The sequence below is a fragment of the Kocuria sp. CPCC 205297 genome, from assembly GCF_040981035.1.
In the GTDB taxonomy this organism is placed as follows: domain Bacteria; phylum Actinomycetota; class Actinomycetes; order Actinomycetales; family Micrococcaceae; genus Kocuria; species Kocuria marina.
The window spans coordinates 1-56291 of the sequence record NZ_JAVKPY010000012.1 but is presented as its reverse complement, the minus strand read 5'-3'; the positions used below and the strand labels follow the sequence as shown (position 1 = coordinate 56291).

Below are 56291 nucleotides of genomic sequence, written 5' to 3'. Positions count from 1 at the left end.
CCACCAACAACTGGTGGCCCGGTGAGGTCCTGGACGACCCGCGGTACACGCAGGTCCGGGACGTGGACACCCTGGCCGCCCGCGGTCGGCAGGCGTGGCAGGAGTACATGCCCATCGCCGACTCCCGCGCACTGCGCCGCGGCACCGGTTTCGAGCTCGCGCGCATCCACCGCAAGATCGCCCGGGGCCCTCATCTGGACGTCTTCGCCCTGGACATGCGCACGTTCAAGAGCGAGAACACCAATGGGCTGGAGTCGCACGAGACGGAGATCCTGGGCGAGGAACAGACCCGGTGGTTGATCCACGAGCTGTGCCGGTCCCGGGCCACGTGGAAGGTCATCGGCAATGACCTCCCCCTGGGTCTGGTGGTCCCGGACGGGAAGGGACAGGAATCCATCTCCAACGCGAACCACGGTGCACCACTGGGCCGTGAGCTGCAGCTGGCCCGCGTGCTCAAGGCGATCAAGGACCACCGGATCAAGAACGTGGTGTTCCTCACCGGGGACGTGCACTACTGTGCGGCCCACCACTACTCTCCGGAGCGGGCGGCGTTCAAGGACTTCACGCCGTTCTGGGAGTTCGTGGCCGGGCCCATCAACGCCGGTTCCTTCGGCCCCAACGAACTGGACCGCACGTTCGGCCCCCGCGTGGACTTCCAACAGGCCGGTCCGCCCATGGGCTCCCCGCGCTCGGGCGAGCACCAGTACTTCGGACACGTGAACGTCGCGGGGGACGGCAGCGCGTTCACGGTGCGCCTCATTAACGCCAACGGCACCACGGTCTACACCCGCACGCTCACCCCGCAGCGGTGACCGCGCGGCGCCAGCGGACACCCCGCTGGCGTGGTGTTCCGTGGTCCACGGATGCGCCAGGATAGGAGCATGAACGACGCCCTGCCCGGTTACACCGTCCTGGACGGCCCGCCCACGATCCCGGACTACCTGACGCTTCGCCGTGAGGCGGGGATGAGCCGCAAGACCGAGGAACAGGCCGCGGCCGGGATCGGCGGCGCGTGGGCGGCGATCCACGCGATCCACGACGAGTCCGGTGACACCGTGGGCATGGGCCGGGTGATCGGGGACGGCGGGTGGTACTTCCACGTGATCGACATGGCGGTGTTGCCGCCGCATCAGGGCAGGGGCATCGGCTCCGCGGTCCTGCGGGCGCTGCTGGATCGCATCCACCGCGACGCACCGCCGGGCGCGTACGTGTCCCTCATGGCGGATGAGCCCGGGCGTCCGCTGTACGAGCGGCACGGGTTCGCGGACCCCGCGCCGCGGACCATCGGGATGAGCCTGTCCATGGATCGCGGCGCGCATGACTGAGCGTCCCCCCGCTCCGGTAAATCCGGGGTCCGCCCCACAGGACGACGACGCCGCCGTCCCGGGTCACGCCGTGTCAAGTCGCTCCACCCCGCCCCCGTCCGACGCACCCACCGCACCCCGGTGGGACGCACCGTGCGGGCGGATCATCGGATGGCGGGACGGGCCGGTGGACCGGGCCACCGGGATCCGGTACGCGAGCGCGGGGCGTTTCGAGCGACCGCGGCCCGTCGCGGCGTCGTCGGCGGAGCTCCACGCGACCGAGCCGGCGCCCGCGTGCCCGCAACCGCCCATGCCGTTCCTGGACGACGTCGTGGGCAGCAACATCGGAGAGCTGCCCCAGGACGAGGACTGCTTGCGCGTCTCCGTGACCGTGCCTGCGAACACGCCGCCGGACGCCGGGCTGCCCGTGATGGTGTGGATCCACGGCGGGTCGTACGCATCCGGCGCGGGGGACGCGCCGTTCTACGACCCGCGCGTGCTTGTGAGCGAACAGCGCGTGATCGTGGTGAACGTGACGTACCGGCTGGGGCTGCTCGGTTTCCTGGGCGACGGCGCGGACATCCCCGCCAACCTGGGGTTGCTGGACATGATCACTGCCCTGCGCTGGACGCGCGAGAACATCGCCGCGTTCGGCGGCGACCCCGCCAACGTCACGGCGTTCGGTCAGTCCGCGGGTGGGGACGCGGTCGCGCACCTCATGATCGCCGACGGCGCTCGGGGCCTGTTCCGCCGTGCCGTCATCCAGAGCGCGCCGTTCGGCCTATTGGCCGGGCGCGCCACGATGAGCGAGCTCATGGCGACGACCGCGAGCGCACTCGCCCGGGACGCGTCGCTGGACGACATCCGCACGATGCAACAGCGCGTGGCCAAGGCCGCCACGCGGTTCGGACTCAAGGGCCAGATGCCGTTCGGACTGCAGTACGGCCACGACCCGCTGCCGCCGGAATCCGAACTGGACCGGCACTGGTGCGAGGCCGCCCCACACGTGGAGGTCCTCGTGGGCAACACGACCCGCGAAGCCGCGCTGTTCACCGCGCGCATCCCCCCGCTACTCCGGCGGATGAACCACCCCCGCAAGTCCCGCGGCGTGGAGCGGATCCTGATCAGCCCGTTCACCCAGCGGCTCTACGGCCGGGGTGCCCGCCGGTTCGCGCAACGCCATGTCCGCTCGGGTGGCACGGGCGCACGCTACGAGTTCTCGTGGGGTGTGGGGCGCAGCCCGATCGCCGCGGCGCACATCTCCGAGCTGCCCCTGCTCTTCCCTGGCCCGGCATGGGAGCGCACCCCCATGGTCGAGGGACACACGTGGGCGGACGTTCTCGCCGACGGCGCTCGCTTGCGTCGCGCGTGGGCGGACTTCGCGCGGGGCGAGCCCGTCACGAGTGATTCCCGCGCCGGGCTGCGGGTGTTCCCGCCGGATACGGGTCGTGCCGTCTGAACAGGGTGGCTCGGGAACACGGGTCACTCGACGGCGTCGGGCGTGAACAGGTCCTCGATCCGACATTCGAACACGGCGGCGAGCCGGAACGCCAACGGGAGGCTGGGGTCGAACCGGCCGCGCTCGATCGAGATCACGGTCTGGCGGGAGACGCCCAGCAAGTGTGCGAGGTGGGCCTGCGACCACGACCGGTCTCCCCTCCGCTCCGCGATCCGGTTGTCCACTAGGCCCCTCGCCTGTTGAGTACCGCGTAGCGGATGGCGGCATCAGCCATGACGAACACGAGCAACAGCACCAGGAGGGTCGAGCCCGCGATCTCGAATTGCGTGAGGGCCAGGACGACGCAGCCCAGCCCGGCCACCACCAGGAAGTCGTGGAAGGCGCCCGAGGCCGCCTTCTCGTACCACTGGCCCTCCACGTTGTCCTCCGCGTGGGGATCGGACTTCGCCGTGTATCGGGAGACGAACACGAACCACGACAGGGCGAACATGGGCCCGGCGGTGCACATCGCGAAGATGACGAACGCCATGAGCCGGTTCTCGTCGGAGAACCATGCGGCCACGCCACCCAGCGCCGCCGCGGCGAGCGCACCGGTGATGAGCATGGTGACATAGGCGGACGGGGGCGCCTCCATCCGGCGCTCTGCTCGAGTGGTCATGACTGCGATCCCTTCACCCGGTCGGAGCGGGGATACCGTTCCGAATGTCGATGGCTACAGTCAAGTGTGCTTGACACCCGATGTCAAGGATGTTTGACATCCCGAGGTTCAACGCTTCGAGGGGTGTCCTCCGGGTCGACGGCGATGCCCGCGGCGCGGGCGATGTCACCGTAGATCCGCGCGAGGTCGTCCAGGGAACTGTGGGCGTTGAGACCGCTGGGGTTGGGTGCCACGAACAGTTCGGTGCCCGGCCACGGTGAATCCTGCCGACCCGTGACGGCCTTGGGGCGGTCGAAGGCCGCGCGGTACGCGGTGATGCCGAGCACCGCAACCACGGCGGGATGCTCCGCGCGGACCAGTCGGTCCAGCCGCTGTGCCCCCTCGTGGAACTCCTCCGCAGTGAGCTCATCCGCCCGCGCAGTGGCCCGGGGACACACGTTGCTGATCCCGATCCCCCGGTCGGTCAGTTGCGCCAGCTCCTCCGGGACGTAGCCGTCGGCGGCGTTGATCAGGGTCGGGGTGATCCCCGCGCGGTGCAGCGCCGGGTAGAACCGGTTACCCGGCCGGGCGAAGTGCGCACCGGTCGCGGCGGTCCACAGCCCCGGGTTGATACCCACGAACAACAGCCGCAACGGCTGGGGCAGCAGATCCGGGACAGTGCGATCCCGGTAGGAATCGAGTTCGGCGCGTGAGAATCCCATGGTGGATCATGCTAGGCCGCAGCACCGACGGCCCGGATGGATGCCGGAACACAGCTGGCGCACTCGGAGCAGAACGTCCCTCCGTCGAGTCGGGTGGCGGGGCTTGACCACGCCTCCAGCGAAGCCGACAGCGCGGGGGGAACATGCTCCTTCGACGACGCGGAGCGGGCAGCGTTGCGGGAACCCACCCCTCCGACGACGCAGCCCGGAACGGCGGGAGCGGGCCGGGTCGGAACCAGCGCGCGTCATGTCCCCGGCGGCGTCGGCCCCGTGGATGGCAGACGCCCCGTGTGCACGGCCCCCGCACCGGCGAGGATCACAAGGCCCATTCCGATGATCTCCGCAGGGCCCAGCACCTGCCCCAGGATCACCCAGCCCACCAGAGCGGCGACCGCCGGTGCCAGGCTCACCAGGATCGAGAACGTCTCGGCGGCCAACCGACGCAGTGCCGCGAGTTCGAGGGCGTAGGGCAGCGCCGAGGACAGCAGCGCCACCGCGAGCCCCACGAGCAACACGCGCGGCTCGAGCAGCGCCGCTCCACCGCTCGCGATCCCGAAGGGCGCCGCGAGCACCGCGCCCATCACCATGGCCCATGCGAGCCCCTGGGTCCCCGGGAAACTGCGCCCCGCCTGCCGGGACATCAGGATGTACACGGCCCACATCGCGGCCGCAGCCATGGCGAAGAACACACCCGCCAGGTCGGGGACCCCTGAGCCCGGGCCCACACCGCTCAGCAGCACGACGCCCGCGAGCGCCAGGGCGGCCCACAGCACCCCGCCCCACTTCCGGGACAGCACCACGGACAGCGCGAGCGGTCCGAGTAGTTCGATGGTCACCGCGATCCCGAGCGGCAATCGCGCGATCGCCTGGTAGATCAACAGGTTCATCCCACCGAGGGCCACCCCGAACGCCAGCACGACCCCGATCGTGTGCCGCGTGAGCCCCGCCGGGGAGGGTCGCACGACGGCGCACAGCACCACCGCGGCAAGGACCAGACGCAGGAACACGGCACCCGTGGCGCCCACATGGTCGAACAGCCTCACGGCGATCGCCGCGCCCGTCTGCGTGACGAACGCCGCGGCGACCACGAGCAGCACGCCCTGCGTGGACGAACCACAGCTCTCCCGGGCCGTCGGTGAGGTCGAGGGATTCACGGCGTCCACGCTACGCGGTGCCCCGCGGTACCGGGTCAGCTCGCGACGACGCCGCTGCGCTCGCGTCCCGCGCGGGTGCCGAGTGCCCGGGTACCCCGGTTGCGACCCCGGACCAGGGCCATGATCCAGATCAGCAGGGTCACGGCCGCGAGGACGAACGCCGCGGTTCCCACCACCTGGGACGCGGGTCCACTGGAGGTGCGGGCCACCCCGATCCACACGAGCGCCCACACCACGGCCGCGGCCACGGTGAAACGCGGACCCAGGAGCCGGGCGAAGACGGCGGTGAGGAGCACGCAGCCATGCGGCGTTGAGCACTATGGACACCCCGGCGAGCCAGCCGATCCGGCGCTCCCGCGCGTTCGTCGCGACGCTCGGCAGCCATTGCCGCACGGTGTAGGGGAACAGGCCCACCTAGATGTACTGACCGGACACGTTGATCGACGGTCAGGAGCTTGACCTTGACGCAGCGTCAATGTTTAGCGTCGCGGGCATGACAGTGACGATGATTGACAGTGCCGCTGGGATGCGGGCGATGGTGAGCAGTTCTCCGGAGCAGTGGAAGGACGCAGCTCGCAGACTGTGGGAGCCGATGGCGGGGATGTACTTCTTCATTCCCGGTGGACCTGATCTGGCCGCGGTTCACAGCCAGAACTTCGGTTTCGGACCCTCCGTAGCGGCAGACAAGATCCTCGGCGCGGTCGACGCTTTGGAACGCGCCGATGTTTGGGGCCGTGTCGAGCGAGCGCTCGAAACGGGGCTGCGGGAGCTGAACGCTGCCGATCCGACTGTGGCGATGCCTGACCTGACGGTGTTGCTCGTGCTCGGGGATCCCACCAACAAGCACTTCATGGATGAGATCCGCGGCCTGTCGGCCTTCGGTGGGATCAGCGGGTACATCGCCATCACGATCTGGCCCACCGACGAGGTTCTGGCGCGGTTGGAGGGCATCGCCCTGCACGAGCTCCACCACAATGTGCGGTACTCGCCCGGAGGCGTGGTGTGGAACCCGCAGACGGTCACGGTTGGCGAGCACGTAGTGGCTGAGGGTCTCGCGGACCTGTTCGCCGCCGACCTCGTGGGCGAGCAGGGATTCACGCACTTCGTCAGCGACCAGACCCGTACCAGCGACGAGGTGCTGCGCCGCGTCACCGAAGGCCTGGACGTGACTGGCATGCAGGATTTCGCGGCTTGGGTGTTGGGCGATCCGAGCGCTTGCCTGTTCGGCGCAACACCGGTCGGGCTGCCCACCGGGGCCGGTTACGCTGCCGGGGCACGCTTCGTGTCCGCCTATCGGGAGGCCACCGGACAGTCACCCGCCAGGGCCGTGGCCACGCCCGCCTCCGAGATCCTGGCCGTGGCACTGCCACAGTTGGGTCTGACAATGCCAGCCCGCTGACGAGAGAGGCCGAGATGGTGGAGTGGACCGTCCAAGAACTCGCTGACCGCGCCGGCATCAGCGCCAGGACATTGCGTCACTATCACCAGATCGGCCTGCTCGTCCCGGACCGGATCGGCGCGAACGGCTATCGCTACTACGGACCTGTCGCCGTGGCACGCCTGCAACGCATCCTGCTCCTGCGTGAAGCCGGCCTGGCCCTGGGTGCGATCGGCGAAGCGCTGGCAAGCGACGCGAACCCAGACGAGGAGATCACCGCCCTCGAGGCGCACCTGGTACACCTCGAGCACGAGCGGGAAGCGCTGGAACGTCGTATCGCGTCCGTCGAGCACACCGTGACGATGCGACGCGAGGGACGCCAACCGCGGATGGACATGATGCTCGAAGGCTTCAACGACCGCTATGAGGCCGAGGTGACCCAACGATGGGGACGCGTGGTCTTCGAGCAGTCCAACCGGTGGTGGCATAGCAAGAACCTCACCCAGCAACGTCAGTTCCAGGCCGACGCCGAACAGCTCCTGGCGCGGTGGGGCGAACTCCACCAGTCGGGTGTCTCCCCATTGAGCGACCAGGCCCAACAGCACGCAGCCGCCCATGCCGCCTGGTTCGCCCAGATCCCCGGGACGCCCGGGCATGCCGGCGACCTGGACAAGACCCGCGCCATGCTCACTGGCATGGCCAACCTCTACGCCACCAACCCAGACTTCCATCCCGCTTTCGGTGGTGCAGAAGCCGCCGGCTTCGCCGCCCAAGCGCTGCGCCACTACGCCCAGAGCCACTGAAAAGCACCCTTCGGGATGGTCGCTGCGACCGAAGGGAATGCCGCCATGACTCATGCCAATGCAGCACTCACTCCACGTCACCGCCTCAAGGTTGCGCGGCTCGTCGTTGACGAGGGCTGGCCTGTCAGCGAGGTCGCCGCACGATTCCAGGTCTCGTGGCCGACGGTGAAGCGCTGGGCCGACCGCTATCGCGCCGGGCAGTCCATGCAGGACCGCTCCTCACGGCCACATCAGTCGCCGAACAAGACCAGCCAGGCGATGGCGAAGCGCTGCATCCAGCTGCGCCTCCGACTGCGGGAAGGGCCTGTGCAGTTGGCCTGTCGGCTGGGGATCGCGCCCTCGACGGTTCACCGGATCCTGGTCGATGCCGGCCTGAACCGGCTCTCGCACGTCGATCGCGCCACCGGGGAGCCAGTGCGCCGTTACTAGCATGACCATCCCGGGGCGATGCTGCATGTCGATGTGAAGAAGCTGGGCAACATTCCCGACGGCGGGGGCTGGCGCTACGTCGGCCGACAACAGGGCGAGAAGAACCGCGCCGCCACCCCGGACAAGCAGAAGAACAAGTACCGGGACCCGTTGATGGGCAAGGCCTACGTCCATACCGTCATTGACTACCATTCCCGTGTCGCCTACGCCGAGATCCACGACGACGAAACCGCGATCACCGCCACCGCGGTCCTGGTGAGGGCTGTCGAGTGGTTCAACGCCCGCGGCGTCACCGTCGAACGGGTCCTGTCCGACAACGGTGGCGCCTACAAGTCGCACCTATGGCGCGACACCTGCACCGAACTCGGGATCACGCACAAGCGCACCCGGCCCTATCAGCCGCAGACCAACGGCAAGATCGAACGCTTCCACCGCACCCTGGCCGACGGCTGGGCCTACGCCCGCTGCTACACCTCAGAGGCCGAACGCCGGGGCGAGCTCGACGGCTGGCTGCACTACTACAACCATCACCGGCCACACACCGCCTGCGGCAACCAGCCGCCGTTCTCGCGATTGACCAACGTCCCCGGTCAGTACACCTAGATCACGGACCAGATGGAGAACGCGGTGCCCGCGGGAGCGATCAGGGTCGCTCCGAGTCCAGGGCTCCCCCGGCGGTGTCAGCCACGAAGGTCCCGGTCACCCCGACGCCCACGAGTGTCCCGCCGATGCAGAACACCCCGCTCAAGGTCACGAAGACATGGTGGCCGAGGTCGGAGTGCACCCGGGGTTCTCCTGTGGTCGTGGACTCAGAACCCTGTCGGCCGGGGCGGCGACGCCCGCGCGTGTTAACCGCGGGGCCCGCCCGGAGGCGCTCCGCGCGGGAATGATGCGCGCCGATCGGCGGCATCGCAGCGGATCAGCGGTCGGTGAGCAGGAACGTGCGCAGCGCGGAGATGACCTCGTCCGGGCGGTCCGCGTGCACCCAGTGGCTCGCACCGCGCACCGTGGTCCGCACCGTGCGCGGGAACAGCGCGCGCATCGCGGGGACGTAGCTGTCCTGGACGTAGTCGGAACGCTCCCCCGCGATCCACAGCACGGGCCCCATGAAGGTGCGCCCTGCGACGTCGTCCGCGGGCCAGTCCCCGATGGCGCCGAGCTCGGCATGGAGCAGGCCCAGGTTGGGCTGCCACCCGAAACCGCCGTCCCGGTGGCGCAGGTTCTGGAGGAGGAAACCGCGCACGTGGTCCTCGGGGATCTCGGGGCGCAGCGCGGCGTCCGCCTGGGAGCGGTGGCTGAAGTCGCTCAGGTCCAGGCGCTGCAGGGCGCCCAGCAGGTGCTCGAAGTCGCCCCGCCCGGCACCGGACTCCTGCGCACCCACCGGGGAGATGTCCACGACCACGAGCCGGCGCACGAGTTCCGGGTGACGCAGGGCCAGGATCATGGCGACCTTGCCGCCCATCGAGTGGCCCACGACGTCCACGGGACCGTCCGCGGCGAAGGACTCACACAGCTCGGCGGCCACGGTATCCGCCATGGCTGCGTAGCCGAAGCTCTCGGTCCAGGCGGACTCACCGTGGTTGGGCAGGTCCACGAGCAAGCTGCGGAACTCGGGTCGCAATCCCTTGGCGATGTTCGTGAAGTTCTTGCCGCGGCCGAACAGCCCGTGCAGGAACACGACGCGATGCTCGCCGTCTCCCACGAGCGTGGTCTTCACGAGGGGTTTCTGGTCCTGGGGCACGGGCCCAATCTACTGTGCGCGCCCACCGCGCCCCAAAGCGGACACCGCCCCGCACGCGGCGTGGATGCCGGGTACGGGGCGGTGGATCCGGGACGTCCCGGATGAGGACGGATCAGTTCTGCGAGCCCTTGAGCCGTTCGATGTGCTGGGACGCCTCCGCCTTGGTGAGATCCGCGGGCAGTTCCTCCCCGGCCTGCTTGGCGAGGGTGTCCAGGTAGGACTTCTGGGACGCGGTCATGGGCTCATCGCCGCTGACCCAGGTCGAGGGGTCCTTCTCGAGGGACGAGTCCTGAGCGTCACCGGTCGCACCGATGGTCTCGCCCTGGGGCGCGCCATTGGTCTCTCCCTGCGGAACGCCGTTGGCGGCCTGGTCGGGCAGGGCACCGTCCGGGGTGCCGTTCTCGAGCGGGGGCTGTCCGCCCTGGGGGTCCTGTGCGGGGGTTTCGGTCATGACTGCTCCTTCGCTGGGTCTCGCGCCGGATCACCGGATGTCGTGGTGTCGACGTTAGCCCCCGCTCCGCCTCCCCGCGAGGATGTTTCGCTCACGGCGCGCAAGGTCCCACCGCTCGTACCGATCCGCAGCGGGTGTTCACCGCACGATGCTGCGGTTGCTCCCGTCCTCGCGCCGCGTCCAGCCCTTGGCGTCCAGGTGTTCGAGCAGCGGTACGGCCACCCGGCGCGTGGTGCCCCACGCCTGCCGCGCCTGGCTCGTGGTGAAGGGCTGGGGCAGCCGCGCGAGCTCGCGCATCGCGAGCGCGGGCGCGGTGGGCAACAGGACGACATCGCCGGGTAACCGCAGCACCCGACCGAGCCGCTGCGCCGCCGCCAGTTCTCGGGGGCCGAGGCGCAACTCCTGCAGTTCGTACGCCTCCGGTGCCGCGAACGGATCCGCACGCAAGCGCTTCTCGAGCGCGGTGATCGCGGCCTCCGCGGCACCGAGTCCGCCGCCGCGACCGAGGACCGTGATGTATCCGTCCTGCTCCGTGAGCTGCGCCCGGGCCAAGAGCATGTCCAGGAGCCGTCCGACCGGTTCGCCGAGCGCTGTGCGGGCCGCGCCCCGGGGCAGTCCCGGGGCCAGGGGGTCGCGCTCGTGCGCGGCCTCGACCGCCGCTCGCAACTGCGTGGCCCACTCCGTGAGCCGGGGCACGTGGATCCACCATCCGTCCGCCACCACGACGTCGCCGGAGGGCGTCTCGTCCGCCGCGAACCCCAGCAGCCGCAACCGCTCGGTGCTCACCGCCCCGTACTTGACGGTTTCCGCCACGGGGTCGCCGTGGTCGGCGATGCCCGCGAGCCGAGCGGTCTCCCGGGCGGTCGCACCGCGCCGGTCCAAGGTGGGCGGGTCGACGTCGAGCACACGTGCACCCCCGACCGCGACCTGCGCCCCGGGACTGCGCAGCACGAGCCGGTCCCCCGGCACGAGGGTCATGTCGTGGTCCAGCTGCAATCGGGCGTGATTGGCATCGAGCGGTCGCAACCGAGCGCCCACGCCGGCGGTTCCCGCGTGCACCACGATCTCGGCGGGCAGTTCGTCGAACGGAGCACCCCGCTCACGGCGGACCTCGATGACGCCCGCGCTCGGCCACGCGTCCGGGGTCACGAGCACGTCCCCACGGTGGATCGCGTCCTTGCTCGTGCCCCGCAGGTTCACGGCCACGCGGTGGGTGGGTCCGATCCGCGCCACGGAATCATTCTGACTCTGGATCGAGCGCACGGTGACCTCTTGCTTTCCCGTTCGACCGCGCAGGGTCAACCGGTCACCCGTGTGCAGGGTCCCGGCGGTCAGGGTCCCTGTGATCACGGTCCCGGCACCGGAAATCGTGAAGGCCCGGTCGATCCACAACCGGATCCTGGCGTCCGGGTCCGGGCCGGGCACGCGGGAGAGCACCGCGTCCAGCGTGTCCCGGAACTCGTCGAGTCCGGTTCCCTCCCGCGCCGAGACGGCCACGGCGGGAGCGTCCGCGAGACCCGTGTGGGCGAGCTCCGCGCGCGCCCGCGCCACGACGTCGGCCACCCGCTCCGGAGCCCGGTCCGCCTTGGTCACCACGATCATCCCGTACTCGATCCCGAGAGCAGCGACCGCATCCCGGTGGTCGCGGGACTGGGCCTGCCAGCCCTCGTCCGCGGCCACCACGAAGCACACCACCGGAGCCGGGCCCACACCGGCAAGCATGTTGCCCAGGAACCGCTCGTGCCCGGGGACGTCCACGAACGCCACATGCCTCCCCGAGGGCAGCTCGGTCCACGCGAACCCGAGGTCGATCGTGAGCCCTCGTCGCTTCTCCTCGTCCCACCGATCCGGTTCGATCCCCGTGAGTGCTCGGACCAGGGTGGACTTGCCGTGGTCCACGTGACCGGCCGTCGCCACGACGTACATCAGCCCACCTCCGCGAGCGCCGCGCGCACGGCGGCGAGCAGGTCAGCGTCCCGCTCCTCGGGGACGCAGCGGGGGTCCACGAGGCACGCGCCGTCGTGCACGCGCGGCAGCACGGCTGGCGTGCCGAGACGCAACGGGCGCGCGGCGGCCTCCGGGAGCCGCACGGCCCAGCCGGGCAGCGGGACACCGGGAGCACCACCCCCACCCACGCGACCATCGTGCTCCACGACGCGGGCTCCCACCGCGGCGGCCAGGGCCTCCGCGCGCTCACGCACGCGCTGCGGGTCCGCGTGCAGGGCGCTCGCGACGGGGGTGGGACCGCCCCGCAGGGTGGCCTCAAGGGCGGCGAGGGTCAGTTTGTCCGCGCGCACGGCCCGGGCCAGTGGGAAGCGCGCAAGGTGGCGGATCGTCTCGGTGCGCCCGAGCAACAGACCCGCCTGGGGCCCGCCGAGCAGCTTGTCCCCGCTCGCGATCACGGCGTCCGCGCCGGCCTCGAGCGCTTCCGACAGACTCGGCTCGTGGGGCAGCGCGGGATCCGGCGTGAGCAGGCCGCTACCCACGTCCACCACGAGCGGCACCCCGTGCTCGTCCGCGAGCGCCCGCAGCTCCCCGAGCGGCACCGAGGACGTGAAGCCGTCCACCCGGAAGTTGCTGGGGTGGACCTTGAGGATGCACCCGGTCTCCGGACCCATGGCGTCCCGGTAGTCGGCGTGGTGCGTGCGGTTGGTGGTCCCCACCTCGCGCAGCCGCGCACCCGTGGATTCCATGAGGTCGGACAAGCGGAACCCGGCACCGATCTCCACGAATTCGCCCCGGCTGATCAGGACCTCGCGCCCAGCGGCCAGCGCGGTCGTGGCGAGGACCAACGCCGCGGCACCGTTGTTGACGATCAGCGCATCCTCGGCGGCGGGGCACGCGTCGAGCAGTGCCTGCCGCGCGGCGACACCCCGGCCGGAGCGCTGCCCGGTGGTCAGGTCCAGTTCCACGTCCACGTAGCCGGAGGCGTCCTGCAGGGCCTGGCGGGCGGCATCGGAGAGCGGAGCGCGGCCCAGGTTGGTGTGCACCACCACGCCCGTGGCGTTGAGCACCGGGGTCAATGAAGACGCGCCGCGCGCCGAGAGCTCGGTGACGACGGCGCTCGCGACGTCCTCGGGCGCGATCTCCCCCGCGCGTGCCCGGGCCTGCGCGGCCGTGATCGCGACCCGCACCGCCGCGGCCCCCAGCCCGGCTCCCACGGACCCGATGCGAGGATCCGCGAGCAACCGGTCGGTGCGGGGGATGCGGCTGCGGGGATCCGCTGCACTCACGGCAACTCCTCGGGATCTGTGGCGGGCGAGTGCTCAAGAAGTGGCGGAGGCGGACGGGAATCGAACCCGCCAGACCGAGCTGCTCGGTCTCACCGGTTTTGAAGACCGGGGCGCCCACCAGGACACGTACGCCTCCGGGAGCGAATGTATCACCGCACTCGGACGCCCTCGGTCGTCATGACTCAGTAGCCTGTCCGTCCCCACTCCTAGACTGGTTGCATGACTCCCGAAGCTGCCCACCCGTCCACGACCTCGCACCCGTCCGGGACCGGGATCGGCCGTCTCACGAGCTACGCCCACGGCGGTGGCTGCGCCTGCAAGATCCCGCCGGGCGAGCTCGAGGACGCCGTCAAGGGACTCACGGGCCAGAACTCCCCGGACGTCCTCGTGGGCCTGGACGACGGCGACGACGCCGCGGCCGTCCTCGTGCGCCCCGACCTCGCGGTGCTCTCGACCGCCGACTTCTTCACCCCCGTGGTGGACGACGCCCGCGACTGGGGCCGGATCGCCGCGGCGAACGCACTGTCCGACATCTACGCGATGGGCGGCGCCCCCGTGGTCGCGATCAACCTCGTGGGCTGGCCCCGTGAACTGCTGCCCATGAGCCTAATGGCCGAGGTGCTGCAGGGCGGCCTGGACGTGGCCGCGCTCGCGGGCTGCCCCGTGATCGGTGGGCACTCGATCGACTCCCCCGAACCCACGTACGGCATGGCGGTCACCGGTACCGCAGATCCCGAACGCCTCATGCGCAACGACGCCGCCCGGCCGGGTCTGCCCATCACCCTGACCAAGCCGATCGGGGTGGGACTACTCAATAACCGGCACAAGACCACGGGCGAGGTGTTCCCCGCCGCGATCGAGACCATGACCGCGCTCAATAAGGATGCGTCCCGCGCAGCCCTTGCGGCCGGGGTGCGTGCGGCCACGGACGTGACCGGTTTCGGTCTGCTGGGCCACCTGTACAAGATGTGCCGGGCCTCCGGGGTGGCCGCCACGCTCGACGCCTCCGCGGTTCCGCTTGTCGACGGCGCCGCGGACGCTCTGCGGGACGGTTTCGTCTCGGGTGGTACCCGCCGCAACCTGGACTGGGTGCGCCCGTTCCTGTTCGCGGGATCGGGAATCACGGAGGGCCAGCTGCTCCTGCTCGCGGATGCCCAGACCTCGGGCGGACTGCTCGTGGTCGGGGAGGTCCCCGGCTATCCCGTGATCGGGGAGACCACCGAGGTTCCCGCCGACGGCGATGCGCTCATCACCGTGCGCTGAACGCGCCGCTCAACTCAACCCGTCGCGCGAACCGGTCGTCCGACCGGTTGCGGGACGGCATGCGCGGTCGTCCCGAGCATGTGTTCGCACGTGAGCGGGACAGCCCTCCGCCTCGGAAGACTCAGCCGGCGGTCGTGATCGAATCGTCGGTGATCCCGGCGGCGCGGCGCTTCTCGAGCCGGTTGCGCTGCGGGATCACGGTGTACCGGGGGTCCTTCACGGATTCCTTGCCGGCCCAGAACACACCCCAGCGTGTGAGCGCGGAGGACGTCATGAGGGCGAGTCCCGAGGCTGCGGCGACCCAACGGCGTCGTCCGCCGAGCAGAGCGCCCACGCCACCGATGACCGAGAGTCGTTCGCTCCAGGTGAGCCACGCACCGGGCTTGCCCTGTTCGAGCGGTTCCACGGAGACGGGGTCCATCGCGCCCTTCATGACGTGCATGGCCGCGAGCTCCCCCGCGACCCCGGCCACGGCGAAGAACCGTGCGGGGCCGGTCTCCGCCACGGGCGTGGTCACGAGCGCGAAGCCCCCGGATGCCAGGGACGCGGAGCTGACGAACACGAACGGCAGGTGCGCGTGCATCTCGTGCCATGTGGGCACTGCGGTGTCCCCGAGCAGCACGGCGGTGTAGGCCGCGAGCGGCGCTCCGAGAACGCCGGAGGCCACGCTCGTGGGCAGCTCGAGCGCGTGCAGCACCGGGCGCAGGGGGCCGAGCGGGAGGCGTTCATCCGTCATCCGGTCCACCTCGATCGCGGCGGCCACGCCCGCGTTGGTCGCGAAACCCGCGAGCAACCACGAACCCAGGCTCATGGGCGAGGTGGGCTTGACCGTGCGCATCATGTGCAGGAACCGCTCGGGGCGCCCGAGGTCCGCGACGAGCGCCACGGTCCCGAGGCTCGCCGCTCCCAGTGCGCCCAGGCGACCGTTGCGACGCAGTGCGGGCCGGTCCGTGAAGTAGCCGCCCAGGGACAGCAGCGCGGAACCACCCGCGAGACCGCCCAGGAACAGGTAGGACGCGATCTTGGAGTCCCACGGTGGGGCCTTGACGATCGGGCGGCCGTAGTAGGACCTGAACTCGGGTTCCGGCACCACGGGCACTTCGCGGGAACCGTCACCGCCACCGCGGCGGAAGGCTCCCCCGCCCGGGGTGCGGTTCTTGCGGCGTCGTTTGCCGCGCGGCTCCTGCGGCGGACGGTAGGCGTCGTACGGGGAAATGCTCATGAGCGATCACCCGCCGTGAACGCGACCGCGCCGAGCGCCAGCATGCCCACCACGGCCATGCCCGCGCGCTTGAACATGCGCGGCAGGTCAGCCGTGGGGACGCGGGGATCCGGCGGCAGGCCGTACACCTCGGGCTCGTCGAGCAGCAGGAAGATGGACCCGGTTCCGCCCACGCCGTCCTTGGGGTTGGCGCCGTAGAGCCGCGCCTCGGTCTTGCCCTGCTCGTGCAACTGGGCGACCCGCTTCTGGGCCGACTCGAGCATGGTCTCGCGCTCGCCGTACTTGATGGAGGTGGTGGGGCACGCCTGCGCGCACGCCGGGGTCTGGTCGTCCTTCATACGGTCGTAGCACAGCGTGCACTTCTGGGCGATCCCGTCCTGGGGGACCTTCACGGTGTCCGGCATGGGAGCCGCACCGCGCTGGTTCTTGGGCTCCACGAGGCCGTCGTCGCGGCGCTCAATTACGCCGAACGGACAGCCGGCCACGCACGTCCCGCATCCGTTACAGATGTCCTCCTGGACCACGACGGTGCCGTACTCGGTGCGGAACAGCGCGCCCGTGGGGCACACGTCCAGGCACCCGGCGTGGGTGCAGTGCTTGCACACGTCCGAAGACATGAGCCAGCGGAAGTCCGGGGTGTCCAGGACGGGGGAACCGTCCTCGCCGGTGCCCGCGCCTGCGCCGCCCGCCCCACCGGAGGAGCAACCGCAACCGCCCGTGGATCCGCAGCCACTGGCCGCGGGCGCGGTGGTCGCCGAGGACGGGCCCGCGCACCCGGACCCAGCGGCGTTGTTCACCGGCGCGGCCGAACCGCACGCGCACCCACCGGACGACGGCGCGGGCGACGTCTCAGGGGGCCCCACCCGCGGCATCCCCAGGTTCACCAGGGCGCGGCCGGACTCACGGGCCTCCTCGATGCGGTCCTGGGTCTGCTCGATGAAGGCCACGTGGCGCCACGTGTCCGCGCCGAGCCCGCCCGTGTTGTCGTAGGAGGAACCGAGGATCTCGTAGTCCGAGTCCACCGGGTTGCGGTTCCACTCCTTGCACGCCACCTCGCAGGCCTTGCAGCCGATGCAGATGGAGGTGTCCGTGAAGAACCCGCGCCGCGGGTGGGAGTGCTCCCAGTAGGTGTCTTCCTCGAAGGCCGAGGTGGGCGTCATCCGGTCCGTGCTCACTTGTCTTCTCCCTGGTCCGTCGTGGCGGTCCCCGCCGTGTAGGCCGTGGACCGTCCGGCGACGTCCCCGCTGTCGCGTGCCCGCAGCGGATCCTGGTTGAGCTCCCGCTCGGGATCCGTGATCCGATCCATGCCCGTGCGCACCGTGAGGCCCGCCCGCTGCTGGTACTCCAGCACCAGCTCGTTGCGCTCCGCACCGCGCGGCCGCCGCCCGGGGAGGATGTCACACGAACCCGTCTTGAAGTTCTGGATCTGCACGTTGGGGTCCAGCGTGATGCCCAGCAGGTCGTTCGCCCCGTCACCGGTGACCACCGCGTCCGTGCCCGCACCCCAGTGGTAGGGCAGGCCGATCTGGTGGATGGTTTTGCCTCCCACCGTGAGCGGGGTCATCCGGTCCGTGACGAGCACCCTGACCTCTATGGCCGAACGCGGTGAGACGATCGTGGCCCATCCGTACGGCTCCAGCCCCTTCAGCTCCGCGAGTTCTGGTGAGATCTCGCAGAACATTTCGGGCTGCAGCTCGGAGAGGTACGGCAGCCACCGGCTCATGCCGCCGGCCGTGTGGTGCTCCGTGAGCCGGTACGTGGTGAACATGAACGGGTAGACGTCCGTGCCCGGTGCGTCACCGCTGGCCGCGGAGAGGTTGTCCTCCCGCGGGAACATGACGCGCGTTGGACTCTGTTGCTGCGTGTACAGCGGGTTGTCCACAGGCGATTCCTGCGGCTCGTAGTGCGTGGGCAGGGGCCCGTCCATCATGCCCTTGGGTGCGAAGAGCCAGGCCTTGCCGTCCGCCTGCATGATGAAGGGGTCGTCACCGGCGAGCGCGTCGGGGCCGCCCTGCTGCGGGTCGGGATGGCTTCCGGGCTCCCGGTCCAGCGGGAAGTCCGGATTGTCCTTGCCCGTCCAGGTGTGGTTCTCCTCGTCCCACCACACGAGCTTCTTGCGCTCGCTCCAGGGCTTGCCCTGGGGGTCCGCGGAGGCACGGTTGTAGAGGATGCGACGGTTCGCGGGCCACGCCCACGCCCACTCGGAGGCGATCTCGTCCTGCACCTGCCCGGGCACGCGCATGGCGGCGCGGTTCACGCCGCCCGCGTAGATGCCCGTGTAGATCCAGCATCCGCCGGCAGTGCTGCCGTCGTCCTTCATCTGGTTGTAGGAGCTCAGGGGCTTGCCGGCGTCCGGGCCCGTGAGGAACCGGCCGTTGATCTCGGCCAGGACGGCCTCGGCGTCCGGCTCCCCCTCCTCCGTGAGCGGGTAGTCCCACGTGAGGTCCAGCAGCGGCCGATCCCGTGGGTCCGTGGAGTCAGCCACGCGTTCGCGGACCCGCTTGCCCAGCTCGAAGAAAAACTCCAGATCGCTCTGCGCGTCCCCCGGCGGGGTGACCGCCTGGTGGCGCCACTGCACCAGACGCTGGGTCTGGGTGAAGGAGCCGGACTTCTCCACGTGCGTGGCCGCGGGCATGAAGAAGACCTCGGTCTGGATGTCCTCGGTCTTCAGCTCCCCCGAGGCGATCTCCGGGCCGTCCTTCCACCACGTGGCGGACTCGATCATGTTCAGGTCCCGCACCACGAGCCACTTGAGGTGGGACATTCCCATGCGCTGCAGCCGCCCGTTGGCCGAACCCACCGCGGGGTTCTGCCCCAGCAGGAAGTACCCCTCCACCTGGTCCTTGAGCATGGACATCAGCGTCTGGTACGTGCCGTGGGCCCCGTTGATGCGCGGGATGTAGTCGTACGCGTAGTCGTTCTCGGCCGTGGCGGCGTCCCCCCACCACGACTTGAGCAGGTTGACGGCGTAGGACCGGGCGTTGGCCCAGTACCCCTTCTGGTTGGTGGTGCGGATCCCGTCCACGTAGTCGTCCAGGGTCTGCGCCGTCACGGACGGCATGGGCAGGTATCCCGGCAGGAGGTTGAACAGCGTGGGGATGTCCGTGGAGCCCTGGATGGTCGCGTGCCCGCGCAGGGCCATGATGCCGCCACCGGGGCGTCCCATGTTGCCCAGCAGCAGCTGCAGGATGGACGCCGTGCGGATGAACTGGGCGCCCAGCGTGTGCTGGGTCCAGCCCACCGCGTACGCGAAGCACGTGGTGCGGTCCCGACCGGAGTTCTCCGTGACGGAGCGTGCCAGGTACTCGAAGTCCGCCTCCGAGATGCCGCACGTCTCCCGCACCATCTCCGGCGTGTACCGGGAGAAGTGGCGCTTGAGGATCTGGAACACGGTGCGCGGGTGCTGCAGGGTCTCGTCCCGCACTGAAGCGCCCCCGCCCACGGGTGCGCCGCCGCTGCCGAACTCGTCGCCACCGGCCTCGGCCCGCTGCTTGGCACCCTTGGCGTGCTCGTGCTCGACGCCGTGGTTGTCGACGCCGCGGCCCGCGGCGTCGTCGGACGCCTCTCCGCGGGAGTCCTGCCCCTCGGAGTCCTCGGTCTGGTAGGCCCACGACCCCAGGTGGTAGGAGCCGCTCTCCGGGTCGTAACCGGAGAACAACCCGTTCAGGTCCTCGGCATCCTCGAAGTCCTCGCTGATCAAGGTGGAGGCGTTCGTGTAGGAGACCACGTACTCGTGGAACCAGAGGTTGTTGCTCAGCACGTAGTTGATCAGTGCACCCAGCAGCACGATGTCCGAACCCGCGCGGATGGGCAGGTGCTTGTCCGACACGGCAGAGGTGCGCGTGAACCGCGGGTCCACGTGGATCACGCGGGCGCCGCGTGCCTTGGCCTCAGTGACCCACTGGAAGCCCACTGGGTGGCACTCGGCCATGTTGGAGCCCTGGATGACGATGCAGTCCGCGTTGGCCATGTCCTGCAGGGACTGGGTGGCGCCGCCGCGCCCGAAGGAGGTTCCCAGACTGGGAACCGTGGCGGAGTGTCAAATCCGAGCCTGGTTCTCGATCTGCACGGCCCCCGCAGCAGTGAACAGCTTCTTGATCAGGTAGTTCTCTTCGTTGTCCAGCGTGGCGCCGCCCAAGGACGCGATGCCCATGGTGCGGCGCAACGGCCGGCCCTGCTCGTCCGCGTCCTGCCAGCCTCGGCGCCGGGACTCGAGAAAACGGTCGGCGATCATGTCGATGGCCGTGTCGCGATCCAGGGGCTGCCACTCGGCGGCGCCGGGCGCGCGGTACAGCACTTGAGTTTGTCGACCCGGCGAGTTCACAAGCTGCTCACTGGCGGAGCCCTTGGGGCACAGACGACCGCGGGAGATGGGAGAGTCCGGGTCACCCTCGATCTGAATGACGCGCTCGTCCTTGACGTAGACCTTCTGTCCGCAGCCCACGGCGCAGTACGGGCAGATGCTCTGCACCACGCGGTCCGCCGTGGCGGTGCGCGGGGTGATGTCACGGGTGCGTTGGGACTGCACTGCGGAACTGCGGCCGGTGTGATCTCCGGTCCGGAGTTGGCGGATGACCGGCCACTCGAGCGGGCTGAATCGGGACATATCGCAAGAATAGACCGTTTACCGCGCGCGTCCAGGTGTCAGGTGTGTCGCGACGGCGACGACCCGCGCGGCCCGCACGGCGGCATCGGCCCGGCTCACGCCGGGATTCGGCCCGCACGGCGACGACCCGTGGCGGCCCGTGGGGCCGCCCGGCCGCCACGGGTCGTCGGTGGTCTGCGACGGCGTGTCGCGTCAGCGCTCGTCCATGGGGTCCATGGTCTGGTCTGCGCCGTCCCGCAACGAGCGGTTGACCTCGCGGTCGGCCTGCGGGTCCTGCACGAGGGCCTCGACCTCCGGGTCCTGGGTCTCGGAGGTGGTATCGAGCTCGGGGATCGTCTCCTCCTGCGCCACCTGCTCCACGTCGGCTTCCTCGGGGTGGGTCAGGGGATCCTCGTCGGCACCCCATTGGGCGTCGTCCTCCTCCCACGCGGAGTCCTCGTCACCGGTGGTGCCGATCAGTTCGTCCTCGCGGAACGTGTCGTCCGAGGCCTCGGGGTTGTCGAGCGGGTTGGGGTCCGGGATGGGCTGCGTCATGGGTTACTCCTTGCCAGGTTCTCGACGAGCGCGCTGTCACGCGCACGGTCAGACTACGGTGCCGCGGCCACGCGCCTCCACCGGACCCCCGGCCGCTTCACGCGCAGCGGACCGCTCCGGGGCGGCTCACACGAGCGGCCACGGGTAGCGCATGCCGGAGGGGTCCTCAGGGAGCCTGCCCAGCAGCGCGAGGGCACGGGCACGACGACGCAGGGCACGCGTCTCCTCGGTCGTCAGCAGCTCGGTCACCTCATGCAGTGCGCCGTTCTCGGCGAGCGCCTGAATGTCCGCCACGAGGTCCGGGGGCAAGGGGTCGCGCGCGAATTCCCAGATCACGGTGCGCAGTTTGAACGCCGCGGCGAAGCACAGGCCGTGGTCGATCCCCCAGACCCGCCCGTCCCAGCCGCGCAGGACGTGGCCGGATTTGCGGTCGGTGTTGTTGGTCAGCACGTCGAAGGCGGCCATGGCGCGCAGCACCGGGTGGGTGTCCGGGTGGTCCTCCACAATCGTGAAGTAGTGCTCCCGGGGGTCCGCGGCCACGAACATCTGCAGCGATCCCGTCCCGAACGGGGCGTCGTCCCGGATCACGGTGAGCGGGACGATTCCCCAGCCGAGCGCCTCGCTGAGCAGGTACGCGGCGCGCTCCCGGCGGTACAGACCCGGCGGGAAGTCGTGCAGGGGCCGCTCCCCGAGCTCGGGTTTGTAGATGGCCCAGCATGCCGTGTCCGAGTCCGGCGGACCGAACGACGTCGCTGCGGGAGCTGCGTTGTCGGGGTCGGGTGCCGCGACGGGTGAGTCGGCCGGAGCGGCGTCGTCGCCGATCGCGGGAGCCGAGCAGGCCTCGGCGGCTTCAGGGTCGGGGACCTCGCCGACACGAGCGTCGCCGTCGGTGCCGGTGACCGATTGCGACGCCAGAGCGCGCACCTCCACGAGGAACGTCTCATTGCTGCTGCGCGCGAGCTGCCCGAGCAGCGTGATCTCCCCCGTGCGCAGCAGCTCGTCCGCTCGTTCCGCCCTCACGACGCCGCTCTCACGACGACGCCGTCCCGCGGCCCCCGCGCCCGCTCCGGGTCGCGCCGGACCGGCCCGTCACGACGCCACCAGCTCCCGCAGGGAATCCCGCGTGGAGTTGACCGTGAGCACCACCGGATTCGTGTCGTCGCCGGAGGGCTCATCCGCACCGTCGGGCGCCGCGGGATAGGACAGCACCGAGATCGAGCACGGCCCCACGCTGAGCCGCTGGAAGTTGTCCAGGGGCGTGCCCATCGCGTGGGCCAGCAACCCGCGAATGGGGTCCGCGTGGGAGAAGCACACCACGGTCCCACCGGGGTGGAGCGTGCACAGGCGCTGCACGGCATCGACCATGCGCTGCTGCATCTCGGGGAAGCTCTCCCCGTCCGGGAACCGGAACGCGGAGGGATTGTGCTGCACGGTGCGCCACTCGGGCAACCGGTTGAGGTCGTTGAGCGCGCGCCCCGTCCATTGCCCCACGTCGAGCTCCAGGAGGGCGGGGTCCTCGCGGACGGGCAGACCCAGCAGCTCGGCACTCGGCTGGGCGGTCTCCCGCGCGCGTTCGAGCGGCGAGCTGTACAGCGCGCTCACGGTCAGTTCCGCAATCCGCTCGGCCGCGGCGCGCGCCTGCTCCCACCCCTGCTCGGACAGGTGCAGTCCCGGGGAACGCCCCGGCAACAGCTCACCCGTGGTGGGGGTGCGGCCGTGACGCACGAGCAGGACGGTGGTCGATCCGCGGGAGTCGCTCATGCTTCGTCAGCCTAGAACGCACCCGCCCCCGCGTCACGGGCCCCGCCCCGCACGGCTCCCCGCCCGTCACACGGCGTCACCGAACCGCCCCGGGGGCTCGACGCCGCCGCCCACCGGGCGTAGCGTGACGCGCGTGAACGCCCAACCTGACATCCGCACCCTGGGTGACCTGCGCGCGTCGGGTCATGAGCTGAAATCCCTGCGCCGGGAGATCCGCGACAACTTGCTCGCGGCGCTCGCCGCGGGGGAGAACCCGTGGCAGGGACTGCACGGCTTCGAGCGCACCGTGATCCCCCAGTTCGAGCGCGCGCTGATCGCGGGGCACGACGTCGCGCTGCTGGGTGAACGCGGCCAGGGCAAGACCCGCTTGCTGCGCACCCTGCCACGGCTGTTGGACGAGTGGACGCCCGTGATCGCGGGCTCCGAACTCAACGAACACCCCTACGAACCGCTCACCGCCGAGTCCACCGCGCGGATCGCCGCCGAGGGTGACGACCTACCGATCACGTGGCGCCATCGCGACGAGCGTTACGTGGAGAAGCTGTCCACCCCGGACACGTCCGTCGCGGACCTGATCGGGGACGTGGACCCCATGCGGGTCGCGGAGGGGCGGCGGCTCGGGGACCCCGAGACCATCCACTACGGGCTGATCCCGCGCGCGAACCGCGGGATCGTGGCGCTCAACGAATTACCTGACCTGGCCGAGCGCATCCAGGTGGCCCTGCTCAACGTCATGGAGGAGCGGGACATCCAGATCCGCGGCTATGTGCTGCGCTTGCCGCTGGACGTCATGGTCGTGGCCTCCGCCAACCCGGAGGACTACACCAACCGCGGCCGGATCATCACCCCGCTCAAGGACCGCTTCGGGGCGGAGATCCGCACCCACTACCCGCTCGAACTCGAGGATGAGATGGCCGTGATCCGCCAGGAGGCCGAACTCACCGCCGAGGTCCCCGACATCATCCTGGAGATCCTGGCCCGGTTCACACGACAACTGCGTGAATCCAGCGCGGTGAACCAGTCCTCGGGTGTCTCCGCGCGCTTCGCGATCGCGGGAGCTGAAACCGTGGCGGCCGCCGCCCGGCACCGCGCCACGGTGCGCCCCGGTGACCCCGCCGTGGCCCGGCTCGTGGACGTGGACACCGCGGTGGCCGTACTCGGCGGGAAGGTCGAGTTCGAATCCGGTGAGGAAGGCCGCGAGGACGACATCCTGGAGCACTTGTTGCGTACCGCGACCGCCCAGGCCGTGCGGGAACACTTCCGTGGCTTGGATCTCTCTCCCCTGGTCGCCGCGTTCGACGGTCAGCGCACCATCACGACCGGCGAACGCGTGGGCGCCCAGGAGTTCCTCGACGCCCTGCCCGCCCTCGAGGACTCCGAGCTCTACGACCGGTTGGCCGAACGCGTGGGCGGTGAGGGGCCCGGGTACCGCGCGACCGCCGTCGAACTCGCCCTCGAGGGGCTGTTCCTGACCCGGAAGCTCTCCAAGGAGTCCGGCGACGGGGAAACCGTCTACGGGTAGGCCTCCCATGCGCACACCCCGGCATTCTTCACGGTACGGTCGTTACTCCGGCGGCCCCGATCCCCTGGCCCCACCCGTGGACCTCGGGGAGGTCCTGGACGCCGTGACCGAGGACGTCATGGCCGGCTACTCCCCCGACCAGGCCCTGCGCGAATTCCTGCGCCGCGGCGGGCGCAACCAGCGCGGACTGGACGATCTGGCGCGCCAGGTGCATCAGCGGCGTCGGGACCTGCTGAGCCGGCACCGCCTGGACGGCACGGTGCAGGAGGCCAAGAAACTGCTCGACCGCGCGCTGCGCGAGGAACGCGATCAGTTCCTGCGGGACGCGCGCATGGATCCCACGGACCGGCAGTTCCGGGAGATGCGCCTGGACGCCCTGCCGTCCTCCACCGCGGCGGCCGTGACGGAACTGTCCGACTACGACTGGCAGTCGGACGCCGCACGGCGCAACTACGAACAGATCAAGGACCTGCTGGGCCGCGAACTGCTCGAGCAGCGCTTCGCGGGGATGAAGAACGCGCTGCAGAACGCCACGGACGAGGACCGCGCCGCGGTCTCCCGCATGCTCGAGGACCTCAACGAGCTGCTCGAGAAGCACGCCCGCGGCGAGGACACACCCGAGGACTTCGAGCGGTTCATGAACCGGCACGGGGACCAGTTCCCCGAGAACCCCCAGGACATCGACGAGCTCATCGACGCGCTGGCTCAGCGCTCCGCCGCCGCGCAGCGCATGATGCGGTCCATGACCCCGGAGCAGCGCGAGGAGCTCATGGCGCTGTCCGCGCAGGCGTTCGGCTCCCCCGAACTGATGTCTCAACTGGACCGCCTCGACGCCGCGCTGCAGGGCCTGCGTCCCGGGTTGGACTGGTCCGGTTCGGAGCAGTTCGAGGGCGATCAAGGCCTCGGTCTCGGGGACGGGACGGGTGTGCTGCAGGACCTCGCGGACCTGGACGCCCTGAGCGAGCAGCTGTCCCAGTCCTATGCGGGTTCCACGCTCTCGGACCTGGACGTGGCCGCCCTGGCCCGGCAACTGGGCGACGACGCCGCCGTCGCCGCGCGCACGCTCACCGAGCTCGAGCGCGCCATGCGGGACAGCGGCTACCTGCGCCGCGGCACGGACGGCGAATTGCGGTTGTCCCCGCGGGCCATGCGCAAGCTCGGCAAATCCCTGTTGCGCGACGCCGCCGGGAGACTCTCCGGTCGCAGTGGCCGCCGGGACACCCGGCTCGCCGGGGCCGCCGGTGAGCAGACCGGCTCGTCCCGCCCGTGGCAGTTCGGGGACGTGGAACCGTGGGACGTGACCCGCGCGGTGACCAACGCGGTGACCCGCACGGCGGCGTCGGGCGCGGACCCGAGTGCGGGTCTGCGGATCGACGTCCAGGACATCGAGGTGCGCGAGACGGAGGCGCGCACGCAAGCGGCGGTGGCACTGCTCGTGGACACGTCCTTCTCCATGGCGTTGAACGGGCGCTGGGTCCCCATGAAGCGCACGGCGATCGCCCTGCACCAATTGATCTCCACCCGCTTCCGGGGTGACGCACTCGAACTCATCACGTTCGGCCGCTACGCCCAGACGATGGACATCGGGGAGCTGACCGCGCTGCCCGCGTGGCACGAACAGGGCACCAACCTCCATCACGGCCTGCTGCTCGCGCAGCGCTTCTTCCGCAAGCACCCCACCATGCACCCCGTGCTGCTCGTGGTCACGGACGGTGAGGCCACCGCCCACCTGGAACCCGGCGGCGAGGCATGGTTCATGTACCCGCCCGATCCCGAGACCCTGCGGCTCACCGTGGCGCAGCTGGACGCCGTGGCCCGGCGCGGCACCGAGATCACCCTGTTCCGGCTGGGGGACGACCCCGGACTCGTCCGCTTCATCGCGGCGCTCGCGCGCCGGGTGCGCGGTCGGGTGGTCGCCCCGGATCCCGAGGACCTCGACGCCGCAGTGCTGGGCGAATACATGCGTTCACGCTCCCGGAACGGCTCCTGGGGTGGGTCGGGTGACAGCTTCGCGGACGACGACGCGTGACGGTCTTCGGGACGAATGCCCTGGTCGCGGGCTGATTCTTTTGCATCCACATAGAAGTATTGCTTAAGTGAAGACGAGCCCTCGCGCTGGAACCACCCGTGGACATCGGGGAACGGATGAGACGAGAGGATTCGTCATGCACCGCACACGCACGTTGACCGCGGCAGCCGCCCTCCTGGTCCTGTCACTGGGCGGGCTCACCGGATGCAGCTCCTCGCCCGCCGCGCAGCCCAAGAGTCACATGACCGCGTCCGACACCCCCGCGCCCGGGTCGCAGAGCCCCGCGGCGACCACTGCGGCGTCGTCTGCGACCCCCGAACCGTCCGGGTCGTGCGCGAACACCTCTGCGGAGCAGGCCGTGAACGAGAACATCGACAAGGTGGGCCCGGCGTTCCCCAAGGGCAACGTTCCCGACGCCGAGTGGGTGGCGATCGACACCGAGACGTACGACCCGTGCGCGGACCTGTCGTGGGTCACGCTGACGATCCGCAGGGGCACGGCGTCCTCCCCGTCGCAGCAGATGCTCTTCCACGACGGCGAGTACCTGGGCACGACCACCCAGGAGGGCATCGCCTTCTCGCCCGCGACCGTGCGGCTGTCCGACTCCGCCATCCAGGTCACCTACCGGTGGGCCAAGGAGGGCGAGAGCAATGCCGGTGCGAGCGGGCGGGCTGTGTCCACGTACTCCTGGAACCCGAACACCGAGTCCGTGGACCACGCGGGCGAGTGGCCCCCGGGTGTCGGCTGAGCCGCGCCCCGGCGCCCGGTTTCGACAACGCCACCACGCGCCGTCGCCCCCGCACTCCACCGGGACGGCGGCGCGGCCGCGTGGCTGGACACCGTGGCATGCCACGTGTGACACGATGAGCGCACGGGACGCACCCCACTGGCGAGGAGAGTCATGAACCTGCTGCGCACGCTCGTGACCGCATCCGCCGGTGCATACACCGCCAATTGCGCGCTGGGGGCGTCCGTGGCCGCCCGGTGGGTGAACACCTCGAACGTCCGGTGGATCCACCACGGTCTGTACATCACCACGTCCGCCGTGACCGCGGCGGCATGCGTGGCCGCGGTGCGTGAGCGCTCCCCAGTGGCGGCGGTCCTCGCACCGGCGGTCGTCCCGCTCTTCCTGTTGCAGCGCCACGGTGCGCGCCCGCTGCGACGTCACACCCGAGACGCCCTCGCGGCGGCTCCCTGCTACGTGGTCGGCCTCGCGCTGGCCTGGAGGTGAATCGTGGAATTCCTGGATGCCGTGTTCAACCGCCGCACCACCAACGGCCCGTTCCGCCCGGATCCTGTGAGCCCCGAGCACCAACAGTTGCTGATCCGCGCGGCGGCCGCGGCTCCCTCCCAGTTCAACAGCCAGCCGTGGCGGTTCGTGCTGATCGAGAACCGGGACACGATCGAGACCGTCGCCCGGATCAGCGGGGAGAGCATGACCGAGGTCATGGGCGCGGGCACGTTCTTCGACCGGTACAAGAAATACTTCCGGTTCAGCCAGAAGGAGATGGACGCCCAGCGCAGCGGCATGCTGTTCGACAAACTGCCCGCGCTGCTGCGCCCGTTCACGTCCAAGGCGTTCACGCCCTCCGGGCAGAGCCTCATGAACAAGCTGCGCGTGCCCCAGACCCTGGGCGAGGAGAACCGCAAGCTCGTGGCGGGGTCCCCGCTGCTGATCGGCGTGATGCTCGAGCGCGGCGAATACCGCCCGGAGGAACTGTCCGGGTTCTACTCGGTGTTCAGCATGGGTGCCGCCATGGAGAACCTGTGGCTCACCACGGTGGAGTTGGGTATGGGGATCCAGTTCGTGTCCTTCCCCATGGAGGCACCGCACCAGTGGCAGCGGATCGTGGACGTGCTGCGCGTTCCGGAGGATCTGGAGCTCATGGCCGTGTACCGGCTGGGCTACGTACCCGAGCGCACCCACCGCCCGGCGATCGACTGGTCCAGCCGCGAGCGCAAACGCCCCTCCCAGTACGTGTTCCGGGAGACGTGCGAGACGCCTCAGCAGGGCTGGGATCAGGACGTGCGTCCCGGGTCCGACTGAGTCCGGTCCTTCTGCGGGGTGTCCACCTGATCCCGGTCCGCCTGGACCGGCTCCGCGTCCTGGCCGGTGTGCACCGCCAGCAGCCGGAAGAACCGCTGTTGCACGGCCCGCCACCCCGGGGGCAGCGCCTGGCGCAGCTCTCCGGGGCGGTAGCTGCGCCGGATGGACAGCAGACCGTCGAAGCGCACGAACACCCTGGCTCGTGCGAGCGGCAGCGTGGCCACCCAGTACAGCAGCCAGGCCGCGCGGCTGCGGCGCAGGTCGTTGTGCACCGCTACCCTACGGGTCAGCCGACGTGAGTCCGCCAGCACGGCGGACAGCTCCTTCCGTGTCAGGTGGTGGAGCATGTGGTTGGAGATCACGGCGTCGTAGCGTTCCCCCGCTGCCACCAGATCGTGGCTCGCGAGCGTCCGGTAGGTGGCGCCCACTCCGCGGTCGTGCGCGGCCGCCCACCGTGTGGCCCGGGCGTCCGGGTCGATCCCGGTAATCCGCACGTCCAGCCCGTCGCGAGCGGCCCACCGGGTGATGGCCCGGGCGACGTCGCCCCCGCCGCACCCGATGTCCAGCACGGTGCCGGGGCGGCCCTCTCGGGCAGCGGCACGCAACGCGGGACGTACATACCGGCGGTAGACGGGCCGCCAGGATGCAACGAGCGGGTTGATCACCCCGAACAAGCGGTAGGTGTTGTCCAGGGCCACCGGATCGCAGGCCGGATCGTCCATGAGCTCCGGCTCGTCCACGCAGCGGTGGCGGAGCAGGGGGTCGCGGCGGCCCAGGACATCAGCGTGCGGCAGAGGGTTGTTGCGCAGCATAGGCTTCATCGCTCACGTCGTCTCGGACGCGGGACGGACCCGCAGCAGGGCGCTCTCGATGCTCAGGCCGGGGCCGAACGCGAGCGCCGCCACGATGCCCGGGTCCCCCGCTCGCACAATGCGCTCGAGCACGAACAGGATGGTCGCGCTGCTCATGTTCCCGGCGTCCGCGAGCACTCCCCGGGAGGGGGCCATCTGCTCGTCCGTGAGCGCGAGCCGTCCCTGCACCTTGTCCAGGATGCTGCGTCCCCCCGGGTGCACGGCCCACAGGGGGATCCGGTCCGCGCTCAACCCCGCGCGGTCCAGCAGGGGTGCGAGGGCGTCCGTCACGTGGTCGTCGATGATCCGCGGCACGTAGGTCCCCAGGATCATCTCGAAGCCCTCGTCCCCCACGCTCCACGCGAGTTCCTCCTCGCCCACTGGGGCCAGGGTCGTCTCAAAGTCCACGAGCTCGAGGGTAGCGCCGGGAGCGGCGGCGTCGCGCCCCGTCACCACCGCGGCGGCCGCACCGTCCGCGAACAGGGCGTTGCCCATCACGGTGTCGGGATCGTTGCGCACGTGCAGGTGCAGGGTGCACAGCTCCACGCACACCACGAGCACCACGGCGTCCGGATCCGCGCGGCACGCGGTGTACGCGGCTTGCAGGGCGGGGAACGCGGCATTGCAGCCCATGAACCCCAGGTGCATCCGCTTCACGTCCGCGGGTAGCCCCAGGTCCTTGGTCACGCGCACGTCCGGGCCCGGCGCGAAGAACCCGGTGCAGGACACCGTGATCACGTGGGTCACGTCCGCGAGCTCGATCCCGGGGGCCGCGGCGTCGAGGGCCGCCCGGGCGGCTGTCACGAACATCCGTTTGGCGTGCTCGGTGTAGAGCTGGTTGCGTGCGTGCGTTCCCGGCGAGCGCAGGTGCCGGGTCGTGGGATCCACGAACGGCGACGCCGCGGCGTCGCCCCCGTCAACGGTCCCCGATGCCACAACGCCCAGCTCGGGCAGGACCGTGTGACGTGTGCTCACCCCGGCGCCTGCGAAGGCGGAACGCACCACGCGCGTGCCGAGCCTGGTCATCCCCGGCTGCTCGGCGAACAGCCGGGACACGTCCTCCTGCCGGATCACGGTGTCGGGGACGGCGGTCTCGATCGACAGCAGGCGTACGGTCATACCCCATGGTAGGCGCGCGGGCCCCGCCCGGACGAGGCGCCCCGTGCCGGACGAGCCCCGACATGCGCAACGGCCGCCCGATCCATGGGGATCGAACGGCCGTCGGACGGGCGGGTCGGATCAGAGATCCACGACCTTGTTCTCGCCGTCCACGGTGTCGCCCTTGACCTTGGACTTGATCAAGTTGGCCACCTGGGTCACCTTGCTGTTACCCGGGCTGTCCCAGTACTCGGCGCTGTGGCCGTCGATCTCGATGAGGATGTTGTTGGGGTTCTCCGGGCCGCCCTGGAGCCACGAACCGGTGAAGCTGCTCCACAGTTCCTTGAGCTTGGCCTCGTCGTTGACGATGCGCGCGGTGCCGCACACGGACACCCACGAGCCGGAACCCGAGTAGGCCACGTTCACCTCGGGGCGCTGCTGCAGGGCCTGTGCCTGCTCGGAGTCGCGCTCCGCGATGAACCGCACGGTGCCGTCGAACTCGACCTCCTGCGTGGCCATGGGCTTGGACACCAGGTGACCATCCCCGTCCACGTGGGTGAGCATGGCGATGCGGGTGCCCTTGATGATGTCCCGCACCTTCTGGATGTCGTCGGTGTTCTCCGCCATGGCACTTCCTTTCGTCGAGGCTGTGAATGCCCACCAAACCGTGGGGTCCGCCACCGCGATGTGGCGTTGATTGTCAGTTTATTTACTAGTGACGGTGCGCACGAGAGAGTTGGCCGGGAGCGGAATTCACGCCGTCGTGAGCAGCACGGCCCCGAACGATCCGGTCGTGGGCGACATGATGCCGGACGACACGGACACAGACATCCAGGCAGGGAGGGACGCATGACGCGATCGCACGAGGGCACCGTGCACGTGCTGTTGGAGCGCCACGGCACCACGTACGCGCAGGACGCCGGCATCGAGCTGCGGGACACACCCGCTCCCCTGTTCCAGCTGCTGGTGCTGGCCAATCTGCTGTCCGCGCGCATCGGGGCCAAGGTGGCGATCGCCTCCGCGCGCGAGCTGTTCACGGCCGGGTACCGCACCCCGGAACGGATGCGCGCGGCGTCGTGGCGGCAACGGGTTCAGGCGCTGGGTCGCGGCGGCTACAAGCGTTACGACGAGCGCACCTCCACAATGCTCGGCGACGGCGCCGCCCTCCTGATCGACGAGTACGGCGGGGATCTGCGCCGCGTGCGTGAGCGCGCGGACGGTACCGACGACGTCCTCGACGCGCTCCAACAGTTCCCGGGGATCGGCCCCGCGGGCGCCGCGATTTTCGCCCGGGAGGTACAGGGTGTCTGGCCCGGCCTCGCGCCGTTCTTCGACGCTAAGGCCCTGGGCGGCGCCCGGCGCATCGGTCTGCCCGACGACGCCCACGACCTCGCGGACCTCGTCCCGCCCGAAAAACTCCCCATCCTGGCCGCGGCCCTGGTCCGGGTCACGCTGGTCCGCACCAAGGATGACCCGCTGGAGTAACGGACCGGGTGCGATCCGCCGGAGGTGCATTCGGCGGCGGACGCCGGGTTAATACACCGGCTGTGGTCCGTGGTGCCGAGTTAACACCCCGGTCATCGGGGTGCTCCACAGCCGTCATGTCCCCCCGCGACCATGGGTTCGGCCCGTTCGCCGGTCATCACCACGCGACCGGCAAGGCCATCTCCGTACGGCAACCCGTGAGAGGCTCTGGATGCGCACCCGCACGACCCCCCTGACCGACCGTCTCGCAACGGACCCCCTCCGCTGGATCCGGCCCACGGCCCTCCTGACAGCACCCCGCGGGCGGGAGGACACTGCGGGAATGACCACTGCGCCGGCCCACCTGTTGATCGGCCACCGCGGAGCCGCGGGGGTCGCACCCGAGAACACGGTGGCGGCGTTCGAGGTGGCCCGTTCCTCGGGTGCGCAGTTCTTCGAGCTCGACGTCCAGCTCTCCGCGGACGGTGTGCCCTTCGCGTTCCACGACCCCACCCCCGCGCGCACCACGAACGCCGCCGAGGTGTTCCCGGGTCGGGAGAACGATCCGGTCACGTCGTTCACATGGGCCGAATTGCAACGGCTGGACACTGGTTCGTCCTTCTCCGGCGCGTTCCGGGGCGAGCGCATCCCGCACTTCGACGACGCCGTGGAGGTTGCGCGCGACGCGATCGGCGTGTTCATCGAGATCAAGTCCCCGGTCACGTCCCCCGGTATCGAGCACATCATCGTGGAGCGTCTGCGATCGGATCCCCGGTGGCAGCGTCTGGTCCGCGACGGGCGAATCGAGGTCCTGGGGTTCGACGCTGCTTCCAATCAGCGCTTCGCGGTGCTGGCCCCGGAGGTCCCCCTGCAGCAGCTCGTGTACCGGGTTCCCGATGCCGAGACCCTCGCGCGGATTTCCACCTACGCGGGGCAGGTGGGGTCCAACCACCGCTGGCTCAATGTGGCCGCGGTGGACCGGGTCCGTGCGGCAGGGCTGGGCATGAGCGTGTACACGGTGAACGCCGAGCGAAATTTCAACCGCATGGTGGCCCTGGGCGTGGATCGGATCACGACCGACTTCCCCGTGGAGTTCTCCCGGAAACACCCCGCGACCGTGGGTCACGCCGTGGCCGTGCGGTAGCGCCGGCGGTCGCCGGACCGCAACCGGGCCGCCGCCGCGCTGCCCTGCCACCGGGGATCCGTTCGCAGCCGTCCGTAGGTGTCCACGTCCACCCGCGGCCACGGACAGCCTCCGTCATCCAGTAGGAGAACCAACCGTTCCGGTTCTGCTCGTCCACCGCGATGCACACGAGCCCCACGGGCCCGTCCCCGTGGCACACGGCCCACGCGACCTTGCTTCCGCCCGGGTCGGTGAACCGGTGGACGTACTCCTCTGCCTCTTCCGACGTGGTCACCGTGCCCTGCCGGGACATGGGCGGGTCGGAACGGAACGCGGAGAGGACGGCAGCGGCGTCGTCGGCGTGGAGTGGCCGCAGGGTGGGCGGCGCGGTGACGGTATCGGAGGCCCTGGTGGCACCGGGACCGATATCGGCCCCGACGGACGTCATTCCTGGGACGCCGAGAACGACCACATCACGCCGTAGCGGTCGAAGACCTGGCCGTACCAGTCGCCCCACGGGGCCTTCTCGAACGTCATGCCCGTGTGGCCACCGCCAGCCTCGAGCTTCTCGATGAGGGCCCGCGCCTCCGTGGCCGTCTCCGTCGTGTAGAGCAGGGAGTAGGCGGTCCCGGTGAGCGGGTAGTCGCCGTCCCCCATGGCGTCACCGGCGGCGATCACTCCGCCGGGCATGGTCAACGTCGAGTGGGCCACGGCCTGGGGATCCGGTTCGAACGGCATGCCCTGCAGGTCCATGTCGCCGTAGCGCAGGATGTGCAGGTCACCCCCGAACACGTCGTGCCAGTGCTCCATGGCTTCGGCGGTGGTTCCGGGCAGGGCGATGTACGTGGCGAGTGAGGGGGTCATGTGAGGCTCCTTCGACGAACGCATCCCGGATGATTCGGTCCCAGTATGGCCGTCGCGAGCGGATTCGGGAACCTTTTACTCCGGCGCCCGGCGCAGTTGCTCGGGCAGTTCCTCGAGCAGCCGCAACCACAGTTCCGAGACCGTGGGATAGCTGGGCACCGCGTGGCGCAGCACGTGCACCGGTACCTTCCCCGTGATCGCGATCGTGGCCGCGTGCAGTTGCTCGCCAGCGTCCGGGCCCGCGAACGTGGCGCCCACGAGGCACCGGGTCTCCCGGTCCACGACGATCTTGGCCTTTCCGGAGACGGTGTCACGCAGCAGCGCCGCGCCGGCCGCACCGTTGTAGGGCACCTCCGCGGTGACGACGTCGATCCCCCGGTCCCGCGCGGAGGCTTCCGTCAGTCCCGTCTGCGCGACCTGCGGTTGCGTGAACACGACCTGGGGCACCGGCGGATTCTCCACCTCGTACGGCGCGGGCGCCCCCGTGGCCGCCGCCTTGATCCTGGCCCCGATGACCCGTGCGCGGTACTTGCCCCAGTGGGTCAGGGGCACATCGCCGCTGGCATCGCCCACGGCGTGCAGCCATGCGGGGAGCTTCTCATGGAGGACGTCGCCCGCGCTCAGCCCGACCGCGTCGAGTCCCACGTCCCGCAACCGCGGGGTACGGCCTGTGGCCACGAGCACCTCGGCCACGTCGACGGTCCCGGCGGAGGTCTCCAGGTGGACCGGCCCGCCGTGGACCCGGCCCAGCCCCGTGTCCTCGGCATCGCTGCGGGTGCACTTGGTGACGGATGCGTCGAGCACCACTTCCACGCCGCTGGCGCGTAACCCGTCCAGGACGGTGTCCCCCGCGAACGGTTCGTTGCCGGACAGCAAACCCGAGCCCCGCACGAGCAGGGTCACCCGGGATCCCAGGGCGTTGAGCCACACCGCGGCCTCACATGCCACGACTCCCCCGCCCACGATCGCGATGCTCTCCGGCGTCTCGACCACGCCGGTCGCGTCCGCGGACGTCCACGGGTGCGCTCCGTCGAACTCGGAGGGGATGCTCGGCTCGCTGCCGGTCGCGAGGATCACGGCGTGCCGCGCGGTGAGGGTGCGCGCGGCGGCGTCGTCGGCCTCGATGCGCACCGAGCGCTCGCCCACGAGGCGGGCGTGGCCGCGCACCACGCGGATGCCCGCGGACTCGGCCCACTCGACCTGGGAGGAGTCGTCGTAGTCGGAGACGAACGAGTCGCGCCGCGCGAGCATGCCGTCCCGGTCGAGCCGCGTGGGGACGACGCCCTCGAGGTCGTCCGTCAGTCCCGTCACGTCGACCGGGCGCAACAGCGCCTTGCTGGGCATGCACGCGTAGTACGAGCACTCCCCGCCCAGTAGGTGACCCTCCACGATGACTGCGGTGAGGTCCGTGCCCTCGATCGCGTACTGCGCGGCGTTCTCTCCCACCGCGCCGCCGCCGATCACGATCACGTCCACCGACTCCTGCGTTGCTGACTCCGTCATGTCCTCACAGTAGCCGCCGGGGTGCCGGATGTCGGCCCGGGGGCACCCCGTGCGCGGTGCGGAACCGGCCTCTCACCTGGCAATACTCCCGATTGTGACCCTCGTCATGTGTACGGTGGAATCGCCACCTCCGTTGCATGGTCGGCATCACGACCCTCGCCGGCCCAGCGGACCGACGATGAGGAGATGCCATGAACGCGAGCGCAATGACACCCCCGGCCACCGACGAGCCCCCCACCACCCATCGCCCCTTCCGAGCCCGCGGCGGACTGGCTTTCCTGGGGCTCGCGGGCATGCTGACACTGGCCGCGTGCGGCGAGGGCAATGACGCCACCACCGCGGATCCGACGGGCGGGCAGGGGGCCGCGACGGCGGCGTCGAGCCCGGGTCCCCTGGCCACCGCCACGGTGCGTCATGCCGAGGGAATGGAGGTCGGCACCGCGCAGTTCACCGAGGCCGACCAGGATGCGATGCGGGTTTCGGTCGAGTTCTCCGGTCTGGAACCGGGGTACTACGGCCTGCACGTGCACGGCAACGGCGTGTGCGAGGCGGAGAGTTCCGCGCCGGACGATCCCTCCGAGACCGGCGCATTCCTGTCCGCCGGCGGGCACCTGGGTGGCGACGACGCTCGCCATCCGGAGCATGCGGGTGACCTTCCCGCGCTGCTGGTGACGGAATCCGGGCGGGCGGCCATGTCGTTCGAGACGGACCGGCTCACGGCCGAGAACCTGCGGGACGACAACGGCTCCGCGCTGATGATCCACTCCGGCCCGGACAACTACGCGAACATCCCCGAGCGCTACGCCCCGGAGGGACCGGACGAGGACACCCGCTCCACGGGTGACGCCGGCAGCCGCCTGGCGTGCGGTGTGATCGAGTAACCCGTCCTCGTCACACGGACGTTCGGCCCCCCGCCCGGGTGAGCGCCAGGACGACCACGACGATCAGCGCGGACGTTGTGCCCGCGATCATGTCGGTCATGGTGTCCAGGTTGTTCACCTGAGCGTTGCTGTCCGAGACCAGATCGGTGACGAACTCGGCGACCTCCCACAGGAACGCAATGAAGGCGCTGAACGACACGATCGCGAGCCCCCACAGCCACGTGGGCAGGACGAAACCATGCCGCCGGGACAGGATGCGCCACGCGTGATCGGCGCCCAGCGCGATCAGGATTCCCGAGAAGAAGTGGACCACGGTGTCCCACGGCGCCCACACACCGTAGACGTGCAAGTACGTTCCCAGGAACGCCCCGCCGAACAACAGCACCGCGTACAGCAGTTGCAGGGTCATGGGGATGCTGGCGCGGGCGATCGGCTCCAGGGCGAGCGGGACGAACGCCGCGAGGACGAGTGCGGACAGCAAGAACACGGCCGGGCCGTTCTCCCGGGCGATCTCGAAGATCAGCGTCCCCACGAGGAGCACCTCCAGCACGATCAAGGGGACATGGCGGCGCAGTCTCGTGTCGTGGGGGATCATGCATCCGACCCTACGCACGGGCCCTGACACGGTGGGTTGGGACGCGACGGCGTTGAGGAGGCTCAGTCCGTGAGGATCAACGACAGCCCCCGATCGAGGGCCTGTTCGGTGCCCTCCCGAACGGATTCGGGTGCGTTGAGGTGATCCAGGGCCAACCCGTTCACGAGTGCCGTGACCAGGGGCGCGGCGGTGTCCGGGGTCAGCCCCTCACGTAGCTTCCCGTCCTCCTGGGCCTGCCGCAGCACGTTCAGGACACCTTCGTGGAAGATCTGCAGGTTCTGCCAGTACACGCTCGCGAGCCAGTCCCGGGTGGAGGCGGCCGCCCCGAAGCTGACCCACACGGCAGCGTCCTCCCTCCGCACGCCCTCCAACGGCAGGAGTTCACGCAGGGTGCGAGCGAGGGATGCCCGATAGCCGTTCTGACCGCGCGCAGCCATGACCCGTTGGGTTTGTCGCTCCACGGACCTCTCGAGGGCGGCGAGCAGCAGATCCCGCCGCGTCTTGTAGTGGTATTGAACGGTCCCGGGGGAGATCCCGGACTCCTGGGCCACGGTGCGCACGCTCACCACGTCGAAACCTTGCTGGGCGATCACGCGGATCGCCGCTTCCGCGATCATGACCCGGGCGGGGATCATCCCGCGACTCTCGTTCTCCTGTGGCATCTGACCACCCCCTCTCATACAAGTGTATGGTTGCGGTATGGCATACGTTCGTACGAGATAAGGCGGCACACATGGGTGACCTTCTCGCACTGCTCGGATTGGCTCTGCTGGACAGCATGAGCCTCGGGACCCTGGTGATCCCCCTGGTCCTCGTGATCTCCCGGCGGCGCGTGGACGCGGTCCCGCTGTTCTTCTACTTCACGACCGTGGTGCTCCTCTACTTCTTCCTGGGGATCGCGATCGCCCTGGGGTTCGACCTCCTCTCCGACGTGGCCGGGAGGATCTGGGACAGCGAGCCCGCCCAGTGGTTCAAGGTGGTCGCCGGGCTGGGTCTGCTCGCGTACGGGATTTTCGCACCGGACCCCGTGAAGCGCGAGGGGCACCGCGCACCGCCCAGGTCCCTGCATCCCGGTGCCATGGTCGCCCTCGGTGCCGGCGCTGCTCTCACGGAGGCCGCCACGATGGTCCCCTATCTCGCGGCCAACGGGATCATCACGAGTATGGACATCGGCTGGCCGCTGCGACTGGCCCTGCTCGCCGCCTACTGCGTCGTGATGATCCTGCCCGCGCTCGTGCTCATCGCGGCTGCGGCATTGGCCGGCCAGCGGATCTGGCCGCGCCTCGAGAGGATCGTCCCCACGCTCGAGCGGGAAGCGAAGGTCACGCTTCTGTGGATCGCAGCGATCGTGGGGGTGTGGATGGCCGGGAGCGGATTGTCCGCCGTGATGAACTGACCTCCCCCCTGTCCGCGGAGGACCCCCGGAAGTGATCGAACGCCGCTCGGTGCAGTACTCCGGTGTACTACATTGGCATGCCCGGTGGGGGCGGCTCGTGTTCATCGCGGTCACGCTGGTCGGGTTCGGGCTGAGTTTCCTGCCGTTCACCGAGCTCGTGACCAAGGTCTTCCCCGTGATCGGCTGGCTCGGTGTCCTCTTCGTAGCGGTCCTGTTGGTCACGTGGCTGGTCAGCGCGCACCGTCATCGCCGAGGAAGGGTTGTGCGGGGACCTGATCCGTGCCCTGCTCTACCGCCTGGACCCGAACCGCCGATGGACGCCCCGCCACGCGAATGCCCTCATCCAGGCGGTGGACGAGTCCAACCTGTGCGCCAAGCACCTGGTCGACGTGATGAGCGGTGACCTCCACCAGGAGGCCGAGCGGACCAGCGGGGTCAGCGCGCCGCCCGAGGAACAGGAACAGCTCGGCGAGAAGCTGTCGCGGTTGCAGAAGTCCTGCCGTTCCCAGCGCACTCCCGGGCCCCCGCGCCGTTGATGGCGTTGCCCGATTTCTAACGGCAGTACGACGACGGCGGACGGTCACCTTCGCGCTCGAGGTGGCCGTCCGCCGTCGTCAGATGTACCGCCTGGATCCCGGGAACGGGCGGCGAACTACGAGGTCGTCAGCCTCCGAAGCCGATGTCCAGGGACACGACGCCCACGCCGATCACCATGGCGGTGGCCAGCAGGAACGCGAGCACGATCAGAATGAGCCCCCACGGGGTGCCCTTCTGCGGGTTGCTGGGCTGAGTTTTGGGCGTGTTTTCCATGATCTTCCCTTCGTGTGGTCGGAGTTCAAGTCTGGCAGGTCGCCGAGAGTTCGGGGGAAAGTGACATGGGGCGGGGCAGCTGCCGCTCTTGCCCTGGCGTCTCTGCGTACTGTTGTGGCCATGAACACTTTCTTCAACTCCATGCGCAACCTCGGCTTCCGACGCGGACCGCAACGAGTGGTCGCTGGCATTTGCGGTGGTCTGTCCCATCAGTTCGCCATCAATGTGTGGCTCGTCCGCCTGCTCGTCCTGTTGTCGTTCCTGCTCCCCGTGGTGGGGCTCGCGCTGTACCTGGTGGTCTGGATCATCACCCCGTGGCAGGATGGCAGCATCCCGCTGGAGACGTCGCTGCGCAAGTGACCCGTGCCGTCGTCGTTTCCGACGCTGGCCGAGCCGGGCCCGCCATGACGCGGCGCCCGGCTCATGCTTTCGTGGCATAGAGGCGGAAGCGCCGCTGCGTCACCCGCAGGGGCGTGTGCTCCCCCAGCACGGTGAGTTGGTCGGCGTGCTTGTCGATCGAGAAATTCGGCGCGTCCCACGGGACCATGGCCAGGTACATGATCAGTGCCTCCACGTCCGTGAATTCCATGACGCCGTCCCATGCGTCGGCGACGTCGATCCGCAACCCCGCTTCCTCCAGCTCCGCGATGTACCGGCCCAGGGTCACATGCGGGTAGAGAAACTCTTCGCCGAACCATTCATGGATTTCCGGCGCGTCGAACCCGTCGACCTGTTGCGTCAACAGCCGGCCACCCGGGGCAAGAACCCGGGTCACCTCGCCGACATCGATGGCCTCATGGCGGGACATCACGAGATCCACGCTGCCGTCCTCGAACGGCATGGTCTCGCGCGTATCAGCGTCGTACGGAAGCACCTGGATCCCCCACGGAGCCAGGTTCGCGCGCGCGACCGGCAGGTTCGGTTCCCACCCCTCCGTCGCCGCGACGACGCCGCCGTGCCCCGCAATGCCCGCGAGCAGCGCTCCCCACCGTTCGCCACCCCCGGTCCCGAGGTCCACTGATCGGGACGCACTGCGCACGGCCGCGAGACAGTCCGCCTCGACATCCCACGGTGGCTCAGTAGCGGTCAGTCGGCCTTCCAACCCTGAGAAGTCCCAGCCGACCATCCGGGTGCGGTCGTAAACGGCGCGCAATGAGTCGATCGTCATGCTTCATTGTGGTCTCCCACCGCGCCCCGTGAGGCTGTGTGTTCTCAGCTGCCGGAGCTTTCTGCCCCATCGAGTTCCTCGGCGGCGGCGCCGTCGGACTCCGGATCCTGCAGTGCGGGCCCGCCCACGGCCTGGTCCTGCCAGGTGAGCACGCGCCATGCGCCGGGCTCGCCGTCGAGCACGACGACGCCCGTGTTCGACAATCCGTTGGTCGCCGTGAACTTGCGGTCCAGGTTGGCGCACCGCAGCGCACACCACGCACGGATGACGGCGCCGTGAGACACGAGAACAGCCACGCGGTCCGGTGCCAGAGCAGTGGACGCTTCCTCGACGACGGCGTCGAAGCGCGCCATGACGTCGTGGCCGTTCTCGTCCGACCCGGGGATCCTCGAATCGAGGCCGCCATCCGCCCAGCTCAACGCTGATTCCAGATAGGTCTCGATCGAATCGTGGTCATTGGCCATTTCCAGATCCCCGGCACCGATCTCACGCAGACCCTCACGGATCTCGGTCGACAACTCGCGCGCCTCCGCGAGCGGGGCGGCCGTCTGCTGGGTGCGCACGAGGTTGGAGGCGTAGATCGCACTGATGGGCTCACCCGCCAGCGCCTGCACGAGGGCCCGCGCCTGCTCACGCCCCAGGTCGGTGAGGTCCGCGCCAGGTGCGGCGGTGTCCAAGTGATGGCCCACGTTGGAGGAGGTCTGGCCATGACGCACCAGGATGAGTCGCACGGGGATAGGCCCCTTTTCAGTTGCCGGGGGTCTTGGAGGTCCTACCCGGTCCACGGTAGCTCAGGGAGGAATCCGCTGAGCCACGCACCACGACCGCGGGGCGAGGAGCGACCCTGGCCGTACTGGCCGTCACGCTGCTCACCGGGTGCGAGGGGCGGGACGCCCCGTAGCGCAGGACCACCCCCGGAGCCGAGCCACTCCACGACCCGGTCTGCCGGCAGACGGCCGATCGTCATGGTTGCGGAGAAGGCACCGCAGGCGACGGCCGCGGTGCCCGCGGAGGTGCCGAGCGCGTCCTTCAGGCTGCGCTCGCGCGGAGCTCCACCCGATTGTCACTGACGCTCCCGCCCCCGAGACGGACGTGGCGTCCCTGCGTGCGACGTGAGCCACCGTGACTGTGACGGCCCAGGGCTGAGCCGCTGGAATTACCGTAGAGTAACTTCTATGTCTGACCACCGGAACTCCCCCGTAGCCGGCATCCGCCGCGAAAACCTGAGCATTCCCGTCGCCTCGGACGCCGTGGCGGGCACGCTGTGGCTGCCCGAGGGCGAGCCGCGCGGCGTCGTCGTCATCCACCCCGCCACCGCAACGCCCGAACGGTTCTACGCCGGGTTCGCCGAGTACGTGACGGGCCGCGGTCTCGCGGCGGTGACCTATGACTACCGCGGCACGGGCCGCTCCGGCGAGCCCCGGAAGAACCCGCACCTGCGCATGCGCGACTGGATGGGCGGGGACGTCCCCGCCGTGGCCGCCTGGACCCGCGCACGGTTCCCCGGGCTTCCACTGCACGCCGTGGGTCACAGCATCGGCGGGCACGCCATGGTCCTCGGCCACGGGCTCGAGGGCCTCGACCGGTTCGCGGTGGTCTCCTCCCACCTGGCGCACACCCGCACGATCGCCCCGCGGAAGGAGCAGCTGCGCGTGGCCGCCATGCTGCATGTCGTGGGCCCGGCGCTGAGCCGGACCCTGGGGTACATGCCCGGCAATCGGCTTGGCATCGGAGAAAACATGCCCACAGCCGCGATGGTCGAGTGGGGGTCGTGGGCGCGGCGTCCCGGCTACTTCTTCGACGACCCGTCCATGGACGCGACGGCCCGTGCGGCCGCGGTCACCCAGGATGTGCTCGCGCTCGGCGCCTCCGACGATCCCTGGGCCAGCCCCGCGCAGATGAGGGCCCTGACCGGGCGGCTCACCTCCGCCGCGGTGGAGCACCGCACGTTCACCCCGGAGCAGCTGGGCGTTGCGCGCATCGGCCACCACGGCCTGTTCCGCCGCTCCGCCGCCGACGCCGTGTGGCCGGGCCTCGTGGACTGGCTCACCGCGCCGTCACCCCAGGGCTGAACGGCCCGGCTTCCCGGGACTGCACGCGCCGGGTGGAGAAGGGCAGCCGCGACGTCGCCTTGGGCGCTCAGGCGTTGACGGGTCCGCGCATGGGCCTGTCCACCGGCTGGCGCCACACGAGGACCGCCACGGTCAGCATGAGCACCACGGCGATGAGACCGAACGGCACGGGCAGCAGCGGGATCAGTGCAGCAGCAGTGTGACGGACAGCGTCGTGGGCTCGAGGGCCCTCACGGTGTGCAGCAGCCCCTCCGTGAGGTGCAGCACCTGGCCCGGCCGCAGCTGCACGGGACCCTCCGGGAGCTGGAAGTCCACGCTCCCCCGGACCACCTGGATCAGCGCCGGGTGCGGTGCGGCGTGCTCGTGGAGCTCGTCGCCCTCGTGGAACTCGAAGGCGACCACCTTGACGCCGTCCTCCTCCGCCACCGTGGCAGCACTGGGGCGGCCCGGACGGGGTTCGCTGCGGCCGACCAGCTCTGTAAGGGTGGCGACTCCACTCCCGGAGCCGTGGTGGGTGGTGTGCTCGAACGAGTGGTGCGCCATGGTTTCTCAGGTCCCCTCCGTGAATTGCTCGAAACATAATCAGCATATTGCGTGCAAGTTATTGGATCAACGGGGGTTCACTCGGCCGGAACCGCCGAGGGGCAGTCGCCCTCCTCCTGCGGCACCTCCCAGCTGACCCGGCGCACCGAACGGCCCACCCACGAGGAGGTCGTGGTCCGCCTGAGGACGCGCCCCCTCAGACACTCACCCGAGGGTTGCTCACACGAGGGCCAGCACGAACGTCCACACGCACACCACCGCGAGCATGCCCAGGCTGTAGGCGATGGAGCCGCGCATGATCTCACTCTCCCGCCCGTTGAGACCCACCGCCCCGGCGGCGATCGCGATGGACTGCGGAGAGATGACCTTTGCGGTGGTACCGCCTGCCGTGTTGGTCCCCACGAGGAGGGACGGGGCGGCGCCGATGCCCTGCGCCGTCGCCACCTGCAGCGGCGCGAAGAGGGTGTTGTTGTTGACCACCGAGCCCGTGAGGAACACGCCGATCCAGCCGATCACCGGGGCGATGAGCGGGAAGACGGGACCGACCGCGGCGAGCGCGGTGCCCATGGCGGTGGAGCCGCCGGAGTAGTTGGCGATGTTCGCGAGCACCAGGATCACGGCGATGAGCAGGATGGCCGGGCCCAGTGCCTTGAGTGCGCCCGCCAGCTCCTCCCCCAGTTCTTTGGCGTGCAGCTGCGGGGTGGTGAAGAACGTGATGAGCACCGCGATCAGGATGGCCGTTCCGGTGGCACCAAGGATCGAGAAGGTCCAGGTGGCATTGACGACCGTTCCGGCGGCGGTGGTCACGTGACCGGTGAGCCCGGGCATGGGCACCTTGAAGGTCGTGAAGTTCAGCGCACCCTTGGTGAAGAGGTTCTGCACGGCGGGGACGGACCACAGCAGGATCACGGCGGTGAGGATGTAGAAGGGGCTCCACGCGCGGATCACCTCGCTCGCGGGATGGCTGGCCTCAGCGGTCTCGGGGGCCTCCGGGGCACGCGAGATCCGGCGCGGGGACCACACGTGGCACACCGCGAACAGGGCGACCATGGCCAGCAGGCCGGCCGCGAGATCCGCCAGCTCGGGGCCCATGAACCACAGCAGGCCACCCTGCACCGCGCAGAAGACCACCGAGGAGACCAGCGCCGGGAGCCAGGCCTCGCGCAGGCCGCGCGCCCCGTCGACCATCCACACGAGCAGGAACGGAACGAGGAACGTGAGCGGCTGGAGCAGCAGCACGAGGGCTCGCGAGAGTTCCGGCGTCTCCATGCCGGTGACCTGCGCGCCCACGAGCACGGGCACGCCAATGGCGCCGTAGGCACCGGCGGCCACGTTGGCCACGAGGCACAGCACTGCGGCGCGCACGGGCGGGAACCCCAGCTGCACGAGCAGTGCCGCGCAGATCGCAATGGGCACACCGAAGCCTGCCACGCCCTCCAGGAACGCGCCGAACGCAAACGCAATGAGCAGCACCTGCACGCGCTGGTCAGCGGAGACCGCGGCGATCGAGGAGCGGATCACGTCGAAACGGCCCGAGCGCACGCTCAGCCGGTACAGCCACACCGCCATGACGATGATGTACGCGATGGGCCACAGCGCGGTCAGCAGCCCCAGCAGACCTGCACCGGCCGCGGCGGAGACGGGCATGTGGAACACGAGCAGTGCCACCAGGATCTGCACCACCAGCGCGATGAGCCCCGATGTCAGCCCCGTGAGCTTGAACAGCATCATGCAGGCCAGGAACACGACTATCGGGATCGCGGCCACGAGCGCGGTCAGGGGCAGGCTGCCCAGGGTGTCAAGAGATTGGGTCCACATTGGAGCCTCCACGACGTCCGGCGGGTGAGCAGTCTTCAAGGCGGGCTCGCGACGTCGCCGCGGTACGCGCCGTCGTCAGCCGCCGGTCGCGCAGCGGGGCGGGTTCCGGGAGCCAGCGGGCCCTCGTACCACCGCCTGCCACGCGCCGCAGCGACGCCTTGATCACAGGGTCAACGCTAGTCCTGAACCGGGCAGTTCGGGCGGGAACCCTCCGCGGAGAGTGACAGGTGCGTAGCGAGAAACCGGGCTGCGGACCCCATGGGGAACGGCACAGTCGCCCAGGGGGTCCGGAACCCCGCGAGTGGGAACGGGACACCGTAAAAATACCCACACCGTGAAATTACGATAGGCAAACCTTAGTTATTCTCAATGCCCTCGGCACCCGCCACAACCCTTTCTGGCGGCAGTACCGGAAACGCCCCGGAACGCGTCTTGCAATGCCCCTCCCGGCGTAGAATTGAGGGTGATGAACTCCCGGAGTTCAGCACTCGGTTCACCCATTGACGAGGGGCAACGATGACGGCAACCATTCAGCGAAAACAACGCACGTCAGCCCCGCCGCGCACACGGCTGCCGGTGTCGAACTTCGCCGCGAAAACCACCATGGCCGTCACCGGTCTCATTTTCGTCGGATTTGTGTTCGTGCACATGTACGGCAATCTGCACATCTTCCGCGGCCAGGAGGAGTTCGACCACTACGCACACTGGCTGCGCGAGATCCTGATGCCGCTCATGCCCTACGCGGGTGTCCTGTGGGTGCTGCGCGTCGTACTGCTGATCAGCCTGGTGCTGCACGTGGGCTGCGGGCTCCTGCTGTGGACGCGCGCCCGTCGAGCCCGCGGGCCGTTCAAACGCACCGGGCTGCGTCGCGCCGACGCCCTGATGGCGCGCTCGATGCTCGGAACCGGCCTGGTGATCCTGCTGTTCGTGATCTTCCACATCCTGGACCTCACACTGGGTGTCCAGCCGGCCGCATCCGGGTCGTTCGAGAGCGGATCGGCGTACGCCAATCTGGTCGCCAGTTTCCAGCGGCCCCTCGTGGCCCTCTTCTACATGCTCACCATGCTGGTGCTCACCGTGCACGTGGCCCACGGGACGTGGACCGCCGCCAACGACCTCGGCGCCACCGGCAGGCGGCTGCGGCAGCTCGCCGCGTGGGTGGCAGGGCTGGTCGCCATTGTCATCTGCCTGGGTAACATCTCGATCCCCGTCTTGGTTCTCCTGGGAGTGATTCAGTGATGACAGCATCCTCGACCACCCAGCCGCAGGCCCTGCTGGACGAGCTGCGCACCGTGGGTTCGGACCTCCCTGGCCTGGGCTCGGACGTGCCCCCGTCCCAGATGTGGGCGGACCGGCGGCTGCACTACCGCATGGTGGGCCCACTCAACCGTCGGAAGTTCACCGTGGTCGTCGTGGGCACCGGACTCGCCGGTGCAGGTGCGGCGGCGGCCCTGGGCGAACTCGGCTACAACGTGGAGTCGTTCACCTTCCACGACGCCCCGCGCCGCGCCCACTCGGTGGCCGCCCAGGGCGGCATCAATGCCGCCCGCGCCCGCACGGTGGACAACGACTCGATCGCCCGGTTCGTGAAGGACACCGTCAAGGGCGGCGACTTCCGCGGCCGCGAGGCCGATGCCTGGCGGCTGGCCGAGGAGAGCATCCGGGTCATCGACCACATGAACGCGATCGGCGCGCCCTTTGCCCGCGAGTACGGGGGCGGGCTGGCCACCCGCTCGTTCGGCGGCGTACAGGTCTCCCGGACCTACTACACACGCGGGCAGACCGGTCAGCAGCTGCAGGTTGCCGCCGCCCAGGCGCTGCTGCGGCAGGTCTCCACGGGACAGGTGAACCTGCACACTCGCACCGAGATGCTGGACCTCATCGTCGTGGAGGGCCGCGCCCAGGGCATCGTGGTGCGCGACCTCGTGACCGGGAAGATCTCGGCGGTCACCGGGGACGCCGTGGTGCTCGCCACCGGCGGCTACGGTAACGTCTACTACCGCTCCACGCTGGCCAAGAACTCGAACGTCACCGCCGCATTCCGGGCTCATCGGCGCGGGGCGCTGTTCGCCAACCCGTGCTTCATCCAGTTCCACCCCACGGCACTTCCCATCTCCAGCGAGTGGCAGTCCAAGACCACGCTGATGAGCGAGTCCCTGCGCAACGACGGCCGCATCTGGGTGCCCGTGCAGCCCGGGGACGAGCGCGCGCCCAACGACATCCCCGAGGACGAGCGCGACTACTACCTGGAACGCCGGTACCCGGCCTACGGCAACCTCACGCCCCGCGACGTCGCCAGCCGGGCGGCGAGGACCGAGATCGACGCGGGCCGCGGCGTCGGGCCCCTGAAGAACTCCGTGTACCTGGACTTCCGGGACGCGATCGAGCGGCTCGGAAAGAAGGTGATTGCCGAGCGCTACGGCAATCTCTTCGAGATGTACTCGGACGCGACCGGCGAGGACCCGTACGAGCAGCCCATGCGCATTGCGCCGGGCGCGCACTTCGCCATGGGCGGGCTGTGGAGCGACTACGACATGATGACGTCGATCCCCGGGCTGTTCGTGGGCGGCGAGGCCGGCTGGGGTTACCACGGCGCCAACCGCCTCGGGGCCAACTCGCTGCTGTCCGCGTGCGTGGACGGGTGGTTCACGCTCCCATACTCGGTGCCCAACTACCTGGCACCGCTGCTGGGCAAGCCGAAGCTCTCGCCGGACGACGACGTCGTGCGGGCCGCGGTTGCCGAGGCCGAGGCGGGCGTGCAGGCGCTGGTCGAGATCGGCGGCACGCAGGGCCCGGAGCGCTTCCATCGCCGGCTGGGCGACCTGCTGTACGAGAAGTGCGGGGTGACGCGCACCGCCGAGGGGCTGGCCGAGGGTCTGCGAGGCATCCGGGAGCTGCGCAGGGAGTTCTGGGGCGACCTGCGGGTGCAGGGGCGCCCGGACGGCTTCAACCAGGAGCTCGAGCGCGCCGGCCGCGTAGCCGACTACCTGGACATGGCCGAGCTCATGTGCCTGGACGCGCTGGACCGGGACGAGTCCGCCGGCGCGCACTTCCGCGAGGAGCACCAGACCGAGGGCGGCGAGGCCCAGCGCGACGACGAGCACTGGCTGTTCGCGTCCGCGTGGGAGCGTGCTGATTCCGGCGAGACCGGCGAAACGGGACCGCGCTACATCAGGCACCAGGAGCCCCTGGAGTTCCCCAGCGTCCCGCCCGAGACCCGCGACTACCGATGAGAGGAACATCCTCGTGAAACTCACGTTGAAAGTCTGGCGTCAGGAGTCCGGCGCCGAGGAGGGGCACTTCGAGGAGTACCTGCTGGAGGAGGTCGGACCCGAGTTCTCCCTCCTGGAGGCGCTCGACAAGCTCAACGACGACCTCGTTACCCGTGGCGAGGAGCCGATCGCGTTCGACTCGGACTGCCGCGAGGGCATCTGCGGGGCGTGCGGCGTGACCGTGGACGGCAGACCCCACGGCCCTCAGGAGAAGACGCCGTCCTGCCGGCAGCACCTCCGCTCCTTCGAGGACGGCGCCACCGTGCAGCTCGAACCGTTCCGCAGCGGCGCGTTCCCCGTGGTCAAGGACCTCGCGGTGGACCGCAGCGCGCTGGACCGGGTGATCGAAGCCGGTGGTTTCGTCTCCACCTCCGTGGGCACCGCCCCGGACGCGGACGCCATCCCGGTGTCCCACGAGTCCGCGGAGTGGGCTCTGGACCTGGCCGCGTGCATCGGCTGCGGTGCGTGCGTGGCGGCGTGCCCCAACGGCTCCGCCCAGCTGTTCGCCGGGTCCAAGACCATGCACCTGGCCACGCTGCCCTCCAGCCAGAAGGAGCGCAGCCGCCGGGCCAAGGGCATCACGCGTGCCGCCGAGGAGGAGTTCGGCCCGTGCTCGGTGTACGGCGAGTGCGCGGAGTTGTGCCCCGCGGGCATCCCGCTCACCGCGATCGCCGGGCTCAACCGGGAGAAGCTGCGGCAGGTGCTGCGCAACAAGGACGACTGACCTGGCCGCTTTCCACAACAGACGACGACGCTCGGTGCCCCTGGGAGGGTACCGAGCGTCGTCGTACTGGGCGGGTTCGCCGGGCGGGCTACATGGCGAGGTCGCCGAGGACCCACATCCAGCCCGTGCCCACCACGGTCCAGATGATGATGATGGCCACGGACATGATGAAGGCGACCTTGAACCACTCGGAGACCTTGACGTACCCGGAGCCGTAGACCACGCCGGACGGGCCGGAGGCGTAGTGGGAGATGGCGCCGAACAGGTTGCCGATGTAGCCGAGGGCGAGGGCCGCGAACATCGGCGGGGCACCCGCGGTGATGGCCGCACCCAGGAAGACGCCGTACATGGCGACGATCTGCGCGGTGTTCGAGGCGAACATGTAGTGCGCGTAGAAGTACACGAGCGCGAGGATCGCGAAGGCCACGGGCCAGGACATGCCGCCGACGGCACCGGAAACCACCGAGCCGATCCAGGTGATGACTCCCAGGTTGTTCAGGTTCTCCGCCATGCCCACCAGGACCGCGAAGAAGATCAGGGTGTTCCAGGCGGAGCCGTTCTTGGCCATGTCGTTCCAGGTGAGCACCTTGGTCACCAGCAGCACCGCGATGCCGACGAAGGCCGCCGTGGTGGCGTTGACGCCGATGGCCGTGCCGAAGACCCACAGCACCAGGAGCAGTACGAACGTGGCCGCCATGATGATCTCACCGCGGGTCATGGAGCCCATCTTCTGCAGCTCGCTGCGGGCCATGGTGGGTGCTTCCGGCGTGCTCTTCAGCGTGGGCGGGTAGACCTTCATGAGCAGCCACGGGACCACCGCCAGGCTCACGAGGCCGGGAATCAGGGCGGCAAGGGCCCACTGGCCCCAGGAGATGTGCACGCCGAGCTTCTCGGCGGAGGCCACGGCCAGCGGGTTGCCGGCCATGGCGGTGATGAACATGGCGCTGGTGATCACGTTGACGTGGGCAGCGGTGAACGTGAGGTAGGAGCCGAGCTTCCTGCGGGACTCGTCGGTGTCCGGGGTGGAGCCCTGGACCTCCGCGACGGAGCGGACGATCGGGTAGATCACACCACCCGCGCGGGCCGTGTTGGACGGGGTGGCCGGTGCGAGCAGGAGGTCCGTGACGGCCATGCCGTAGGCGATGCCCAGGGGCGATTTGCCGAGGACCCTGAGGAACATCAGGGCCACGCGGCGCCCCAGCCCGGTGAGCAGGAAGCCGTCCGCGATGAAGAACGCCGCGACGATGAGCAGCACGGCGGAGTTGGAGAATCCGCTCAGCGCCTCCCCACTCTTGACATCCATGGCACCGGTGATCATGGCCGTGGCCAGACCGATCAGCGCCACCGAGGGGGTGGGCAGGGGCTGCAGGATGAGTCCCAGGATGGTCGCGACGAAGATGCCGAGCATGTGCATGCCGCGGGGGTCCACGCCCTCGGGTGCCGGGATGAAGAAGATCACCGCGCCCACCAGCACCATCAGTCCGAACTTCCAGAGCATCGAGACGGTGCCCCGGCTCATGGTTCTGGATTCGTGGGTGGAATCAACCTGATGGCCGGACATTTCTGCCTCCGAGTGTCGCTCCGGTATGAGACTCTTCCCCCTCAATTTTAGGCCCGTGGCCAGCGAAAATACGGCTCCCTGGTCATGTGGAGGCGACCGGTCTGGTGATTCCCGTCACCGTTCATTGGGTGACTATGGTCACTGGGTCAAAGGTCGGGGGCGGGTCTGATGTCAGCCGCCCGTAGATGTCGACGTCGAGACGTTCTCCGTTCACCAGGAATTTCTGGCGTTGGGTTCCTTCTTTGACGAAACCGACTCTCCTCGCGAGGACGCCGGAGGCCGGGTTGTTGACGCGGTGGCCGAGTTCCAGGCGCTCCAGTCCGCGCTCCGTGAGGGCCCACTCAGCGACCGTGGCTGCGGCGCGGCTCATGACTCCCCTGCCGCGCGCTCGGTCGGTCATCCAGTCCCAGAACCACCCGTTCCGGTTGTCCTCGTCCACCGTGACGCAGACGAGGCCGATCAGTGCGTTCGACTCGACGACGGCCCAGGGTTCATGGGGCGACCCCGGACTCACGAGGCGGGCGACGTACGCCGACGCTTCCTCGGCCGAAGTGACCACGCCTTGACGGGCCATGTCGAGGTTGGAGGCGAAGGCTTCGAACACGGCTGAGGCATCGGACTGTCACAATCTACGAAGGAACAGGGCTTCACCGGGCACGGCAACATTCCTCACCAGTCAATGGTCGGACAAGCCTCGCGGGCTTCCCAGAGATGCGCCTTGGACGTCGGCAGCAAAGTCACCTGACACGGCTGCTCCGAACAACGACAGTTCAGCCCGGCTCAGTAGTGGTATCGAGCCTGCAAGATCACGAGATCCTCACCAATCACGAGGTAGACGAGCCGGTGCTCCTCGTTGATGCGCCGCGACCACGAGCCCCGCGCCCCGTACTTCAACTGCTCCGGCTTGCCGATGCCCTCGAACGGCTCGCGCAGGCAGGCATCGATGAGCAGGTTGATCCGCTTGAGGATTCTCCGGTCGGCGGTCTGCCAGTACGTGTAGTCCTCCCAGGCGGCCTCGTCCCAGACCAGCCGCATTCAGACGTCCCGAGACTGGCTGACCGACTCGTCGGAACGGTCGAGCTCGTGGACCTGGGTCTTCCCGACACGGGCACGATCGTAGGCGTCGAGAAGCCTGCGGGCGTTCGACGGCGACCGGAACAGGTAGGCGGTCTCCTGCCACGCCGCGTACTCGTCGGCGGGCATGAGCACCGCGTTGCCCTTCCGAGAGACGATCTCGATGGCTTCTTGGTCCTCGTTCACGCGCTCGATGAGCGGGAAGAGAGTCTTGCGGGCCTCGCTTGCGCTGATGGACATGGAGTACCTTCCCTACGTTGACTGGTACCAGTTTATGGTACCAGTCAACCTCCTGGCGTGGTCCGCATGACGACGATCAGGCATGGGCTTCCTTCACTGGGGACGTTGCCGACGCCCTCAGACAATACGGCTCAGGCTGCTTCGTTCCTCAGGGGCCAAACAGGGCCAGGGGCACCACGGCGATACCGTCCCGCCGCCGATAGGCGATCGGACCCGTCGTGATGATCAGACCATCCACAAAACGTGATCCCAGCTGGTCGCGCAACCAGCGCAGGTGCTTGCCATCGGAGTCGTTGACAGCTGCCGCGAGTTTCACCTCCACACCGACGACGCCACCGTCGGGCCGCACGACCACGAGGTCCACCTCGTGGTCGCCGTTGCGCGTCCGCAGGTGTGCGACGTCGGCCTCCGCTGCCTGCGCGGCGACACGAACGCACAGTGTCGCCAGCGACTCGAAAAGCATTCCCAGCATGGAACCCGCCTGGGGACGAAGTGGCTCCCCTTTGCCGCCCAGCAGTGCGTCGGCGCCCAGGCCGAGGAGGCGAGCCGCTAGAGCAGGATCGGCCAGGTGGTGCTTCGGAGCCTGCCCGAGGCGAGTCATCGGACCGCCGAGCGGGCTCCAGGCCGGCACAGGGTCGAGAAGCCACAAGGAGGCCAGCACCTGACGGTAGGACTCGGCGGTCGCCCGTGCCGGCTTCTCACTGTGACCAGGGGTCGCCGCGTCCAGGATCTGGGAGTAGCTCGCCGTCGTCGAAGTGGCGGAAGCATACGCTCGCAGCCAGGCCATCATGGCCTCCGGGCGACGGACCGCCAGGCCCTGCTCCGGCACGTCGCGCTCCACAGCATTGCGCAGGTAGGAGTCGAGCTGAAAGCTCCGGGCGCGGGAGCTCAAGCCGCGCATCCCCGGAAAACCCGAGGCGACGATTTCCTCCACGTATTCGGGCAGTCCCATCGTGGACTCACCCTGGATGGCATCACGTCCGGCCAGAACAGCGGCGAGGCTCACGGTTGGTGCAACCAGACCACGCTCCGCGAGCGTCATGGGACGCATGCGCAGGCGGCCGATCCGGCCGGCCCCCGAGTGCTGCACGGTTCCGTCCTGGGGACTCGCACTGCCGGTCAACAGGAACTGCCCGCCCACGGCGTCCTCATCCACGGCGCGGCGAACAACGTCCCACACCTCTGGCATCTTCTGCCATTCATCGATGAGGAGCGGACGCGGGCGGCGGAGAATGATCTGCGGATCCGCTGCGACAGGCTCCCGAACGGCTTTGGAGTCCAGCTTCACCAGCCCAGCCGCCCGTTGTTCCGCCGTCGTGGTCTTGCCTACGGCCTTGGGGCCGTCCAGCGCGAGGGCCGCCACCTCGCCAAAGAGATCATCCAGCTCGAGGTCCACGACGCGACGGGTGTACGACATGGCTTAATCATACCGTTAGCAGGTATCGCACTAGACAAAACGCATGGCCTGAACTCAACAGCACGCCGCCAGGTTGGCATTGAACTGGCCACCTTGACGGACATCGCGCTCTGACCCGCCGGGGGCGAGGCTCACACACCCGTCGTTCGAGCAATTCAGACCCAGGCTCCGCTGCTCCGACATCACTCGCCCGGCCAAGGACGGGGCAAGCCCCGCAACGCTCCAGCGGGGACAGTCCTCACGCTGGAACGGAAGTCGCTTACGCTCCAAAGACAGTTCAGCTCACACGTTGAACCTGAACTCCACCACGTTACGTAGCTAAATAACCTTTGGCGACAGCGACTCGCGCTTTGGTGAGCGTACGTCGCTCATGATGCGCCACCGCCCGCCTATCCTGGGCGAGAGGGTGACCACAGGCGCGCGAGGAGGACCGAGGGAATGGCTTTGAGCCCGTCGCCGGGACGTCGACCGGGACTGCACCCGGCGTTGTCGACGCGTCAGAGGTTCGCGCTCCTCGAGGAGGCCGGGTCAGTGCGACAAATGAGCGCCCCCAAGGAACACCCGCTCGACGATCAACCTGCAGATCTTAATTACGCATCGCCTATTCGGTAGAAACAAGTATCGGCATGAGCCCCACTGACGAACTCGCAAGGAGAAGGCTCTGCGAAGGCCCGACGTCCGATCGCGAAGATGCTCCTATAACCTCTACCAGGCGCACAGCTGAGCGGCTCAAAAATTCATGCAAGGCGATTGGCTCCGATTCTCCGACGACGCCACGAACCCTGCTCGTTAGCTCGTCAAATCCCCGACTTACACTCGGCCCTGGTTCAGAAAAAGCGCGAACATCCCTACAGTCGGTGTAGGCAAAGCAATGATTACTGCGGGCGGGCACGTGCCCAAGGTCACTCGGTAGCGGGAAGGCGCTGTTCGCGTACATGCCGTCATTTAGAGCGTAATCAGTTAGCTCATCACTGGTCAAGAACGCTGGCGCTGCATAGGATACGGTTTCACCTTCAGCCTCCAGGTCACACAGGACATTATGCTGAATACACCCGTTTGCGGTTACATCAGTCTTGACCTTGAATCTGAAATACGGCTCTCCAAATATACGCCATTCACTCGCATTAGAGCGACGCAAATAATCTGGCATCTTGAACTGCAGGTATAGAAACCCCCACTTTCGCGGAATTGACATATCGTATCCCAGATCGGCTTCATCTTGAAGCGTTGGCGGTAATGCAATCCCATCAAGGTCATCCTGTAGCTCAAACCACCTTTGAAGCTCATAAGTTAGATACATTCCGTAGGCTGCCTCATTGAAGTCAGCTTCACTCTGGTCGTACGGCATGCATCCTCCTTGAATGAACCGACTTGGCTTCGATGCGCTGGTATGCAACGAGGGCCCGTGCTCCGTAACAGAACACCATCTTGCCCTAAGATGGCACGATAAACGTTGACCCTCGGCGGGCAGCCATCTACCTGCGGATTTCCCAGGACCGCGAGAACACTCGCTTGGGCGTGGACCGACACCGCGAGGACGCCGAGGCTCTCATCAAGGCTAGGGGATGGAGCCCTGCCGGGGTCTATGAGGACAACGACATCTCTGGCGTCGGCAAGCTGCGGCGTCCCGAGTTCGAGCGCCTCCTCACCGACATCGAACGTTGGCTCATCAACGTCGTCGTCGCTCAGGAGTGGCCCCGTCTGGAGCGCAATCGTGCGGACGGGGTGCGCATCATCGAGGCAGCACAGCGTCACGAGATACTCCTGACCTTCGCCAAGGGAAGCGACATCGACTGCACGACCGCTGCTGGACGTCTCAGCGCAGATCTCTTCTCCGCGATTGCGCGCAACGAGATCGAGGTCAAAGCCGAGCGACAGAGTCGTGCCCAACGGCAGCGGGCAGAGCAGGGGCGTCCCCCGAAGGGCGTGCGTCCGCTCGGATACACCCTCAAGGGAGAGGTCATCCCTCACGAGGCGCGGGCAGTGGAGGCCATCTACCAGGCATTCACTGCTGGCGCTTCTTTGCGAGCCATCGCAGCGGCACTATCCGGGAAGAGCGGCCCCGACATTCCCAGCGTGCCACCACTCCCCCGACACTCACGGACTCTCGCACTGCAGCGCAACGAGAGGAGGGCGGCGGACGGGCTCCCACCCCGACCCGTGCCAGACGATGGACCATGGGCTCCGTCGACCGTTCTCGGCATCCTCCGGAACCCGCGGTACGCCGGTTACTCAACGTACTCTCCACCCACCATCCAACCTGATGGCGGGAAGCGACGTTCGTGGCGCGCCACGATCTTGCGCTCCGACTCCGGTGACCCCATCCGCAGTCAGTGGGACTCTCTGGTCCCAGAGGCCACCTGGTGGGCGGTTCAAGATCGCCTCGACGATCCGAACCGAGCGACGAACCGAGTGGGCACTGACCGCCGTCACCTCGGGTCCGGCCTGTACCTCTGCGGCTGGCAAGAGCCCGACACCGGCGAGGTGTGCGGCAAACCGGTGCGCGCGCACAGTATGCGGTATCGCTGCGAAGGGCATGTGATGCGGCTGCGCGAGCACATCGACACGTATGTGGTCGAGACGATCCGCGCTCGTCTTGCTCGTCCGGACCTCAAGAACATCGTTCCCACACCGGATCACCCGCGCCTTCGAGCCATCTCCGACGAGATCACAATGCATCGCGGACGGATCGCTAGGGCGCAGGCCGACTACGACGATGAGATCATCGAGGGCCGCGACCTCAAGCGCATCCGCGACAAGGCCGAGGTGTCCATCGCTGCACTCGACGCTGAACGGTCTCGTCTATCAACGTTGACCGAACACTCCTTCGCAGCAAGCCCTGCGCCCGTCGCTCGTGTTCGTAAGACCCGCCCGGATGGCTGCCCGCTCGCGGCACCATATACGAGACAGGAGACGGTCATGCATATCGGCTACGCCCGTTGCTCGACCCAACATCAGGACCAGGACCTCACCGCGCAACGAGAAGGACTCGCAGCACTCGGAGTCGAGAAGTCACGCGTCTACACAGACGCCGGACTTTCCGGCACGAACCGAGACCGGCCAGGCCTGCGTGAGGCCCTCGCAGCGCTACGGGAAGGCGACATCCTCGTGGTCACGAAGCTGGATCGTCTCGCGCGATCTGTAAGAGATGCCGCTGACATCGCTGCCGAGGTCGAGGAGCGCGGGGCACGACTCTCCATCGGAGGTTCTGTTCATGATCCCGCCGACCCGATGGGTAAACTCCTGTTCAACGTGCTGAGCATGGTCGCCGAGTTCGAAGCGGACCTCATACGCCAGCGGACGCGCGAAGGCATGGCGGTCGCGAAGGCGCGGGGCCGACTCCGAGGCAAGCAACCGAAGCTCTCCCCTGCGCAGGAGCGACACCTCGTCGGCCTAATTGGGCTGACCCCGTTTTTTAGGTCCGGTGGTTCTGGGAGTCGTCCTGTCGCCCGTGGTTGCGGGCAGGGAGACTGGTCAGATCATGTCGAACAGCAGGAAGCGTCACACCCCGGAGCAGGTCGT

55 protein-coding genes, 1 tRNA gene and 4 pseudogenes (1 of these 60 running past the window's edge) are annotated in these 56291 nt (G+C 69.0%); 24 read left to right on the top strand and 36 right to left on the bottom strand.

Annotated elements, in window-relative coordinates; all coding sequences use genetic code 11:
- From RF650_RS11885 to RF650_RS11875, 3 genes are all read left to right on the top strand, one after another.
- A protein-coding gene (locus tag RF650_RS11885; protein WP_368815021.1) for an alkaline phosphatase crosses the window boundary here: on the top strand, nt 1-812 show its final stretch. It extends 814 nt beyond the left edge of the window; only the last 812 of its 1626 coding nucleotides appear in the window; the start codon falls outside the window, past its left edge; it ends in the stop codon at nt 810-812.
- Nucleotides 813-881: 69 nt separating this feature from the next.
- On the top strand, nt 882-1325 hold the full coding sequence (locus RF650_RS11880) for a GNAT family N-acetyltransferase (protein ID WP_368815020.1): 444 nt from the start codon (nt 882-884) through the stop codon (nt 1323-1325).
- Nucleotides 1318-2763: a carboxylesterase family protein gene (locus tag RF650_RS11875; RefSeq protein WP_368815019.1), complete on the top strand. Its 1446-nt coding sequence runs from the start codon at nt 1318-1320 to the stop codon at nt 2761-2763. The genes RF650_RS11880 and RF650_RS11875 overlap by 8 nt, the downstream gene beginning before the upstream one ends.
- A 23-nt stretch (nt 2764-2786) precedes the next feature.
- Here RF650_RS11875 and RF650_RS11870 read toward each other — a convergent pair whose 3' ends face one another.
- The 5 genes from RF650_RS11870 to RF650_RS11850 form a co-directional block, all read right to left on the bottom strand.
- Nucleotides 2787-2987 (bottom strand): helix-turn-helix transcriptional regulator, encoded by a 201-nt coding sequence (locus tag RF650_RS11870; protein WP_312918369.1) that lies wholly within the window; start codon nt 2985-2987, stop codon nt 2787-2789.
- Nucleotides 2987-3421: a hypothetical protein gene (locus RF650_RS11865; protein WP_368815018.1), complete on the bottom strand. Its 435-nt coding sequence runs from the start codon at nt 3419-3421 to the stop codon at nt 2987-2989. The genes RF650_RS11870 and RF650_RS11865 overlap by 1 nt, the downstream gene beginning before the upstream one ends.
- An 83-nt stretch (nt 3422-3504) precedes the next feature.
- Nucleotides 3505-4122 (bottom strand): mismatch-specific DNA-glycosylase, encoded by a 618-nt coding sequence (locus RF650_RS11860; protein WP_064846034.1) that lies wholly within the window; start codon nt 4120-4122, stop codon nt 3505-3507.
- 245 nt (nt 4123-4367) lie between these two features.
- Nucleotides 4368-5276, bottom strand: a complete 909-nt coding sequence (locus RF650_RS11855; protein ID WP_368815017.1) for a DMT family transporter — start codon at nt 5274-5276, stop codon at nt 4368-4370.
- A 35-nt stretch (nt 5277-5311) separates the two neighbouring features.
- Entirely contained in the window at nt 5312-5572 is a 261-nt protein-coding gene (locus tag RF650_RS11850; RefSeq protein WP_368815016.1) for a hypothetical protein, read from the bottom strand.
- A gap of 197 nt (nt 5573-5769) precedes the next feature.
- Here RF650_RS11850 and RF650_RS11845 point away from each other — a divergent pair, with 197 nt between their 5' ends.
- The 3 genes and pseudogenes from RF650_RS11845 to RF650_RS11835 all read left to right on the top strand — a co-directional run bounded on the left by RF650_RS11845 (nt 5770) and on the right by RF650_RS11835 (nt 8489).
- Nucleotides 5770-6675: a DUF2268 domain-containing protein gene (locus RF650_RS11845; protein ID WP_368815015.1), complete on the top strand. Its 906-nt coding sequence runs from the start codon at nt 5770-5772 to the stop codon at nt 6673-6675.
- 14 nt (nt 6676-6689) lie between these two features.
- Nucleotides 6690-7457 (top strand): MerR family transcriptional regulator, encoded by a 768-nt coding sequence (locus RF650_RS11840; protein WP_368815014.1) that lies wholly within the window; start codon nt 6690-6692, stop codon nt 7455-7457.
- A gap of 45 nt (nt 7458-7502) precedes the next feature.
- Nucleotides 7503-8489 (top strand): annotated as a pseudogene (locus tag RF650_RS11835) (IS481 family transposase).
- 40 nt (nt 8490-8529) lie between these two features.
- Here the strand turns inward: RF650_RS11835 and RF650_RS11830 are convergent.
- The 6 genes from RF650_RS11830 to RF650_RS11805 form a co-directional block, all read right to left on the bottom strand.
- Nucleotides 8530-8670, bottom strand: coding sequence for a hypothetical protein (locus RF650_RS11830; protein WP_368815013.1), 141 nt, complete (start codon nt 8668-8670; stop codon nt 8530-8532).
- 135 nt (nt 8671-8805) lie between these two features.
- Nucleotides 8806-9627: an alpha/beta fold hydrolase gene (locus RF650_RS11825; protein WP_368815012.1), complete on the bottom strand. Its 822-nt coding sequence runs from the start codon at nt 9625-9627 to the stop codon at nt 8806-8808.
- 112 nt (nt 9628-9739) lie between these two features.
- Nucleotides 9740-9940, bottom strand: coding sequence for a DUF3072 domain-containing protein (locus RF650_RS11820; protein WP_231885531.1), 201 nt, complete (start codon nt 9938-9940; stop codon nt 9740-9742).
- A gap of 276 nt (nt 9941-10216) precedes the next feature.
- A complete protein-coding gene (gene selB, locus RF650_RS11815) occupies nt 10217-12004 on the bottom strand; it encodes a selenocysteine-specific translation elongation factor (RefSeq protein ID WP_368815011.1) in 1788 nt (595 codons plus the stop codon).
- Complete coding sequence (selA, locus tag RF650_RS11810) at nt 12004-13311, bottom strand: L-seryl-tRNA(Sec) selenium transferase (protein WP_368815010.1); 1308 nt, start codon at nt 13309-13311, stop codon at nt 12004-12006. The genes selB and selA overlap by 1 nt, the downstream gene beginning before the upstream one ends.
- A 41-nt stretch (nt 13312-13352) precedes the next feature.
- Nucleotides 13353-13447 (bottom strand) — tRNA-Sec (locus RF650_RS11805).
- Between the two features lie 83 nt (nt 13448-13530).
- Between RF650_RS11805 and selD the strand changes: the two genes are divergently transcribed.
- Nucleotides 13531-14574, top strand: coding sequence for a selenide, water dikinase SelD (gene selD, locus RF650_RS11800; protein WP_368815009.1), 1044 nt, complete (start codon nt 13531-13533; stop codon nt 14572-14574).
- A 121-nt stretch (nt 14575-14695) separates the two neighbouring features.
- On the opposite strand, the gene nrfD is transcribed toward selD, so the two are convergent.
- The 6 genes from nrfD to RF650_RS11770 all read right to left on the bottom strand — a co-directional run bounded on the left by nrfD (nt 14696) and on the right by RF650_RS11770 (nt 22697).
- The gene (nrfD, locus tag RF650_RS11795; RefSeq protein ID WP_368815008.1) at nt 14696-15796 is read right to left on the bottom strand and encodes an NrfD/PsrC family molybdoenzyme membrane anchor subunit; all 1101 of its coding nucleotides are present in this window, start codon (nt 15794-15796) and stop codon (nt 14696-14698) included.
- A complete protein-coding gene (locus RF650_RS11790; RefSeq protein WP_368815032.1) occupies nt 15793-16956 on the bottom strand; it encodes a 4Fe-4S dicluster domain-containing protein in 1164 nt (387 codons plus the stop codon). Before RF650_RS11790 ends, nrfD begins: the two co-directional genes overlap by 4 nt.
- An 11-nt stretch (nt 16957-16967) precedes the next feature.
- Complete coding sequence (gene fdh, locus RF650_RS11785) at nt 16968-20402, bottom strand: formate dehydrogenase (RefSeq protein ID WP_368815007.1); 3435 nt, start codon at nt 20400-20402, stop codon at nt 16968-16970.
- A 192-nt stretch (nt 20403-20594) separates the two neighbouring features.
- Nucleotides 20595-20936: a hypothetical protein gene (locus RF650_RS11780; RefSeq protein WP_368815006.1), complete on the bottom strand. Its 342-nt coding sequence runs from the start codon at nt 20934-20936 to the stop codon at nt 20595-20597.
- 126 nt (nt 20937-21062) lie between these two features.
- On the bottom strand, nt 21063-21956 hold the full coding sequence (locus RF650_RS11775) for an SCO1664 family protein (protein ID WP_368815005.1): 894 nt from the start codon (nt 21954-21956) through the stop codon (nt 21063-21065).
- Between the two features lie 69 nt (nt 21957-22025).
- Complete coding sequence (locus tag RF650_RS11770) at nt 22026-22697, bottom strand: histidine phosphatase family protein (protein WP_312918354.1); 672 nt, start codon at nt 22695-22697, stop codon at nt 22026-22028.
- Nucleotides 22698-22830: 133 nt separating this feature from the next.
- Between RF650_RS11770 and RF650_RS11765 the strand changes: the two genes are divergently transcribed.
- From RF650_RS11765 to RF650_RS11745, 5 genes are all read left to right on the top strand, one after another.
- The gene (locus tag RF650_RS11765; RefSeq protein WP_131332556.1) at nt 22831-24219 is read left to right on the top strand and encodes a sigma 54-interacting transcriptional regulator; all 1389 of its coding nucleotides are present in this window, start codon (nt 22831-22833) and stop codon (nt 24217-24219) included.
- A 7-nt stretch (nt 24220-24226) separates the two neighbouring features.
- On the top strand, nt 24227-26248 hold the full coding sequence (locus tag RF650_RS11760; protein ID WP_368815004.1) for a hypothetical protein: 2022 nt from the start codon (nt 24227-24229) through the stop codon (nt 26246-26248).
- Between the two features lie 136 nt (nt 26249-26384).
- Nucleotides 26385-26996: an LppP/LprE family lipoprotein gene (locus RF650_RS11755; protein WP_131332554.1), complete on the top strand. Its 612-nt coding sequence runs from the start codon at nt 26385-26387 to the stop codon at nt 26994-26996.
- A 153-nt stretch (nt 26997-27149) separates the two neighbouring features.
- Nucleotides 27150-27479: a hypothetical protein gene (locus RF650_RS11750; protein ID WP_368815003.1), complete on the top strand. Its 330-nt coding sequence runs from the start codon at nt 27150-27152 to the stop codon at nt 27477-27479.
- Between the two features lie 3 nt (nt 27480-27482).
- Nucleotides 27483-28295 carry a nitroreductase family protein gene (locus RF650_RS11745; protein ID WP_131332553.1) on the top strand — a complete coding sequence of 271 codons (813 nt, stop codon included), beginning with the start codon at nt 27483-27485 and terminating at the stop codon, nt 28293-28295.
- On the opposite strand, the gene RF650_RS11740 is transcribed toward RF650_RS11745, so the two are convergent.
- From RF650_RS11740 to RF650_RS11730, 3 genes are all read right to left on the bottom strand, one after another.
- Nucleotides 28268-29107 (bottom strand): class I SAM-dependent methyltransferase, encoded by an 840-nt coding sequence (locus RF650_RS11740; protein ID WP_368815002.1) that lies wholly within the window; start codon nt 29105-29107, stop codon nt 28268-28270. The two genes, RF650_RS11745 and RF650_RS11740, sit on opposite strands and share 28 nt — an antisense overlap.
- A 12-nt stretch (nt 29108-29119) precedes the next feature.
- Complete coding sequence (locus RF650_RS11735) at nt 29120-30265, bottom strand: type III polyketide synthase (RefSeq protein WP_368815001.1); 1146 nt, start codon at nt 30263-30265, stop codon at nt 29120-29122.
- 120 nt (nt 30266-30385) lie between these two features.
- Nucleotides 30386-30871: a pyridoxamine 5'-phosphate oxidase family protein gene (locus RF650_RS11730; RefSeq protein WP_064846016.1), complete on the bottom strand. Its 486-nt coding sequence runs from the start codon at nt 30869-30871 to the stop codon at nt 30386-30388.
- Between the two features lie 222 nt (nt 30872-31093).
- Between RF650_RS11730 and RF650_RS11725 the strand changes: the two genes are divergently transcribed.
- Together RF650_RS11725 and RF650_RS11720 are read left to right on the top strand one after the other, a co-directional pair.
- Nucleotides 31094-31729 (top strand): endonuclease, encoded by a 636-nt coding sequence (locus RF650_RS11725; RefSeq protein ID WP_368815000.1) that lies wholly within the window; start codon nt 31094-31096, stop codon nt 31727-31729.
- 322 nt (nt 31730-32051) lie between these two features.
- Nucleotides 32052-32852: a glycerophosphodiester phosphodiesterase gene (locus RF650_RS11720; RefSeq protein WP_368814999.1), complete on the top strand. Its 801-nt coding sequence runs from the start codon at nt 32052-32054 to the stop codon at nt 32850-32852.
- On the opposite strand, the gene RF650_RS11715 is transcribed toward RF650_RS11720, so the two are convergent.
- From RF650_RS11715 to RF650_RS11705, 3 genes are all read right to left on the bottom strand, one after another.
- The gene (locus RF650_RS11715) at nt 32779-33279 is read right to left on the bottom strand and encodes a GNAT family N-acetyltransferase (protein ID WP_368814998.1); all 501 of its coding nucleotides are present in this window, start codon (nt 33277-33279) and stop codon (nt 32779-32781) included. The genes RF650_RS11720 and RF650_RS11715 overlap by 74 nt on opposite strands.
- Nucleotides 33276-33695, bottom strand: a complete 420-nt coding sequence (locus RF650_RS11710; RefSeq protein ID WP_368814997.1) for a VOC family protein — start codon at nt 33693-33695, stop codon at nt 33276-33278. Before RF650_RS11710 ends, RF650_RS11715 begins: the two co-directional genes overlap by 4 nt.
- A gap of 75 nt (nt 33696-33770) precedes the next feature.
- Entirely contained in the window at nt 33771-35198 is a 1428-nt protein-coding gene (locus RF650_RS11705) for an NAD(P)/FAD-dependent oxidoreductase (RefSeq protein WP_368814996.1), read from the bottom strand.
- Nucleotides 35199-35389: 191 nt separating this feature from the next.
- On the opposite strand from RF650_RS11705, the gene RF650_RS11700 reads away from it, so the two are divergent.
- Entirely contained in the window at nt 35390-36079 is a 690-nt protein-coding gene (locus tag RF650_RS11700) for a superoxide dismutase family protein (RefSeq protein ID WP_082943248.1), read from the top strand.
- Between the two features lie 10 nt (nt 36080-36089).
- Here the strand turns inward: RF650_RS11700 and RF650_RS11695 are convergent, their stop codons facing one another.
- Nucleotides 36090-36674: a hypothetical protein gene (locus tag RF650_RS11695; RefSeq protein WP_368814995.1), complete on the bottom strand. Its 585-nt coding sequence runs from the start codon at nt 36672-36674 to the stop codon at nt 36090-36092.
- Nucleotides 36675-36736: 62 nt separating this feature from the next.
- Complete coding sequence (locus RF650_RS11690) at nt 36737-37336, bottom strand: TetR/AcrR family transcriptional regulator (protein WP_098054116.1); 600 nt, start codon at nt 37334-37336, stop codon at nt 36737-36739.
- A gap of 71 nt (nt 37337-37407) precedes the next feature.
- Here RF650_RS11690 and RF650_RS11685 point away from each other — a divergent pair, with 71 nt between their 5' ends.
- Both RF650_RS11685 and RF650_RS11680 read left to right on the top strand, forming a co-directional pair.
- Nucleotides 37408-38070: a GAP family protein gene (locus RF650_RS11685; RefSeq protein WP_368814994.1), complete on the top strand. Its 663-nt coding sequence runs from the start codon at nt 37408-37410 to the stop codon at nt 38068-38070.
- A 260-nt stretch (nt 38071-38330) separates the two neighbouring features.
- Nucleotides 38331-38606: a hypothetical protein gene (locus RF650_RS11680; RefSeq protein ID WP_368814993.1), complete on the top strand. Its 276-nt coding sequence runs from the start codon at nt 38331-38333 to the stop codon at nt 38604-38606.
- A 127-nt stretch (nt 38607-38733) separates the two neighbouring features.
- Here RF650_RS11680 and RF650_RS11675 read toward each other — a convergent pair whose 3' ends face one another.
- Entirely contained in the window at nt 38734-38880 is a 147-nt protein-coding gene (locus tag RF650_RS11675) for a hypothetical protein (protein WP_159450043.1), read from the bottom strand.
- A gap of 120 nt (nt 38881-39000) precedes the next feature.
- Here RF650_RS11675 and RF650_RS11670 point away from each other — a divergent pair, with 120 nt between their 5' ends.
- A complete protein-coding gene (locus RF650_RS11670) occupies nt 39001-39240 on the top strand; it encodes a PspC domain-containing protein (protein ID WP_131332542.1) in 240 nt (79 codons plus the stop codon).
- 61 nt (nt 39241-39301) lie between these two features.
- On the opposite strand, the gene RF650_RS11665 is transcribed toward RF650_RS11670, so the two are convergent.
- On the bottom strand, nt 39302-40048 hold the full coding sequence (locus tag RF650_RS11665; RefSeq protein WP_368814992.1) for a class I SAM-dependent methyltransferase: 747 nt from the start codon (nt 40046-40048) through the stop codon (nt 39302-39304).
- Between the two features lie 44 nt (nt 40049-40092).
- Complete coding sequence (locus tag RF650_RS11660; protein WP_367402775.1) at nt 40093-40779, bottom strand: histidine phosphatase family protein; 687 nt, start codon at nt 40777-40779, stop codon at nt 40093-40095.
- A 444-nt stretch (nt 40780-41223) separates the two neighbouring features.
- Between RF650_RS11660 and RF650_RS11655 the strand changes: the two genes are divergently transcribed.
- Nucleotides 41224-42120 carry an alpha/beta hydrolase gene (locus RF650_RS11655; protein WP_368814991.1) on the top strand — a complete coding sequence of 299 codons (897 nt, stop codon included), beginning with the start codon at nt 41224-41226 and terminating at the stop codon, nt 42118-42120.
- A 183-nt stretch (nt 42121-42303) separates the two neighbouring features.
- Here RF650_RS11655 and RF650_RS11650 read toward each other — a convergent pair whose 3' ends face one another.
- On the bottom strand, nt 42304-42663 hold the full coding sequence (locus tag RF650_RS11650; RefSeq protein ID WP_368814990.1) for a hypothetical protein: 360 nt from the start codon (nt 42661-42663) through the stop codon (nt 42304-42306).
- Nucleotides 42664-42882: 219 nt separating this feature from the next.
- The gene (locus tag RF650_RS11645) at nt 42883-44481 is read right to left on the bottom strand and encodes an L-lactate permease (RefSeq protein ID WP_368814989.1); all 1599 of its coding nucleotides are present in this window, start codon (nt 44479-44481) and stop codon (nt 42883-42885) included.
- A 516-nt stretch (nt 44482-44997) separates the two neighbouring features.
- Here RF650_RS11645 and RF650_RS11640 point away from each other — a divergent pair.
- Genes RF650_RS11640 through RF650_RS11630 form a run of 3 tightly spaced genes read left to right on the top strand, consistent with a single transcriptional unit; the run spans nt 44998 to nt 48477 of the window.
- Complete coding sequence (locus RF650_RS11640; RefSeq protein WP_368814988.1) at nt 44998-45720, top strand: succinate dehydrogenase cytochrome b subunit; 723 nt, start codon at nt 44998-45000, stop codon at nt 45718-45720.
- Nucleotides 45720-47714, top strand: a complete 1995-nt coding sequence (locus tag RF650_RS11635; protein ID WP_368814987.1) for a fumarate reductase/succinate dehydrogenase flavoprotein subunit — start codon at nt 45720-45722, stop codon at nt 47712-47714. Before RF650_RS11640 ends, RF650_RS11635 begins: the two co-directional genes overlap by 1 nt.
- Before the next feature lie 13 nt (nt 47715-47727).
- Nucleotides 47728-48477, top strand: a complete 750-nt coding sequence (locus tag RF650_RS11630) for a succinate dehydrogenase/fumarate reductase iron-sulfur subunit (protein ID WP_368814986.1) — start codon at nt 47728-47730, stop codon at nt 48475-48477.
- Nucleotides 48478-48565: 88 nt separating this feature from the next.
- Here RF650_RS11630 and RF650_RS11625 read toward each other — a convergent pair whose 3' ends face one another.
- The 6 genes and pseudogenes from RF650_RS11625 to RF650_RS11600 all read right to left on the bottom strand — a co-directional run bounded on the left by RF650_RS11625 (nt 48566) and on the right by RF650_RS11600 (nt 54117).
- Nucleotides 48566-49996: an anion permease gene (locus tag RF650_RS11625; RefSeq protein WP_368814985.1), complete on the bottom strand. Its 1431-nt coding sequence runs from the start codon at nt 49994-49996 to the stop codon at nt 48566-48568.
- Nucleotides 49997-50159: 163 nt separating this feature from the next.
- Nucleotides 50160-50645: pseudogene (locus RF650_RS11620) on the bottom strand (GNAT family N-acetyltransferase); the annotation flags it as partial.
- 173 nt (nt 50646-50818) lie between these two features.
- Nucleotides 50819-51073 carry a Txe/YoeB family addiction module toxin gene (locus RF650_RS11615; protein WP_368814984.1) on the bottom strand — a complete coding sequence of 85 codons (255 nt, stop codon included), beginning with the start codon at nt 51071-51073 and terminating at the stop codon, nt 50819-50821.
- Nucleotides 51074-51352, bottom strand: coding sequence for a type II toxin-antitoxin system Phd/YefM family antitoxin (locus RF650_RS11610; RefSeq protein WP_239320797.1), 279 nt, complete (start codon nt 51350-51352; stop codon nt 51074-51076).
- 148 nt (nt 51353-51500) lie between these two features.
- Complete coding sequence (locus tag RF650_RS11605) at nt 51501-52769, bottom strand: ATP-binding protein (protein WP_368814983.1); 1269 nt, start codon at nt 52767-52769, stop codon at nt 51501-51503.
- Nucleotides 52770-53370: 601 nt separating this feature from the next.
- Nucleotides 53371-54117 (bottom strand): hypothetical protein, encoded by a 747-nt coding sequence (locus tag RF650_RS11600; RefSeq protein WP_368814982.1) that lies wholly within the window; start codon nt 54115-54117, stop codon nt 53371-53373.
- A gap of 98 nt (nt 54118-54215) precedes the next feature.
- Here RF650_RS11600 and RF650_RS11595 point away from each other — a divergent pair.
- Together RF650_RS11595 and RF650_RS11590 are read left to right on the top strand one after the other, a co-directional pair.
- Nucleotides 54216-55145 (top strand): annotated as a pseudogene (locus RF650_RS11595) (recombinase family protein); the annotation flags it as partial.
- A 543-nt stretch (nt 55146-55688) separates the two neighbouring features.
- Nucleotides 55689-56159 (top strand): annotated as a pseudogene (locus RF650_RS11590) (recombinase family protein); the annotation flags it as partial.
- Nucleotides 56160-56291 lie beyond the last annotated feature (132 nt).

Excerpts from the sequence above, each read along its gene's own strand:
- RF650_RS11880 (WP_368815020.1), top strand. The coding sequence starts at position 882 with ATGAACGACGCCCTGCCCGGTTACACCGTCCTGGACGGCCCGCCCACG.
- RF650_RS11875 (WP_368815019.1), top strand. The coding sequence starts at position 1,318 with ATGACTGAGCGTCCCCCCGCTCCGGTAAATCCGGGGTCCGCCCCACAG.
- RF650_RS11865 (WP_368815018.1), bottom strand. The coding sequence starts at position 3,421 with ATGACCACTCGAGCAGAGCGCCGGATGGAGGCGCCCCCGTCCGCCTAT.
- RF650_RS11860 (WP_064846034.1), bottom strand. The coding sequence starts at position 4,122 with ATGGGATTCTCACGCGCCGAACTCGATTCCTACCGGGATCGCACTGTC.
- RF650_RS11845 (WP_368815015.1), top strand. The coding sequence starts at position 5,770 with ATGACAGTGACGATGATTGACAGTGCCGCTGGGATGCGGGCGATGGTG.
- RF650_RS11840 (WP_368815014.1), top strand. The coding sequence starts at position 6,690 with ATGGTGGAGTGGACCGTCCAAGAACTCGCTGACCGCGCCGGCATCAGC.
- selB (WP_368815011.1), bottom strand. The coding sequence starts at position 12,004 with ATGTACGTCGTGGCGACGGCCGGTCACGTGGACCACGGCAAGTCCACC.
- selD (WP_368815009.1), top strand. The coding sequence starts at position 13,531 with ATGACTCCCGAAGCTGCCCACCCGTCCACGACCTCGCACCCGTCCGGG.
- nrfD (WP_368815008.1), bottom strand. The coding sequence starts at position 15,796 with ATGAGCATTTCCCCGTACGACGCCTACCGTCCGCCGCAGGAGCCGCGC.
- RF650_RS11790 (WP_368815032.1), bottom strand. The coding sequence starts at position 16,956 with ATGACGCCCACCTCGGCCTTCGAGGAAGACACCTACTGGGAGCACTCC.
- RF650_RS11780 (WP_368815006.1), bottom strand. The coding sequence starts at position 20,936 with ATGACGCAGCCCATCCCGGACCCCAACCCGCTCGACAACCCCGAGGCC.
- RF650_RS11770 (WP_312918354.1), bottom strand. The coding sequence starts at position 22,697 with ATGAGCGACTCCCGCGGATCGACCACCGTCCTGCTCGTGCGTCACGGC.
- RF650_RS11760 (WP_368815004.1), top strand. The coding sequence starts at position 24,227 with ATGCGCACACCCCGGCATTCTTCACGGTACGGTCGTTACTCCGGCGGC.
- RF650_RS11755 (WP_131332554.1), top strand. The coding sequence starts at position 26,385 with ATGCACCGCACACGCACGTTGACCGCGGCAGCCGCCCTCCTGGTCCTG.
- RF650_RS11750 (WP_368815003.1), top strand. The coding sequence starts at position 27,150 with ATGAACCTGCTGCGCACGCTCGTGACCGCATCCGCCGGTGCATACACC.
- RF650_RS11740 (WP_368815002.1), bottom strand. The coding sequence starts at position 29,107 with ATGCTGCGCAACAACCCTCTGCCGCACGCTGATGTCCTGGGCCGCCGC.
- RF650_RS11735 (WP_368815001.1), bottom strand. The coding sequence starts at position 30,265 with ATGACCGTACGCCTGCTGTCGATCGAGACCGCCGTCCCCGACACCGTG.
- RF650_RS11730 (WP_064846016.1), bottom strand. The coding sequence starts at position 30,871 with ATGGCGGAGAACACCGACGACATCCAGAAGGTGCGGGACATCATCAAG.
- RF650_RS11725 (WP_368815000.1), top strand. The coding sequence starts at position 31,094 with ATGACGCGATCGCACGAGGGCACCGTGCACGTGCTGTTGGAGCGCCAC.
- RF650_RS11720 (WP_368814999.1), top strand. The coding sequence starts at position 32,052 with ATGACCACTGCGCCGGCCCACCTGTTGATCGGCCACCGCGGAGCCGCG.
- RF650_RS11715 (WP_368814998.1), bottom strand. The coding sequence starts at position 33,279 with ATGACGTCCGTCGGGGCCGATATCGGTCCCGGTGCCACCAGGGCCTCC.
- RF650_RS11710 (WP_368814997.1), bottom strand. The coding sequence starts at position 33,695 with ATGACCCCCTCACTCGCCACGTACATCGCCCTGCCCGGAACCACCGCC.
- RF650_RS11705 (WP_368814996.1), bottom strand. The coding sequence starts at position 35,198 with ATGACGGAGTCAGCAACGCAGGAGTCGGTGGACGTGATCGTGATCGGC.
- RF650_RS11700 (WP_082943248.1), top strand. The coding sequence starts at position 35,390 with ATGAACGCGAGCGCAATGACACCCCCGGCCACCGACGAGCCCCCCACC.
- RF650_RS11695 (WP_368814995.1), bottom strand. The coding sequence starts at position 36,674 with ATGATCCCCCACGACACGAGACTGCGCCGCCATGTCCCCTTGATCGTG.
- RF650_RS11690 (WP_098054116.1), bottom strand. The coding sequence starts at position 37,336 with ATGCCACAGGAGAACGAGAGTCGCGGGATGATCCCCGCCCGGGTCATG.
- RF650_RS11685 (WP_368814994.1), top strand. The coding sequence starts at position 37,408 with ATGGGTGACCTTCTCGCACTGCTCGGATTGGCTCTGCTGGACAGCATG.
- RF650_RS11675 (WP_159450043.1), bottom strand. The coding sequence starts at position 38,880 with ATGGAAAACACGCCCAAAACTCAGCCCAGCAACCCGCAGAAGGGCACC.
- RF650_RS11670 (WP_131332542.1), top strand. The coding sequence starts at position 39,001 with ATGAACACTTTCTTCAACTCCATGCGCAACCTCGGCTTCCGACGCGGA.
- RF650_RS11665 (WP_368814992.1), bottom strand. The coding sequence starts at position 40,048 with ATGACGATCGACTCATTGCGCGCCGTTTACGACCGCACCCGGATGGTC.
- RF650_RS11655 (WP_368814991.1), top strand. The coding sequence starts at position 41,224 with ATGTCTGACCACCGGAACTCCCCCGTAGCCGGCATCCGCCGCGAAAAC.
- RF650_RS11650 (WP_368814990.1), bottom strand. The coding sequence starts at position 42,663 with ATGGCGCACCACTCGTTCGAGCACACCACCCACCACGGCTCCGGGAGT.
- RF650_RS11645 (WP_368814989.1), bottom strand. The coding sequence starts at position 44,481 with ATGTGGACCCAATCTCTTGACACCCTGGGCAGCCTGCCCCTGACCGCG.
- RF650_RS11640 (WP_368814988.1), top strand. The coding sequence starts at position 44,998 with ATGACGGCAACCATTCAGCGAAAACAACGCACGTCAGCCCCGCCGCGC.
- RF650_RS11635 (WP_368814987.1), top strand. The coding sequence starts at position 45,720 with ATGACAGCATCCTCGACCACCCAGCCGCAGGCCCTGCTGGACGAGCTG.
- RF650_RS11625 (WP_368814985.1), bottom strand. The coding sequence starts at position 49,996 with ATGAGCCGGGGCACCGTCTCGATGCTCTGGAAGTTCGGACTGATGGTG.
- RF650_RS11615 (WP_368814984.1), bottom strand. The coding sequence starts at position 51,073 with ATGCGGCTGGTCTGGGACGAGGCCGCCTGGGAGGACTACACGTACTGG.
- RF650_RS11610 (WP_239320797.1), bottom strand. The coding sequence starts at position 51,352 with ATGTCCATCAGCGCAAGCGAGGCCCGCAAGACTCTCTTCCCGCTCATC.
- RF650_RS11605 (WP_368814983.1), bottom strand. The coding sequence starts at position 52,769 with ATGTCGTACACCCGTCGCGTCGTGGACCTCGAGCTGGATGATCTCTTT.
- RF650_RS11600 (WP_368814982.1), bottom strand. The coding sequence starts at position 54,117 with ATGCCGTACGACCAGAGTGAAGCTGACTTCAATGAGGCAGCCTACGGA.